Origin of the sequence: Sphingobacterium sp. UBA3519 (assembly GCF_002377215.1) — a bacterium.
GTDB classification, from domain to species: domain Bacteria; phylum Bacteroidota; class Bacteroidia; order Sphingobacteriales; family Sphingobacteriaceae; genus Sphingobacterium; species Sphingobacterium multivorum.
In genome coordinates this window covers 1-41,678 of the sequence record NZ_DFPI01000023.1, presented here as the reverse complement: position 1 = coordinate 41,678, position 41,678 = coordinate 1, and the positions used below count along the sequence as shown (strand labels likewise).

Below are 41,678 nucleotides of genomic sequence, written 5' to 3'. Positions count from 1 at the left end.
TCAACCATGGTAGTATTTGGGCTGAGCATTCAAGAGGTTGGCCAAGCGACCCAAAAGTTATCTATAATTGGGTATTAGCCAATCCTGTATTGTTTGACGAGCCTATTTTGAATGTAAAAGGTAAGTTATCACTATGGGAATTCGAAGGAAAGGAGACTAACAATGGATAAGTCAAATATTATTGGAATAGCCGCAATGTATGCCGGTATATCCGCTCTTGCTCATGCCAGTAGCAAACGAGAACGAATAATAGGATATTATGATCCTGCCAATAAATCAACAATTAGCCGAAATGACCGCTTTCTTTGCGGAAGTGGCTTAAAATTTAAAAAATGCTGTTTAGGAAAGGAGACCAAAGGGAATGGATAAGCTATTTAGACAGGTAAGCGTTAAGGATCGGTTGCCGGAGAAAGAAGGAATGGTTGTCTGCATAAGTGCCGACGGACAGCCGTTCATCACATTATACAACGTTGGATTTGCAATAAGCAGCTATGCAGCTTACTGGCTTGAAGAAGTAGAGCTACCTACTGAGGAAGATATCAACTGGAAATATCCTTTGAACTCCAATGAGCTACATAAAACAACCCTAAATGTAGGCTGTCGAACTGGCGCCAACTACATTTTAAACACACTGAAAGGAGAAAAGAGTAATGGATAACACGATAGAAAACAAAGCAAAATTCTTTGCGCTGTATTGGGGACAAAATGTAAGATTTTGGACGTTAAATGGGCCGTCTGTCTTATCCAAAGTTGGCCACACATATATGACTAAAGCTATTTTGGATAGTTGCACTCTTAAGTTAAAACCAATTTCAACATTAAGTGATAATGATGCAATTATACTTTTTGACCTAAGCAAGTATGATAAAATTGAGATTACTAGACACTTTTCAGGTAAAAACCATGTGGGTGTTGAATTTAGGTGGGTTGATGAAGTAGTTAACAATGCTGACGGATTCTCTTATAGTGCTATAGGTCTGTCGATACCTGAAATAACCCACAAACAGGCAATGCTAGCCATTTCAATGGGCTATTACATTGGCGACGGAACTGAGATTGATTATGGCTGGGTAAAGCTTATATAACAAACAGCATGACACCCCAGGAAATAGGACAAATCATCGAATTAATAATAGGCGATATCCTCACATTGGAAGAAGCAGCGTCGATAGAGTGTATCGATCCTCGCGAACTATCCCGTGTGATAGATGAGGTGATGACTTTTCGGTCTAGCCATTCTCGTAATAATTCGGTGGTTTGCCTTGAACTTGGAAGTTTAGAAAGGAGAAAGGAATGACCCACGGATCACTATTCAGCGGAATCGGAGGCTTCGATTATGCAGCAGAACAATCCGGTATAGAAAACATATTCCACTGTGAGTGGATAGAAAGTAAACGAAAAATTTTAGAACATCATTTTCCAAACTCAATCAGTCATGGAGATATCAAAGAAACAGACTTCACTATTTACAGAGATAGAATTGACATCTTATCCGGTGGATTCCCCTGTCAAGACGCAAGCATTGCAAAACAAGACGGTCAAGGTCAACAGGGGCTGCAAGGCGAACGGACTGGCCTTTTCTATCACATGTGCCGAGCTATTTCAGAAATCAGACCAAGATATGTTATTGCCGAAAATGTCTCTAACATTCTTAAAACTAACGGAGGGGAAGACTTTAGCGCAATACTCACCGAACTATCCCGAATGGGGTACAATGCAGAATGGAGAGTTTGCCGTGCGTCAGATGTCGGTGCCCCCCATCACAGATCAAGGGTGTATTTGGTTGCTTACCCCAGTTTCATCCGACTGCAACAGAGACAAACTTTCTTTTCCTATGTTCAAGAAACGTCATCACCGATCAGCTGGAAGTTTGCCGGAGCATCTGTACAGATTATGGGGGGGGGGTACCTGGAAGAGTGAACCCCCAGTTTTATGCGTGGATGATGGGGTACCCTCTAAATTGGTTAGGGAATCCTTACATGGATATGGAAATGCAATAATACCTGAGATAGCAATCAGAATTTTTAAACGAATAAAGGAAATTGATGCCTCGCATTTTGTCCTTAAATTCTAGATACGATTTGATCTTTGATTGGTCTAAAATCCAAATTATTATGTTAGAAGAAATTTTAAAAAACTATAAGAATCGTGTAATTAAAGATGATTGCTTATTTACTAAATATGCATTTAGAAATGCCCAAGGTGATTATCTGGATATATTGATATTTTCGGCTGATAAATCAGAAGTGAGGTTTATTCACGATAACTTTCCATTTCAAAGAAAGTTTTTCGCAACCAATATTCCATATAGAAATATTGAGGATTTTGAGGCCGATTTGAGGAGAATGCGTATTGAAATTCCAGATAAATTATGACGCATGCCCAGTTGATTGATATCGGAATCGATTTTGTAAAGAAGCGATTCCGATATCCCATTGTCTATTCTGAGATTATGCCCGCGGTTTACACTGGGGAGATCCCGGATATTATTGGCTTTGGTGGATTTAACAAATCGGTTCTTCTGGAATGTAAAGTTTCTATGTCTGATTTTTTAAGAGACAGAAAGAAACCTTTTCGCGTAGATCCGTCTCTTGGTATGGGAAAGTATAGGTTCTATGTAGCTCCTAAAGGTTTGATCCGAGAAAAGGATCTACCTAATCACTGGGGTTTAATTGTGGTTGATTCAAATGGTTATGCCGAGATAACAGTACATCCATATTGCAAATCTACTACTGGTAATATTTGGAGTAATGGATTTCAACAAAATTTGGAGGCGAAAAGAGCGATTTTATATTCAATATTAAAAAGAGAGAAGTGCGATATCTAAATTAATGAAAAAGAGCCGATTAATTTTCTGATCGGCTCCAGTAATAATTTATATTTCTTGTGGAGGAAAGATTACTAATACATCTTCTGTGTGGTAGATTGTTTGTTGATATTTATTTTTACTAACATCTTCGTATTCAATCCTCGTTTTTTCAATCAGTTTGTCCCCGACATTACTAGCTGGTTTCGCATGTACATGAACAGGGTCCATATAACTATGCCAAATAGGAATTGGTTTTATATTGTCTATCACCTGTGCAGGATATCCTTTAATATTAAATGCTGTGTTACTTTTTAATCGGAGCATATATTTACCGTTTTCTAGATATAGCTCAAAATGTGGAGTGAGTTCGGTTTTTCTGATTTCTTGTTGCGCACGAAACGTCTTAACTAAATATATTGCTGTAACAGTTGTGACAATTACCATTACCCAATCAGAAACAGTTCCCCATTTATCCGGATCGAATGGGGCAAATACGATAATAAGGACGATAAAAATAATACAAAGCGAACATGAAATCGCTTTTTTCCATTTAGTAATAAAATCCATTTTATATAGGTTAACTTAACTTCAAATATATAAAATTTAATGCTCCTCACCAAACAACAAAGAGAAGCGCTCCGACTAAAGTATTCGGGGCGCTTTATGTAACTACAAAAATCTATAGCCTAATTCATTTGTTATAAAAGATCGCAATATAGTTGGATAATTATCACTACCCAATCCCAAATTAATTCGATAAGATGTTCCATTTATTTGATCACTAGCAGTATCCAATAAATTGAAAACAACGCTGGATTCATCTTCTTCTGTAAATTCAGGATATAAATCGTTAAATTCTGACCTATTATCAGCGATGAATTTTTGAATTTTAAGGACTTCCTCCTCTGTTAATGGTTTTGTAAATTTTACTATCATAATTTATTTTATTTGTTTATGCAAAATTAAGACATTAAATCGAAGGATTTTGAAGAGGGTACAATCTAGGCTTTTACTATTGGTTCAATCCAATAAATCTTGTGATCTGTCAAATTAAGCACATCCATTGGTGAAACGTGACATTCGATAATATCTTCTAATCCATCACCGAGAACATACTTCAGGGCTTCTGCAGACTCGACAGATCCCTCCAATATTGTTCCTTCATCCAAGACGTATAGATCTGAAGTAATCATATTGACTTTGTTTTTAGTAATCCACTCCCGAAGCTTATCTTTGGTCATTAGGACAACTCTTTCTCCAGCCTCCTTGGCTTCTCTTATCTCTTCATCTGCACCGTCGGGAAATTCTTTCCTTACAGTCGCTTCGTACAGTTCCCAACTGCCAGTGCGGATTGCTTCATTTCTCAAATATAGCTTACGGCCGTACTCTCCGACCTCATTAAAGTATTGTTGCAATGTTTTCATAATCTAAAATTCTATAAATACGCTTCCAAATAGGTCCTCATCACGTATATTGTTCAATGCATCTTCAATAACTAAAATATTCGGTTCTTGGAATGGCACGGCCGTGATACCTTCACAATCCAATGCAACCAGCCAATCCATAACATTAGGTACCTCTATCGCCTTCCATGTGACATTACTATTGTCTTCACAATCGGCTGGGGCAATAAGGACATTATAGCCATTTCGCTGTAGCTCTATTAAGATTGAGTGAGTAACCTTTTCAAATCGCATTTTATTTGTTACTTTTAATTAAATATACAAAATTATGTGTTATCATACTTCCACTCCAAGCACCAAGCAATTAGTAGACGCTTTACAAGGAAAAAACGTTCATTACCAAAATGAGGAAATCTTTCATGTGAGTGGCTTTACCCGCCCCTACCTCCCGGTAACACTAAATGAGGACCAGGAAAGTGTTGTGCCTGCTCGATGGAAGCTAATTCCATTTTGGGTAAAAACTGAAGATGATGCAGCCAAATACGCTAACACATTGAACGCCGAATCAGAATCTATTTTTGAAAAGGCTTCATATAAAAACTACATCGGCAAAACCCGTGGTCTACTCTACGTCAATGGCTTTTACGAACCTCATAAAGTAGCTGGTCAAAAAGACACTGAGAATTATTACATATACACACCAACAAAGGAAATTTTCACTATCGGTGTTGTATATTCAAATTTCAAAGATTACGAGACTAACAATGTCTATCCGACTTTTTCAGTTATCACGACAGCTGCCAATCCTTTACTCGAGGAGATCCATAATGAAAAGAAGCGCATGCCTTTGATCATTCCTCCCGATCGTCGCGATGCCTGGCTAAACGCTAGCACCAAGGAAGACGTTCAGCAACTAATGATTCCTTATGAAGGTGAACTCGGAGCTCATAAAGTTTTCCGTGTAACCGGAGCCAAAGGAGATACCAACCGTCCCGATATACAAGACGCTATTTAAACTTTTTACTTGACATATTGCTAATATTATTAGTAATATTGTCAAATGATATTCCAAGGTTTCGAAGTCGATGGCATTCCACAAGTTGTAGATATTTCCCCACTTATGGGCGGCTATTTTCATGTGTACATCAATAGAAGGTTTGTAACTAGTATATCTTACACCACTGAGGGCTGGCGCGTTCATTTCAATAATAATTCGTGGCTTACCAAAGATGAAGCTGATATATTTATAGAATTGATCAAGTCAGGGGAAATTCCTACGCTGTAATTAGAAAAAAGGCCAAGGGGATATCAATTCCTGGCCTTTCTAAAACAAATCAGTGTTAAACCTAAACTTCTCCTAAAGTTAGCTATCTTTTTTTAAAAAATCAAATAAGAAAAGCCTTAAGCGAGCGCTCAAGGCTTTTGGATAACCTGGAACTTGACGGATTCGCAGTTAAGTCTAATATAGAAATTTATTTTTAATCAACAAAATAAAAAAACCTTGAGTGGGGAACCCAAGGCTAATGTTAAATGTTTAAACTACTTTTAAAAACTATGAATATAACAAAGTTTCACTGCTTTCGTTTTATAATTTTTTATAAAAAAAGGCCGAAGACATGAGCTCCCGACCTTTATTACTACCAAAACAAACTAACTTAACCTCTTAATGAACGTTATTCTGAAAGAAATAGTTCATTTTAATTTAAAAAAAAGGGCAATCTTTCGATTACCCTCTAACTAAGCTATAAACAGATCCTATATAGATCGGAATATACTTTTTAAAAAGCCTAGTCTCTAAACCTAGGCTTTAAATGACCAGGGATTATACCCGACCATATAATTGATCAATCGAAACTAAACTTCCTAAATTGAATCGATTGTCAATAAAAAGACAAATGCTTGAGCTGATTCGTTTGAAAAAAATAAAAAAAACCTTGAGTCTGGGAGGGATCTCAAGGTTTGTTAAATTCTGCCTACTTTGAAAAAAATCTTATAAATAATTATCAATTATCATTCAATTTGTTAATTAAATTTTCTCCTTTTATTTCTTCAATATTTCGATCTTGAGGTTTAGAAATAGTTATAGTTTTTTTCGGAGGTGTCAGCGAATCAATAAATGATCTCCTTGCCGAGCCAGGTATTAAATTGGCTTTATTTACATTTTCTATTAAATCAATTGTGGCCCTCGCGGCTTTAATATGAGGTTTGATTAAAAGACATTGGAAATTAATTAAAGCTGACAAAACAGTAGTAAATACTATCCCTTTCTTAAAATATGAAATTACTTTATCATACAATGATTTATCAATTGATCTTGCAACTTTTATAAGATCATCACCTGTTTTAATATTTAAAAAAGCTGTCTCCTTTATTTTAGAAATAACAGTTGAAGATAATTTTAAATTATCAAGATCTTTAACAAGATACATGACACCATCACTGTCAAAATTGTAAACACCATTAATATTGGGATTATAACTGAAATTACAATTTGGACATATTTCGGTCATAATGTTATTAGATATTGTAATATTGTTAACATTCCTTATACTCATATTACGACTAGCAAATGATGATCTACATCTGGGACAATTTACCTTCATAGTTTAACTCTGCTTTTTTATTCTCAAATCTTCTTTTAGTATTCTATCTTGGTATATCTGTAATCTAAAAAACCATAAAGCTCCACTTAAAAGCGCTAAAAATCCTAAAATACCAACATACCATTTATTTAAATATTTTTGCTTATCAAATTCGATTTTTTTCTCATTAGCACTTTTTAAATTTTCAGAAAGTACACTATCATTTTCTTCAAAGACTTTTAATTTTTTAGAATAAAGAGATATTAAATTTTTTAGACTATCCTTTTTTTTAATATAAACACCACTACCTTGTCTCTTCCAGTAATCTATATCATTATTTATTTTATCGTAATCTGCTTTTAAAGTTTTGTACTGAATATCCTGTCTTACATTTTCAATAAAATACTTATCGTAAGATTCTGTCAATAATGAGTTTTCTTTATTTTCTGTATAAACTATGAGTCCAATCAAGAATAAAAAACCAACAAAAAAAAATTTATATAAATTGTCTGTAGGAAGATTAGGAAACATTTTTCTTAGCTTAATAATTTCTACAATCTTAAATATTTTATTTTTCATATCCAAATTACACCTTTCTTATCCACCAAATTAAACCACAAATAAGTATCAGCAATCCGATAGCTCCCCAAATCATCATTGATCCTTTGGGCTCCTTTTGGATATCCTGAATCTTGGTCGATTCCTTTTGCCGATGATCCTGATACGTGGCAACCTGCTTTTCAATTTTTTCACTTCCTTGCTTTTCTCTGGACTCGGTAGCATCCTTATGCTCCGTAATAGTTTGCTTAGTGTGCTGCGTAACTTTATCACCAGGAGATTCCGATCTTACAGTCAAAGTTTGCTTAAGCGTATCGAGCTGAACTAATATCTTAAACCCTGCCGAATCTTTTAGCAATATCTCTGCCCCCGACTTAACCTTGTCAACGGGTACCGATCCACTTACTTTACCGCCTTTTTTATCTGTTACTGTCGTTGTTTCAGTTTCAGTGATTACTATACCCCTATCAACCTTTACCGTGCGCTGTAGGCTATCTTTTTGCCTTTTCTCACTAAGGGAACTATCGCGCTTACTTACCACCTCCAAAGAAGACTTTTCAACATGCTTTGTCGACTTTCGGAACAGCCCACAGGAAGCAAAGGTGATCACTATGACCACCGATGCAATTAGTTTATTTAGCATACTTCAATATTGAATTAAGCTCGATAACCGACTGTTTCAGGCTGTCCAAGCTATTTACTAAATCAGGCTTATTAATCCTTTGCTTTCCATTTGATGAGATCAGGGTAACCGACCCTAATAGCATCAATAACAATACTAATTTTTTCATCTTATTACCTCCCTGATGATCTGTTTAATTTGACTGGTAGTCGTGTCTACCTGCTCACGCATAGGTGCTGTTTGTTTGCTTACTTCTTTTTCTACAGCCGGCCTAAGTTCAGCTGGCAATTGCTTACGAATCTCATCCTGCACCTGTTGGCTAGTAGACTTCAATAAAGCAATATTCTCATTCTTTGCTTCAATGTATAAGCAAATGAACAATATCAGTAATGCAGACACAAAGGCACATAGAAAAGCCATTGGATTGTCCTTTATCCATTGTGTAAACTTTCCTACACCATTAATCTTTCTGTCGATGAAATCGTCTTTTTCCTCTGCCATTACTTCCACAAACTAGCATAATAATTCACTTTGGCTCTACGGTCGTCTAAGCCGTTATATCCCCCATTTACCGCACGGCAAACTGCACGTATACTTTCCTCCGAAAGATCCTTTGCTTTAGTCCAAATATTCTTTGCGTCAAACTCACGAACTGCAGTAGTAAAATAGTATGCCGATTCTCCGATCAAATCGGGATTGTCATATAATTCCTTATCACCATACCGATCATAGTCTCTACCGCCCGTAATTTGCAGAGATCCACCTCCACGATATTTCCATCCATCACCAGGTTTAGTATTGCCCAGTTCGGCGGCCTTGCGCGGGTTACCCAATCCATAAACACGTTCGGCTAGTTCCCAAGGATTGCCAGCCAATCGTCCTGCTTCTGCCACGGTAACTTTTGCCGAATGCCGTCCAATACCGAAAATTTCCATGATGCGTGGAGCGGTATAATTCATATTCTCTCGAACGATTGTAAACCCTCCGCTTTCATGGTGAATATTGGCGAAGAAATGTATTGTCTGTACACGAGTCTTTCCGAATTTAGCAGCAAACTTCGACAACGTTACTTTTCCGATAATACCGTCGGCACTCGCACCGACGGATTTCTGTAATTCTTCTATTCTATCTTTTGCTGTCATTTTCTTTTTTTTATGATTCCCAAAATCTTTCTACCAACCATCCTTTTTTATATGTAAGCCTAAGTGTTCTAAAACCTCCAGCAGATTCTTTCCAAGCATTAACTTGAATAACAGTATCTAACCCTAAACTGCCTTCTACCTGAACATTACCCTGAGGTACTCTTAACGCTATATCATCGTCGCTATTTGGCGAACCAAACGCTTCCGTTGAGAATCCAACATTAGGAGCACGCCTTGAAGGATCAGTATTCAATGACTGAGACCTTACCTGCATAGCAAGTTGCGATGTTGGACTAACATTTACTATTACGCTTTTACGAGACTTTACTGCTGTTGACTCTGCTTCGTCAGCCATATTAGTGCGATAGTAAAGTGACCGAGGTGTGAAGTAAAGATCTGCGTTCAATTCATTGGTAGATCCGAAATATATTGCGTTTTCCATGACGTTGAATGCGCCGATAATACCTGCCAAAGCCTTAAATGTTCCATCGTCCAATACTTGAAAAGGCGCGCTATAACGATCTTCCTCATTAGCTCCTGCCCAAAAACGAATCGACTTCTCATCCCGGTCCGACAATCCACTAATCCCAGCATTTACAAAACCGTCACTTCCTACAGTAATGATCTGTGCAAACAAGCCTATTACGTCAATAAATTCAGCTCCGATCTTCCCAGTGCGAATCGTATCACCGTTGATATAAGTCATTCCATTGGTAAACGCATAATCCCGTCTATTTTCCAAAACGTTATACAGCAAACCGCAATTGAAATGAAAGAAACCTGCTTCTGATTCCGTATTGATCGGTGTCTCAGAAAGTACCCATTGCCCTGTTAACTGCGTTCGTGAACACTTAGCAGATAGATAGTATGATTTGTTCGGGTCCAATCCCTCTTGTGTCATTCCTCCGAGTTCCCAGATATAACCAAGTCCCTCGATCTGTACCTCTCGATGGATCAATTTGCCCGCAGTGATCTGAATCGCATTCGGATCGTCACCTACATTTGGAATAATGCGAACACCATCCAAATAGAAGTTTTGTGATTTGGCCCCAACCGAAAGCATAAGAGTTTCAATCGACTCGGGTTTAATCTTCCCCCTATCAAAATAGCCATCAGGGTCAAATACGGATGCTTGCAACTCTCTCATGCGCAATGCTTGCTTGCGTTGTTCCTCGGATTTTTGACGATTGACTACTTTTACCTGCTCCTTGACCTTATCTTTATCAATCAACGCTTGCGTTTCCTGCGTGTATGTAATCTTATCGCTTATAACAACTGTACATTTGTTAGGATTTACCAAAGGAAAGGATACGGAAGTCACACGGATCATATCGTCAATGCTTAGCTTATCATCTGTCAATCGTACACGGTCACCTGACTTTAAAGTAAAAGCATTTTCACGCATATACTTTTCGTCAATTTCAACACGGTACGGAGGTCTTGTGAGTGTTTTAAAGCTTTTTTCTACTTCTTTAAACAGTCGATTTTCAGCATCATTGATGTAAGATTGTGGCTGCTTGATTCCGACTAACGTATATTTGTCTCCGATTTTAGGGGTAAACGTTGCGTTCGGCGTAACATATCCATCCTGTTCGGTATTTGTTTTAATCCGGATGGTCTTTGTGCTGTTATTGTACGAAGAAATTTCAAATTCCTTACCGCCAAGTTCACCTGTCTTGAAAACTACTTTAGCCGTTTCCCCTTCGATCAGGTTTCCATTAAGATCAAAGTCAATAGAAGTATCAGTAAGCGAAAGCCAATCTGCCGAAACAGCAGTCAATGTGCCTGTTCGCTCTGGATAGATATCGTCAAAAACGACACTTGTTTCCCTACGACGTTCACCTGCAGCAAGGGGACGTTCAATCATTCCAGTGTTGAATGTTAACCGTTTTGCTTTATTCCGATAATCTGCTGGAATGTTCTTGGTACCACCAAATCCATAAATTCGATTATACAATGGAGTTTCCAAAATGCCCCGCTCAACCGAATACAATCCTTTTGTACGGCCATATGAAAATCCGATATTTGTTTGCTGGCCTGCCTGTTTGGTAAGGTTTATCGTCTTTCCGTCACCCGAAAACCAAAATTCCAACCCAAGATCTTGAGCAATTTTTATTAAGGCTGTTTGGCAGTTATAGCCTTGTCCATCGGCAAAAAAATCAAGTAGTTTTTCCTCCAACTCCTCACAATATCCAACCATCCATCCACTATCATCGATATTCATGCAATCTACAATCAACTGGACAAAAGCTTTTGGTGTACCGAAGTAGGAGAACTCAATAGTACCAAGATGCTTGAACGTTATGTCCTTTAACCAATAACTAGGATGTTCAAAAGTTATATTGTACTGAATCACCGCCGACCGTGTAACCTGATAAGGTACATTGATTGAAAATCGGACACCATTTAAGAGGATATAATCGTCTATTTTAATGTCCAAGACAACAGGCGAAAAGAACTGGCATTGTATATCAAAACGCCCCATACACTCGTCGAAATAGACTGTATTTTCGTCGATCGGCACCAATATAGTCTTAACTCCCTGTCTATATAATTGTAAAGTGTTCATTTTTTTAAAATTGATTAACGCTGTAAATGCGTCCCCCTTCAATAGTCAATGTGACTTTTCCATGCAAAGATGTTGCGTTATTTCCGCCTGAATTTATTTTAGATTTTATCTCCAAGTTATTTCCTGAAATAACGTATTGAATGTCTATAACATTTGGGGTCATCACATAATCTGTTCCAATAACAGTGACTATACCTGTTGTGGCGCCAGCCGAAAAAAGTCTATTATGAGAGATGTAGGTTGCGCCATATCCTTCCGCTGTAGCATCTATGTCTAATCTAAATCTGCAATTTCTGTAATTTTGTAGATGGCCTAATTTGAATAGAGACACATAATTAGATGTTGTAGCTCCTGAAGGAATACTTCTATCAAACTTCATAACCTCACTACAGTAGGTAGTATCAAGGTCTGTTTGTCCGTTTTGATATACTCGTACATCATGACCCATAGGATTAAGAGTATTTCCGCTTTGAGAGCAGTAATAGCAAGACACACCAAAGATAGCCGTACCTTTAGATACGTTAAATTCATTTCCAGTCACATTAACAGAACTAGCACCATTAACGACAACTCCGTACTGACCGTCTATTTTGTTTGCGTTGATAACGAACCCTTCAAATCTTCTACTGTCATAACCTCCAGCTGATGTGGTACCATCTATCCTGATAGCGGTATCGGTAACCATCATTTCATTTCCCTGAATAACTACTTTACTTATACGAGATTGAATACCATCGTTGTGAAAGATAATTCCATCTTTGCAATTCTCTATTGAATTGCCTTGAATAACGAAAACAGAAGTATTAATACTTGTAGACTGAGGATTAATATCTATGCCTTTCAACCATTTTGCGTTTCCTGAAAAATTTATCTTACAGTTAGTTACTCGAAGACCTCCTCCACTATTCCATTTAATAGCCGCTCCTGACGGAGATCGATTAGAAAAATAATTGATAATAAAATAGCAGGCATCGAATGACATGTCCCCTATATCGTTGTGTACAACATTATTGATAACAATGCCGTTGCGAATAGGGTCAAAAATGTATAGGCCATTAAAATTGTAGTATATGCCTGATTTTACATAAATATTGTCACAAAAATTGATTACGGATACAGATTTGAATTCTGTACAATCTGCATTTTGAAAGTTAAGTCCAATAGATCCTTCCACAGGGATATCAGGGCTTATATTTTCAATACTGAACTGTTCAAGAATTACTTTTTCTCCAGAGTTTGTAAAATTAAATAAATCACCAGTAATGTCAGTAGTAACGAATCTCGACAATCCTCTGCGAACACTAGTTGCACATCCGTTTCCTAATACATGAATTCCACCAGTAACAGATATATAACCTCCATTCACAAGGTATGAACCAGTTGATACAAGTAATTTCACCTTCTTATTACTACAATAAGAAACAGCATTTTGAACGTTTATTCTATCATTATCTATACCGTTACCTTTTGCCCCAAAGTGCCTAATATCGCATGTAGAAATGAATTTATGCTGTAACTTAATATTGCCTATCTGAAAAATACTTCCACCATCCTCATTAATTGTTGTGGTAGAAAGAAAATATTCTAATGAATAAGGAGTATCATCTTTAATGTAGTAACCATTTAAACGAACTCCTTTATAATAGCCAATCCAAATTAAATATTGATTATAAGCACTCATTGCTCTCAAATCTGCGACTGTATCAACCTCTAGGAACAACTCACCCCATTGAGGTTTATTCTCCCTGACATATTCGCCTGTTTCTTTGAACTTTGAATAAACACCCCACTGATCCACTTTAGTATCATCCATTTCGGTTCCATCAAACCAATGCGCTATTACGGTATAGGATGTCGTAGTATTATCAATATTACTCTTTACATTACTAACTACTATAGACCCATCTTTGTAAACCGAACGTATCGGTTTCTGTAAAATCAAATCTGACATAATTTTTATATCCCAAAAAAATCATCGTATTCAGCCGGAGCGCTGGTTAAACTAGGTGAAATCTGCTCGGATAAAGTGCTTAAAGGTACTCGCTGCAATTCCTTAGTTACACCATTTACCAGTAGTAAAGTATCTTCAGTCATCATATCAGTCCTGATCTGTGCCTGACTTACGTCTTTTGTTCCTTCTCCTACTTCTGCCATTACTTCTTAAATTCTTTAATCTTTGCCAAACCATATTTTTCAAAATTCATCCTTGCAGAATGGTGCAATTCAACTGATACAAATGCATTATCTCGGGCAACGACATTAACAAATGCGTCATTGGTAGCGAATATCTCTACCACATCGAAACTGCCTGCTTTAATATCCACCTGGCCGCCGAAAACCAATATCTTACCCGATCCAGTAACCGTATGGGCACCGTCGATGTACACGGCATGCGAAGTCAGCTCATCCCGATGATGCTGCATAACTTCCAAACTTGGAAACCGATTCTCCATACAGAATTCTATTCCCTGTGGTGATATCATCAGCTTGATCAGATCAACAACACTCTTGCTGTTCGCTATCACGTCTAGGCCCCTATCTTTACAGGCGCCGGCCTTTTTTGCCAGTTCAAATATTTTTTTCATCCTAAAACCCTTTCAATAACTCTGTTAATGGCTGCCCATGCTTATCCACCAAAATCAATTCTGTGCTGTCGGTTAACAGGTTCCAATTCTCAAGTATGCGTATTTCAGCAATTGCAAGAGAGAGAAATGCCGTCACTCTATTCGGAGCGACACGAACATTAGTCACTTTAAATCCGTCTTTCACAAAAAACTCACGTGTTGTATTATCATCCAATCTCAACGTCCGTGCATTAGGACGAGAAACCAAATACTGCAAATTGTTGATGCACGACTTGAAGCTGTTGTATGAAGGATGATCTAAAAAGAAATCAATTGTAAATTCCCTCATGTTCCGACGGACTGGACCAATACGTTCTACACCGTAAGCAGTAGTTTCCCATTGCTTAGATGATGCGCGATTTGCCTGATCCTTGGTCAGCATTTTGACTATGCCTAATTGATAGAAGGAATAGTTGTCTATTCCAACACCCCCGGAAGTTGTGGCCGGCACTGTCCCTGTCATCTCCACGACCGGCTGACGAAATTTCAATTCAATATTTCCAAAACCTTTATTTAGATATGAAACAGGCGATGCTTCTATTAATTGGACATCCCAGATCCCAAACTCACTGGACAAAGGGAATACCGATCCCTGTAAAGTGTCGATGTAATCGTAAAGAGATTGGATAGCACCAACAAACCCGCCCCTGGTTCCCTCAGCCAACCAGCAATACAAGGAAATATCCCTACCACCGAAAAAGATCTCATCGGCTCTCAAGTATGGTTCCACTCCATTTTCATCCTGCCAATCATGAAATACCTTTCCAATTCGAGAAGGCATATCCCAGCAGCCTGCAATAGCAATGTTGCTACTAGCTTGGCGACCAGCTACTAAGCCGAACTCCTCAATTGGTTTGTTGTTTATTTTGTATTCCATGAGAAAGCAGATGATTATTTTATCATGAAGTAACCATCAGAGTTAAATGAAAGATTCTTCAGACTCTTAACCTTCTCTTCTTTTACCAACTTCTTAAGCGCTGGCTTGAGGAGTTTCTTTAAAATTTTCTTTATCATATTATTTTTCTTTTAATTACCCTCCGTATGCTCTTGTTGATTGAGGTGATGTGTTTTTAACCAGCGTGGACAAGTGGCCCACTGCGGTGTCCAAACGCTGTACCGTTGCCGCTGTATTTGTTTGAATAGCGTTAAGAGCGGTTAAATGATCCATTGCAACCATCAGTTGTTTGTTCAAAGTAATCCCTTGAGACTTGCTTTCTGCAAAAGCATTCTTTTGAAGTTCTAAAGTTGCTCGATAAAGGCCTGTCAACTCACTGGCCGTTGCTTCAGTGAGTTCACGCTGAATAGATCCTTTTAGCCCAGATCCTCCAAAACCATCCCTACTCAACCCTAACTGCTTGTAAGCCTCCTCCAGTGTCTTTGTGAATTCAATACCGGCGCCATCAATCTTGTCTTTCCATACCGAAAAATTGAAACCCGTCAAAGAGTTGTTGTTGGATTTCATGTAGTCAGCAAGTTGGTTCACCATGTCGTTTACGATAGGTTCAATCATCTTCAACTTGAGCGAGTTTACCAAAGCATTTTTGATGAATTTATCAAACGTTTCATCCAAAGAATCAACCGCGCTTTCGCCTGCCTCAAATGCAGTAACTAACGCATCAGCAAGGGAAGCAGAGAGATCTTTGAAAGTAGTTTGAACTAAATTTTCGGTGATGGATTTTTGGATATCCTCAATTTGTTTATTGATTGAATCAATTTCATCGTAGTACGATTTTACTTTATCTTTATCAGATTTCTTCTTCTCAGACTCTGCCTTCGCCATATCAGCAAGCAGGCGTTGTTGTTGTTTTAAATTGACTATAGCCTTGTCGCTGTCACTGTAGTAGTTTTCACCTACGCTATTGGAAATTCGGCGCTGTAAAGTATCATATGCTTTTCCAAGGCTGGCCAGTTGGGTTTTGTATGCATCGATCTGCTTTTGCAGCTTTTTATCTTTAGTATTAAAAAGAACTAGCGCAGAGGTTAGGGTTTTTATAGATCCGCTGATGATTGATATAGGGTTTCCACTGGCAATACCAGCCGCTAACTCTCCCATGCCCCCAACCAAATTGCCAATTTGATTAACGGTATTTTGTAGCCCATCACCACCAATTCCTAATTGCGAAAGGGAATCCCCAAGTAATCCAACAATATGCTGTGCTTTAGCTAGGTCATCTGCTAAGGCAGAAAACATTTCCGATTGCGCCTTTTTAGCTTCGACGCTATCCTTGCCATATTTTTTTACTGAATCCCGGTACCTATCCAAAGCATCTGTGGAAGCAATCCAAGATTTAGAAATATTGTTATTGGTTTTTGCATCACCAATTTCACGTGACATTTGGTCATATTCCTGTTTGGTAAGTTTGCCTGCCTTAAATTCTGCATCTACCCTCTTTTGAATATCATCTAATACGCTGTCAGTAGCTTTTTTACTCATAAATTGGAGGGTGGAGAATGTCTTATCCCATTCTACCTTCTGACGAATATTAGCAGACACAATTGCACTTGTTTCCTCAAGAAGACCTTTTTTTAATTGCGCTTTACGTTCTTCTGTTGCATCAGCCCCAAGATCAATAAGAGCTTGTTGATATTTCTTTTGAACTTCAATCAATTGAGTATCGTAGTCACTTGCTAATTTCAACGCGTCAACAAAGCGCTTGTTAGTACGATCCCGCTCCTCTTTATCCAATGCATCCAATAACAATCGTAAAGCCTTTGCTCTCTCTTCTTGGGCCTGTGTAAGTTTTACGGAAGATCCCTGAAAATCTCCAGATGCACTAGTAGTTTCCAGAGTGATCCAATCCATGTACTCTTTTTGCAAGCGCTCCTTATATCCTTTGAATGAAGCTAATTGCCCAGCATACCGCTTATCTGCTTCCTCTTTGGAAGTTTGTTCAGCATACGCGTTATACTCGTCCAACAATTGCTTTTGCACAGACAGCGATTCGGTAAGGCGCTTAGTGTCTTGGCGTGTTGTCGCTTCAGCAATTTCAAAATTCTCCGACCGTTGCAAACCACCCATATCCACGCGCAGACCTTTATTTTTAGGATCAGCATAGAATTTACGGACTTCTTCCTTGATCTTAGCATATTTATCCTTTACAGATGCAACTTCGGATTCATAACGGGAAAGTTGGTTCCTAGATGCCGTTTCGTTGATTTTGTCGATTTCTAGTTGTAGCGAACGCTGGCGCTCGGTGGCTTGGCGCAACTGTTCCGCTGCTCGTTCCGACTTTCTTTTATCTTTATCTGAAACACCAAAATCAATTTTAGAAGTATCAACATCAGTCTTCAAAAGGCTCCTCATTTTCTTTAAATTCTCCTCCAAGACTGGATTAGCAAATGCTTTATTGAGGGAATTTTGCTTTTTTATCAATTCTTCCTGATTAGCAATCATTTTTAATTGCTCGGCTCTAGTCTTTTGTGAGAACTCAGCGAAAAACTTAGAATTATCTTCTGATGCCTTTTTAGAGTCATTAGGGAAAATCAAATTTGAAACTTTATCAAATCCACCGCCAGTTGCCCAATCTACGGCACGACCCGGAATCGTCATTTTGAACCCAGTTGATATATATCGAAAAACACCTTCAAAGATGTTTGCAGAATCTGCGATCTTATTGAATGCTTCCAGCATATCAGCTACATAACCGATTATTGCCACTGAGGTTTTTCCAATTGCTCCAGATCCATTTTCTATAGACAATACCAAGTTATCCCAGGCAATATTTATTCGCTTGATCTGATTAACCAATTTACTTGCCCCTGTTTCGAACTCCGCCTGCATAGCGCCGCTAGCGTTCTTGGCGGTGTTCATCGCATTCGTTAAAGTGTCATATCCAGTAGATGCAAGTGACGCAATTACTCTTTGATCCCGAACCGCTATAATGCCAGTACGTTCCAAGGCTTCATTAACGGAGCCACCTGCTTGGTTAATTTTGTTCAAACCTCGAATGTAATCCATGAAGACACCGCTGGCATCAGTTTTAAAACGCTTTTGTAAATCAGCTTGTGTGCCACCGATAATTTTTAATAAATCATTTACACCTTTTCCAGATCTAGTCATTTTCTCGAACTGTCCGAGGGTACGTGAGAAAGTTGAACCGACAACCTCCGCTTCCAGACCTACTGCTTTCGTTGCTGTAGCGTATGCAAGTACGTCTTTACGGCCGATCTTATATAAACCAACGTTTTGCCCTATAGCTTCGGCATTCGTCAAAATCTCAGATTCGGTGGCCGCGAAGTTGTTACCAAGGTTTACAATCTCGTCTCCAAATTCTTTAACATTCTGGACGCCGCCATCAGTAAGGGTAAGGAGTCTAGCTATTTTTGTCGCGCCTTCCTCTCCGCGTATATCTGATGCGGTCTCCAATTTGGCTAATGCTTCTGAGAATGCGAGTAGGTTGTCTCGGCCCTTAACACCCAATTGTCCGGCAACCTGTGAATATTCAAGGAGTTGCTTTGATTCTACCGTTTTCAAAGCTCGCGAAAGCTGTATTATGTCATCCGAATACTGTTGAAGCGCCTTGCCGGATAATCCTGTTGTTTTACTAACGCTCTTTAGGCCGTCATCAAATTGGATAACAGTATCTTTGTTAGCCTGGAATAGTGCGAACAGTCCGCCAATGGTAGCAACTGCGGCTCCAATTGGAGTAGAGACAAACGCCACCAAGTTTTTGAATGCACCGGCAATACCGGCACCAATTTCCTTGAATATCCCAGGTTTACCAGCTAATTCATCTATTGAGGTGCCGAACATCGCAAGCTGACTGTTAACACGGCCTACTATGGGAATGATATTATCTAAAGCACTGGTGTAGTTACCTACATTCCTTTGGTGAAGGCCAAGGCTTGCGTCAATTTTTTTAATCCCATTGTCCAAATATTGCGTTTGGGCAACAAGACCACGGGCTTTATTTGCTAATTCTTGATAAGCAGCAGATGTTTTTTTTCCTTCACCTTCAAGTTTGAACATTTCAGCAAGAACATCCTTGGATTCTTTGCGAACTTTCCCAAGGGCTGCATTTAATTGATAATATGCGCTGCTTTCCTTTTCAAGTTCTTTACGCCTTTTTTCTGCGGCCTTTCTTTGCTTTTCTGCTTCACGTTCAGAATCTTTACGCGCCTTTTCAGCATCGCGAAGAACTTTCTCAGCAGCACGCTCTTCAGCATTGGCTTTTCTACGGGACTCAGCTTGTTCCTTCAATTTGCGAGTATACTCTTGAAGTTCGATTTGTCCTTGCTTGTACTCGATATTGAGCATTTTCTCCTCCTGGATCAATGACTCAGTTTCTTTCTTTTTATCAGCTAACGCTGCTTTATGTTCTGCTTCAATCTGCTTAAGAATATTCAGGTCGCTTATTTCCTGAGATCGCTCTTTTCTTAATTGACGCAATGACTCAATATTTTCAAGCTGAGCAGCTTTCAATTTCTTTTGCTCATCTGTCAATTGCTTAACAGCGGTAGTAGACTTTTTCGTCTCGTCAGATATTCCTTTTAGGGAATTGGAAGAAGCGCCAGCTAAATTCTTTTTCAAGTTCTTTCCAAATTGATCGGACATTTCAGCCTGGAGCTTAGCTAAGCCAGCAAGCTTTTTCCGCAATTCAGAATCATCTCCAACAAACTTAAACTTTACCTCTGCCATACAGCTTCAAAGGTACTTTTAGCACATTTCTAAATAAATTACAGAACAATGCAAATCAAGTATTTGCAAAATATTTTATTATCCATTTGGATATTACAATATATGTTTATATTTTTGAATTCAATTAGTTCATTGTTTTATCAAAACCATTCAAGAAATGAAGAGATTTATTGCAATTGCATTGATCGGGATGTTCTCTTTTTTAATGGTTGGCACTGTGTACGCTTCATTCGACAAGAATAAGCCCATTGAGTTAAAGAAAGGTTCAGATAGTCCGCAAATCGTGGCTATCCTAGACGGTGTAACACCTTCCGTTGAACCTCATTACGGCAAAATGGTAACTGTCTTATCAGAAGAAGAAACACTATTGGGATCTCAGTGTGATATTACCCCAAACGCCAACGGACCGCCTATAATTAGAATGTTATAGGTGTCGGTTAAGAGAAAATAGAAAAGCCAATTTCACGAGATTGGCTTTTTTGAAAAAATGGGGGAAGTCGTCTAGCGGTAAGGACACCATTGGTACTAGGATTTAAAAATCAATAACCCGTGGCAACATTGGTTCGACTCCATTCTTCTCCACAACCCTTACAGAAAGCAGCGATGGTGCTAACCGTGTTGGGTGACATAGAACTGGAGACGGTTGACTTCATGGACAGTAATAGAGATACGGACATGACCGGACGGGTATAAACTCGGCAGCTATTAGTTAGCCTGAGAGTGACAAATCGGAAAAACAATGGTTGGACTGTAAATCCATACCGAACGTTAGCACCTGACAGCCTGGAAAGACAGGCTTTGTTTAGCACTTTTCATAATTTAGGTTTATAATTGGTTAGCCGTGGGGTTGTCTCCCAAACACCTCACGGTTTTTATTTAATATATATTATTTTAAAATTTCGATATATTATAGATTTTTTTTAATTTCAGTAAACCATATTTTTTAACAAACCATTTACAATTTATAATGTTTTTAAATTATATATTAGCAGAAAATTATTAAAATGGCTAAAGTAAATATCCCAAGACGAGTTATACCTGGCTTTGAAGTCATCTCTAAACTTTCGAACGCGGAAGTTAATATGCTTTCTAAGATCATGGGAGAATTTGAATTAAATCAAAAAATAAATGATTTATTCCTATCAATTTCTGAAGTTATTAAGGAAGTCAACGCCAATGAGTTTTTGAAAACAATTGTTAGCTTCAGCGAATTGTTTGAAGATAACGAATCAGTCGATGTAATCGTAAATAATTTGATTGATTCATACGAAACTGTATATATTAAAGAAAATCCCATTGATTTAGAGTCTTTGAGTAAAAATCTAACGATTCTTTTAAGTAATTATTCACCAATAGCGTTACATGTAAAGTTTCACGAATCTCATACAGATAATCCAAATAATTATATTTCATCAAAATTTAGCTCTAGCTTAAGAGTGTTCACGTATAATAAAAAGATTTATTATCCAATAGTAAACACTTTTAAAATATCATACTACAATAATGAAGATAGCTCTGAAAAAAACATTTATTTAAGTTTAGACCTTGAAGATTTAAAATCATTGCGGAATGAAATTTCACTAGCAATTGAATCTTATGAAGATATTTCTAAAGAAATTGCCGATAATATAAGTTCAAAGTAATTATATTATGAAAACATTAGAATTTTATGCAGAACCGTCGCCTGAAGTATTGTTCCATGGAAGCCAAGTCGATAATACTGATTATTGGATTAAGGAAATTGAAAACTATGGCCATATAAAAGTTCATAACATTGAAAAATCTTATGCTACAGCAGGAGCAATCATAGAATGCGGTCCTAAGGTAACTGAATCTAAATATTACAGTCGATTGAAGGCGTACAACAGAGCACCTGTTTCGCCATGGATCAAAATTGATAATATTCAAAGTTTTTTGGTCGATTTAGATGGCCACATTCAGGAAAGCTCAAAGATTTTAAATTATTCCTTTGATTGGGATGATGAGGGCGCATCTGCGTGTAATCCTGTTCTCTATCAACAATCTACAGAATTATTAAAGGCGTATTTGTTGTCATTAATAGAGATATATAAAGTATTTATCAGTTTTCCAGACATAAACTTGTGTAGAGATGGATCAGTGGATTTGGAATGGAGAAGTCGAAACAAATATATACTTGTAATTAATTTTGGAACTGAGAAAATTGAATACTATGGTGAAGATTTCAAAAATAATACAATTATTAAAGGAACGTTGTCCAGTGTTATAAAGCCAAATGAGGATCTACTGTTTTGGATGAAAAAAATAGTATAACATGTGGGAGAAGGAAGAAATCTTATCAGAACATGATGTCTATGTTCGAGTTGCACTTAGTTTTATAAGTAGCAAGGATAATAATCCAAGTGCAAGTGCTTTCAGTAATACCCCTAAAGACGGATCAAATTTATCATCCGATTGGTCTCGTTACTCTACAGCTAAAGAAAGTTGGGAGAATATTGGTAGACAAAAAAAAACAACTGGAGAGTTTAAAGATCCAAACAAATTTAGAATATGGGGATTGAATGTCGGTAAAGTAAGACAAATAACTCCTACTCAAGTCGTAGAACATGACCCTGTATTTGAAGTTCCAGAAAATGAATATGTTCCCAATAATAGAGCACATTCAATTATAATTGGTGATAAGCCAATTAAAAATAATGTTGAATTCAGAGTTTCTTTAGTAAAAAGTGGAAAATGGGAAATTATATAAAATAATTATATATTCTAGTAAAGCCCTCCAATTGGAGGGCTTTTATTTTTGATATAAAGTTCTAGAATCTTTATCTAATGAATTATTGAAGAGCTTTGATTTATTGGAATATGTTGAATCTTATATTTCGACCGATCCAATCCTTTAATTAAATCAACAATAAATGCTTCTCCAAACCTTGACCATCTTAACTTCTCACGAAATTGTCCATCATGACATTTTATGAGTATACGCTTTGCATAACCTTTACCCAAGTATTTAGTTGTCAAACAATAATCGTCATCCAAACTCCTAATAACATGTTTTTCAAGAAGTATCTTATTAAGTTTCTTGCCATTAATATTCAAACGGCTACCTATTGAAGTCACAGTTAGCGAAAACTCCTCCTCGCTTGTAATATGATCTGTAAAATCTTCTTTGGCTGATTTCGATTCTAATTTTTTATCCTGAGCAATCACAATGCATTCTAGCTCCTGATTTTTCATCTCTAAAGCTTTTACATCTTCAGACAACATTTGAAATGTCTGCATGTATAATTGCTCCTTTGTCAATGGCACCTGAGTATTTGATCTTTGCTTTTTTTCGCAATCAATGAAATATTGTCGCGCTTGTTTACCTTTTTCAGAACGTTGCAACATAGATATTTCCTTTGCTGTATCTATTGTTAGAGCGTAATTAACTGATGGCCTGCCACCTGTACTTTCTTCCAAAATTGGAATAAAGTCTTTACCTTCCTCAAACCCATATTCAAACATTCTTTTACACCATGTAGTGAAATTAGAATTTACTTCTAAAAATTCATAGAGTTCACGAGCAGAAACAATGGAAGTGCCATTGTTATCAATGATTTTTATTATATTTGTCATATCATGTTGTTTTTGATTAAACAGGCTTGCACCTTGGGATGGAACAGCCTGTTTTTTTTATTAACTTATCCAAATGTATAATTTTTACACAACTTATCCAAACAGATAATATTCCAAGCAATTACCCAATATATTTCTTAGCTGTATTTATCGCATTCCCGATCTGATAAAATGTATTCCACCCTGCCTTTTCTTTCAGTAGATCAATAAGAGTAGTCGATTCACCAATTAGGTTGTCCATATGTTCTAAAGCCTCTTCATCCTTAATAGCTTCCGCTGCAGTGCTCATAGCTTTCATTTGCCGAGCGAGAAGGTTCAAAAGATTCTCAACCGACATTCCATAAGCCTCGTTTATATGGGAAACATTTTCCAAAATTTGGCATACCTCTTCCCGGGCAGACTCAACCTGGTTGATCCTACCTTCATTTTCAATATGTGCCATAAACTATGCTGCTTTAGACTTTTTTAAATTAATTGCTGTCAATGGATGTCCCAGATCTGCCATAAGAAACTTGAGTTCGATAAGCATATCCATAATTTCACTATTAAAACTTTCAGTAGTTAGGTAGTCCTCCAGGTCGAAGAATCTATCGAATAGTCCGATAAGAAGCTCCTCAATCTCACAAAGAGCTTCAATAGCCATTTTCTTAGATACCATGGTTCGCTCCTTCCTTGATTTTCTCAGCTAGATTTTTGATAAATGATGAATTGATACCTAAACGGTAGATAAGCTGCATTCCTTCAGATAGGACCTCTGCATTTCCTTCTCCGTCATTGAAGTCGACAAGGGCCGTGATTACAGCATTGCTTCGATCTGCTTCCATGCAGTCATTGAAATAATTAATTTGGAAGAGTAGGTTCTCTAGCCGGTCTATCTCCTCGGGAGATAATTTTACGGATATTAGGTTATCCGTTAGATTGGGTGTTGTTGTTTGTTTTCGCATTTTTACACAACTTACCGGCAACAAAAAAGCCCTGCCGTGTGGGTCTGCGAAAACAAAACAAAGTCAGCACAAGGCTGGAAATTGTAACCACACGAACAGAGCAATGTCTGTATATTTTACCAATACCTAGTATTAGTATATATGTCTTTTTGTTGAAGAAATTTTAAAAGCTCCTCTGACTTTATTTTGTTTTCGCATTTCAAAAATGCAAAACTATTTTGATAAATGCAAACGAATTTCTGCTATTGAGTAGAAATCTTTTTAATATTTCCCCCTGTAGCGCTATTGATATTATAGAGGATTGAATTTTTTAACAATTGCTCATCAGTAAATTCTGCGTTTATATATTTTATTGCGTTATTTTTAGATACCAAAAGTCCAATAGTTTCAGCATCCGAATCAGCTACACTATCTGATGTAAAATCCTTTGAAGTATATCCAACTATAATTAAAAAATGTTTTATTTCAGAAATATCCTTCAATGCGCTAAAATTATAAATTGTTGGAAGTGCAACATCTTTAGCTGCGCTTAAAGCCCTTTGAGTTGAATTTAACCGTATAGTATTGTATGAATTCTTCGAATAAATACCAGTTTGAAAAAAAGTCAAAGATCCACTATTATTGACAAAACCACATTGAAAATTATCACTGTTATAGACTAATATACTCCCTCTCGTTTCTCCAAATGAGGTGCTACCGTTAATATAATCAGTGATCTTGCTCTGATACTTCTTAAATAAAGCCGCTTGTTTTTTCTGCCCAGCATCGCCATCCAAATTATACATTTCTATATATTTTGGAAGCAATTCTGCAGTCCTTGCAAATTCTATAACTGGCATATCATAACCAGGGAGTTCGCTCATCTTGTTGTGAATACTACTCCATTGAATTATAGATGAAACATCCGAAAGGTCTTTATAAGGATTTACTGCTGTTTTCTTTTGTTGAGCATAAGTAGCTGCATTACAGAAAACTATTAAGGATATTAAAATAAATTTTTTCATATCTAAACTTTTTTAGCCTTAATAACAACAGTCCCAGAAGAATCTGACATTTTAAGTTCAGCAACACCGTTCGAAATAGATATTATTTCATATTTATGATATTGCTTGCCATCAACAAATGTTGTAACAACTTTACCATCCAACTTGTATGTGCCTTCCCCGTTCCCAAACTGACCTGATCCAGAATACTTACCACCAGAAGCGAATGTAATTCTTGTTGTTTTAAACCCACTAATTGAGCCCACTGAGACTCCATCAAAATGAGTTAATTCCCATGTACCTGCTATTTGAGCCTCGTAAGGATTAACGACAACTTCTTCTTTATCTTTACTACAAGAAATTGTAGTTCCAACCAAGGAAAAGCCAATGAGCAATGCAAAAAAATACTTTTTCATAAAAAATTTATATTTAAGCTAAAAACTCAAATATAAATAAAAACTTCAAAGAACGGCGAAACACGTTTTGTACGGCACAAACATATAAATTTATAACATATTATCCAAACGGATAATCAAATTAATTTTCTCAAAATATCCAAAGCCTCGTAATTCTTGATCTGATCAGGAACAACAGTTAAAACTTTCCACCCAAGTGCCTGAGCAAGATTAGATTTCTCATAGTCTCGCATTATACCTTTTCCGGAACTATGGCCGCTATTCCCTTTGGCCCATACACCACCATTTACCTCAATCCCGATTTTAAACTCTGGAATTGCGTAGTCAAATCGATATAGACGATCTACTGAAAAAAAGAATTCCGGCCAAACCTCCAGGGACAATTCTGTTTTGACTAAATTGATAAAAGGATCATGGTATTTTTCCTTATTCCTTATGTTTCGAATATCATCAGTCCAACCGGTGCGGACAATTTTGGATCTCGATTTCTTTTTCGGCAATGAAGATATAGCTTCCTTTGAACCTGGTGGGAAGTAAATGTCACCCACTCTAACAAAACCACGATTAGCTATATCCTTCAAAATGGACTTTCCCTGTCCGGATCTCCCCCACTTTCCCATATTATACACCCAATCCTTGATCCAACCTTTTGCCAATATCCCAAAGAGATACAGCTTCATTAGTGCCCATTGTCGGATTATTCGATCCACTAGACGATCCTGATTTATTGACTTCGGGACCTATAGAGTTATACATAAGAAGATTTCTCCAAGTAACTCCCCATTTAATATCATGCTCAGTACCACCGTAATATTTCCAAGTATTAGAAATTAGGTCGTAGGCTGTTCCTCTCCCAGGATAGTTTTCTCCAGATCCTTCAGATCGATTAGCGATCCCGATATAGCGAAAAAAGTTTGTACGTCTAACCTCCGGTAGACTTCATTTACAGCTGTGTGCAATTCAGTTGGTGTGAAATGATAGTTTAATGCTTCAATAAGCCATTTTGGAGGATCAGTAGGTTTATTATGCAATCCAACAGCTAAGAACTCTATAAACAATGGAATGTTATTCTCAATCATTTTGTAGATTTCTACATCAGAAATTTCTTTCGCGCCTTGCAACCGGCTAATAATACCTAATATGCGGACAACGGTACCAGGATACAACTCCGAAAGATAGATCTTCTTTGAATAGAAACGAGGGATGATAAAAAGAAATGAAAGCAATTTGGTGTACCATGACTTACATTGCTTTTTTAATCTTACCTTTTTGATAAGTACTTTTTGGTCCGAAAGGGATTGGACCATATCTTGTTTTACTGAATTATTCATTTTGGGTTAGGATTAATAAAGCCCTACTAACCGCCTAACCTCCGGCTTTCAGGCTTATATTTTAAATTACCCCTCTGGAAGGGCTGGTGTTGCATCAACGAATTTATATCCCCATGGAGATACAGCATTTCCCGTTGCATCCACTGGAGTCGTCACATCCGCATTATAGCTAAGGGCCAAGAATCCATTCTTAGTGATCGCATTTACAAAGCCTGCAGATCCTGCTAACGCCGGTGCGGTGAAGACCATCTTTTTACCTTCGAAAGGCTTAGACGTTAGGCGAACTGCTAAATAGTAGATTTGCTCACTATCCGCAGGCGCTTTGAATTCGGTCGCGTCGGTTGTTACCTCTCCTTTGAATAAAAGGTTTGCTGCATCAATCTTTAATTCCAATGAATTGAAAGCGATTGTTGCAGGATCTGTTTCACCAGGAATGACCCAACGCACGCCTGCTTTGTCTTCAACTCGAACACGGGTTTTATTTAATGGTGGAATAGTGAGGTTCACACTCCCCATTTCAATATCGCGGACATTTACCCAACCAGTTGTTGGCATAGCGCCATTCGCTGCCATAACTGCCAGTTCAAGACTTTCGACACCTGTTACTGCTGCCATATTATTTTGATTTGTGGCCAAAGGCCGTTAATTATTCAATTATTTGTCTCTACGTAAATAGAAATATCTGATCACGATATTGTAGAACCAGTTTTTACCATCCGGGATAACCTCTCCTGTAGTTTCAACTTCGATGAAAAAATCATGTCCCCTGAAACCATCCAGCACCTCAATAAGAAACTTTCCTATTTCCTCCAACCTAGCGATATCTGGCTGCCCGTTATCAACCGTATTCGGAACACCAGCAGGAATAGCCGGTAAGTTGGGAATATGAAGATTGACATTGATTATGTTTTCAGTGATCTGAGTTGCGGATGGTACAATACAATTTATTACGATATCTTCCTTCTTGGAATTCAGAATACGTAGGATCAATCGGATTTCGCCTGTAAGTCCAGTATTACCTGATACATCAGCAAGCTCTAAAGCTTCTTTGACATCCTCCATCGAACCGATTGCCGTTTTAATTGCTTTATCCATTACTCAATAGTTCCAATTTCATTAAAAGCCTCTTTCAATATGGAGTTAAGGTTTGTCGTAGCGCTCAGCAACACATCATATCCTTTACCCTGCACCCAGCTCGCATAATCCATTCCCGACATTAGAACCACTCCCCAGCCACTCGATTCCCTTAGCTCAGCCAGAGCGAGGGAAAGCCCTTCTTTTAGTCCTGTAACCTTGTCAGTTCCCTTATCACTTTCCCTAAAATCACGATGAACGACTTGACCGTTATGGTAAATAATGAATCCAGTGGAGCTGTTTAGATTTCCAGTATGATCTTGATAAGGTACACCTTCCATCTTCTTACGGACTTTTTCAACTCCCACACTTAGGACCTTAATAAGATGTTTTAAAGTTTCAGCATCAATCTCCTTCTGTATCTCTTTCGCTAAAACATTCATATCAGTGACAATCTCCAATCCTATCTTCATCCTAAATCCTCCCGAAGCAATGTAACTGCCCAATATGAAACTCCATTAATTCCTGCTGACTTACGAACTGGCATCCTGATAGATCAAAAGCATCAATCAATGTTGCGGTTGGTATAGGCTCTGTCCCTTCAGGGAATGCTATATCATACTGAAACAAGATCTTGTTACCATCCTGACCAATAAAATAACGACCGCCATAGCTAGGCTTAAAACGGCATTTGACCTCATTGGTAATTCCACCAAGATCATTGTATTTCAAAGTATCGGGATATTGTTCAAAATCTACCATAGGTCCGAAGTACTTTCAATCACAGGTTCATTATCTAGTTCATTGGGAACATCCCAACGTTTAAGCAGAATAGAGCGAAGCTTTAACCAATCATCAACGTCGTTCTGAGTAACTTGAAAATCAAGTTCCTTGATCGACTTGCGGCTCGTACAAATCCAAAAAAGAAGCCCTGCAAGAGCTAAATCCATCTTCTTACTATTTTCCTCGGTAGTAGGATCAAAATCGTGTTCAGGATCTAATCCTGCTTTTATCAATTGAGTTGATAATACTCCGTCCGGGACCTTTTGACCGAACTCAAACTGCAGGGCTTCTTTGTTATTCATGATCAGATATTATCTATGATTTTTTTACTAAACCGCGATCGATAAGATTTGCCAAACGGTCCTCATCGAAATGAGAAACATCAGCACCCCGATCATAAACCTCACCATCATCTTTCTTCGTGTTGCCACGGAAAGGATCGATAACTACGAATTTTGGCTCCGATTTCTCAGCTTTACCTTTACCCTTCTTAGCAATATCTTCTTTGAGTTTCTTGATTTCAGCTTCCAAAGCGGTGATCTTTTCATCCTTCTTAGCAGATTCGGCTTTTAATTCACCATTCTCCTTTTGGAGATCTTCGATCAGTTTAGCATTTTGGTTGTCCGACGGTTGCTCTCCGCCTTGAGCTCCTCCTACTTTAGGAGAAGCGGCTGGAGCATTTGCCCCAGCACCCTCAACTTTAGTTCCTTCAGCCGACATATTATCCACCTGGTAAAATAGTTTTTAGAATGAAAATTGATTTTGCATTGTTCAATACTGGCGTACAGTAAGCGGTTCCTTTTGTCACCACAGTGATAGGATCTTCAATACCCCAAGTTTTGATCAATACAATACCCGATTTCGTTTTTGTCGCAACACCTGCTTCTACATACTCATCAGCAGAAGTCGTATGTTGTGTATTTCCAAGCTGCTCAGTAACCGAGAAAGTTACGTTTCCTGACGCCCAGCCCGTGACAACAGTTTGTGTCCCATTTTTAGACTCTTGAACCATCTCTGATTTCCAGATTTTAAAGATTGGCAAACCTTTAGAACGCAACGCTCTATTGATTTCCTCCAATCCAGGCTCTTGCTGTAATCCCAAAGCATTTGCAACATAAGTCGCTGTAAACTTTTGAATACCGGCATTCTGAGCAACTAAATCAACGGTTGATTCTTCACACCATGCAAACTGAGGGACAGGCAAGTTGGCTAATTTAGCCATTGCCTTAACCTTCCTAAGGTCGCCGACAATATCAGCTGTAGGATCAGTCCAGTTTTTCGTAGCGTTAACAAAGTTGGTTGAAGGGATACCGAAATCAACATCGGTAGTCGTTTGGATCCCCTGTTCATTGTTAACTTGAGTAAGACTGTATTTACCCGTTGATGCAATCTGTTTCGCTAACCACTCATTACGAGCTTCAACCAGATTAACAGCAAAAACTTGATCTTCATAATGCCAGTCCAACACACGTTTTGCTGCTTCTCTTCGTGTAGGTCCTGCGGGCAAACGACGAACTGCATCTTCAAGTTCTCTCAATGTATTAAAATCTGTTTCGACTTTGTCTCTCGCCCCTTCAATCTTTGGCATATCACCACTAATTGTTGTTGGGAGATTACGTCCGAAACGCGGTGATGCACTATTGAAGTCAACGACAGCACCCATTACCTTAGCGCCGAATTGAGCTTCAATAGCCGACCATTTTAACGTTGGCTGGTACTGAAGAGGAAATGCCGTCTGGTATTGAAGAGTGTCAAAGGGAAAGGTTGAAATGTATGCTTGTGCATCCGCTTTCCTAAATTCCGGCACCAATTCTTGTACATTTATCATTTGATAAGATTATACTTTAATTAAACAAAAGTGATTCTTGGAAGAGCCTCAGCCAATTCAGCTGCAATTGCTTGCAATCCTGCTGATAGTGCTTTAATTCTTACTGTACCACTGATAACTACTCCATTTGCTAGGGTATTACCATCAGATACCTCTGATGCCCTATGCGTAAAACCCAATGGTTTAATAGGTCCATCGACTGCAGTCAATACTTTTCCAATACCGGTGGATGCCTCCCGACCAACCAAAGAGCCTTCTGGAACATATCCATCAGGGTAATCTGCTTTAGCTACGTCGAGTGTCATTCCACCAGGAAGAGTATCAATTACGTTCTCGAAAACGACCTTATTGAAACCTTGGGTACCTGATCTTTTTACTCCTTGTAATCCCATCTAAAAGATTATTGTGCGCCAACTTTTGCCTTAGCAGCAGCTTCGCGCTGGTTAATAATTTCTTGCATTGCAGGAGACACCTCGTCATCCTTCAATTTACCACCTCTGCCACTTAAAGACGGAGCATCCGCACCTAAACCAGCATCCGAAGCAGCCTGAATTTCATCAGCAACATCTTGTTCAATATTTGCTAAGTAATTATTGAATTCGTCATCGCTTTCTAATTTCAAAAGCTCGAAATCACGAAGAGTACGGGTTTTAAAACGATCAGGTGCTTTGTCTAATTTGGCTTCAAGTTGTTGGCGTCTAGTTTGGGCAACTGAGCCTTTTTGGATTGAGGAAATAGTGCTTGTAAGGGTTTCAATAACCTTATTTTGGTTTTCAACATAAGTATTGAACCATGAAGGTGCTTGATCACCTGTTTTACCTGCTGCTTTAGCAGCTTCTTCCGCTGCAGCCTTCTCTTCTGCTTCCTTTTTCGCCTTGGCTGCTTTTTCTGCATCTTCTTCCTCCCCTGCTTTGCTTTCCGCGTTGCGTTTAGCATCATCCAGCGAGGCCATTTCCTTGAAACTAAAAATCTGGTCTAGTTTGTCTATCTCACCGTCGATATCGTCTTCGTTAGTTACGATTGCATCTAACTTGTCCGCTAGTCCGTTGATTCTGACATTTGAAAGGTTTGCGGCACCCACAGCGGTTGCCTTAGCTTTCAATTTTGCGATAATCTTTGATTTAAGTGACATAATTTTGTGATTGTGAGTCAAGTCCGAGTAGCTATTTCGTGCCTGCCTCGTTTAAAACTTATAATCACAAAATTATATTAAGTTATCCGTTTAGATAACAAAAAACATGATGCAAACGTATAATTTGCATTATTTATCAAAATTTTATAAACCCTTGATTTCCGTTTTGAAAATTTAATATACTATGAATTTCCTCTCTTACCAACTCTATATCAAATTCATAATATCCCCTGTTTAAAGCTAGTAGTTCATTAATTTTTGATAACATTATACCTTGATTAAACCACATTTGAGGGTCAAAATTTAGTTCAAAAACTTTATCTTGGTAATCACTTTTTAAATCGATTTCTACATGATAATAGTCTGGCGGAAATTTCTTTTTTATATATTTCCTTCCCATACTAAATAGAATTTCAGAAATATCTCCTTTAATATTACTATAAATTGACATAAATGTATTTAAAGAAAATCGCGGCCACGTAACTATACCTTCTGTTCGCCAATTAAGAATTTGACCATTATGTTTATCGTTACTTAAATCCAACTTATGTAGATCCATTAATATATTGTCATCTATTTCTAACTCATCTTCTTCTTCGCTTAGGTTGTCAAGTTCAAATGCACTATGTATTTGTAAAAAAACTGGATTACTATCTTGAGCAATTTTGATTTTTCTAAAGAAAAGATGATCAACTCTTGTTTTAATTTCGTCGGAATTTCTTCCCATTTGAGAAATTGAATCTTCATAATAAGATATATACTCTCGTAAAAACTCTAATTCTATAATATTTCTAAAAGATACTGGATCAGTATCCGCATAAAGTTCAAGTGTATTAAAGTAGTATCTTAAGGAATTGTGATTGTAAATTTTTAATAAAATAGCTGATTGTTCATTTTTGGAATCCATAAAAATAAATTGTGATGCAAAATATTCTTGAAGAGACCTATGATTCCACTTATAGTAACTTCCGTCCTTTGAGAAAAGTGGTACTGATTTTAAAAGATCTTCTAAAAAATCTATCGGCTTAAAAGTACTAATATTGTAATATTTCTTAGCTTCAGATATCACAGATAAGATCTTATCTTTACTTTCGAATTCTACCTGTTGAGATTGAAAACAATCAAAACCTACATAACGAAGAATCCTATGAAAATCCTCAGTATCTAAATTTGACTTTTTTGGACGTGAATAAGCTCCTCCCTTTGTCAGATCATGAGCCTCGAAGTTTGCGTCATAAACTTGTCTATAAAATTGATTCTTTCTTATAGGAATTTTATTTTTATACTCGAAAGCACGATAAAGCAAAGAAGTTAAAAGAGGATTTTTCAAGAAATCTTTTAAACCAACAAATTGGGGTGATTTCAATTTTTTAATCAAAAGATCTGATACCTCATTTGATCTATCATATTTTTTAATCAATTTATATGATTCCTCTTCTTCCAATCCATTTATATAAAATTCCGCAAAGCCGCCAAATTCAACTAAACCAGGCTCAGGTCGCGATGTAAGGAAAAATCTATTTCCGTTGAAATAATCTTCAACAAATTTGTCTATAGCATTACTAACATTTGATTTTTGAGCATCAGTCACTTCATCGTATCCATCAAAGAAAAAAAGAAATCCACCATTTTCAAAATGATAATTCACCGCTAGGGCATCTGAACTATCTTCTTTCAATTTAAGTTCTTTGAGGATGTAAGAAAACAAAGATTCTGCTCCTTTTAATCGTCTCAATTCAATAAGAAACGGAATTCCTAAATTCTGATAGATAGATGAAAAATACAACTTTTTCAAAATTGTTGATTTACCCATACCTGCTGTATCAGTAATCAATACTGATGAATGATTTTTATATAAATCATCTGGATAACAATCTATACAGAAAGTTTCTTTCTCGGAAGCTATTGTCAAAGGCACATAAATTTCGTCCAATAGAACACGTCGATTACCTAAAACTATTGTATTTATTATCAATAACTTAGTCATCCTCTTACGAACGTAAGACTGAAGAACTAGATTTATATCCTTTTCTATATTATGTTTTTTTTTAAAAACCTCATCTAAAGTTTTCCCCACTAGAACTTCAGCTATTTTTGCAAATAAGGCGGCTTTAATCTCTGTTTCACCAGTCATATAATTGAAATTAGTAATCAAATAAAGAAATAAAAACTTACAAATCGAAATTTTCCTTGCTTTAAAAATATGATTAGGCACCTACTTAATTTCCACTTCTTGTGAGTTCATCGCCTCCTCCTCGATCTGCTTAAGCTCTTCCTCTGCATTTTTGGTAAAAGGAGAATAACCAACAGCGGACTTCTGAGAAAGAACCTTAGCGCCCCCGGCAGCCTTTTGGAGCAATCCAATAGTCTCAGCGTCATCATTGATGCGGTAGATAGGAATGTCATAGGTGATCGACAATGATTGTTCAGCCTTAACAAGCGAAGTATCAATAGCAGCCGCAAATGCTTTATTCAAATTGATATCGCGTTGAGTACACTGACCATATTCACCATCAATCTCATCTTGAGCAGCTAAATGTGGATCCATGAAAACCCGATCATAAGCCACACCGGACTGAGCCCCAATGCCTTTCAGATCTTCCATTGCCATTTGCGGAGTTTGGGTACATGTAAAGATGAATTTAACAAGAGTATCAATCTCAAGCTTTACCGCTTCGGTAGCCTGTTCCCAGGTTACATACTTAGCATCACCATTATCGCCTGTAATTTGTAGACTCTTACCTTGCTCCCCTTTTTCAAGGACCTTAGCTCCTACTTTACCAAGCATTACAAATACTGGTGAAGCATGATAATCGTTGGTGTCACCAAAATTGGAAAGAAGCGTTTCAAGTCGAGAAATAGATTTCTGAACATCTGCCCAGGGTGGTTCTGGTTTAGAGTAATAGACAACAGGAATCTTTTTGTATGTATGAGCAATTGAATTTTCGAGAATCCATCCAGCATCATTATCCGCTTGTTCGCCGGTACGGGCTTGACGAAAATTTAGAATGAATGAGTCCGAATAGATGTCTAGGCGTTTGTCTTTTTGCTTTGCTTTTTGGGCCAGTTCAGTTGTATCAGTAATACCTGAAAGTTCGGAAAGGCCAAGAGGCGATTCATAAGCCACACCGAAATAAACCATATTTCCAAGATCATCAAATACTGGTAGCAGACTATAACCAAGTTGCGGAGACAGGATCTTACACCGCATTCTGAAGTTTCCTTTCGCGCCAATGGCTTTCCAATATTCTGGATCTACCGGTTCAGAATACCAAAGCTTTGCGACCTGCAATTCACTGAGAAGCCGACGTGCCACCTCTTTTTCTAAAAATTGCAGCTTATTATCTTCCCGAATCTTTTGAACCATAGCCAATAATCGCTTTTCTTGATCATCGACTGGATTCGCTTCAAGCTGCATCTTTCCAACGTTCATGAAGGACACACGACGTTTAACGATCAACTTTTGCAGAGGAATACCAATGCGGTTAACTTCGATACGTTCAGTTTTATATTGAGGTTGTCCATTTTTTAGAATAGGATTCCCGTCACCATCCTTGACAACTCGCTTTACCCTTTTCTTAGGACGAATATTTTCATCGAATATTTCATGCTGAGTAACATCATACTCTGCAGCTGCTCTGTCATAGACTGGAGCTAAACTTGTACCAATAGCATCCACCAAAGCTGGAAGAACAGCAGGTTGAATAGATACGGTTGTGCTTTTTTCTTTTGCCATTTTAGTATTGTTAATGGTTAGTTTTAAAATAAATCGAAGATTTCATCATCGGTATCAATACCATCTGTGAGCCTTCTAAAAATGTATCTTATCGCGTCAATAGCGTGATTAAATTTATCAATAGGTATACCAGCCTTTTTATCATTCCAAATGTAATTCCTCAATTCTTTTTTGATATTCGTCGATCGAGGAGTTACCACAATTGTATAATTACCTATAGCAGTGATCCCGGCAACAACTGACCCTGGTCCCTTCTCGCATTCAACGATATTGAGCCCTGCCTCCTGTAGATCAAGAATTAATCGTCCCTCTTGACTGTCACCTACGATCAAATCATCTGGGCCAATTAATCGAGATTTGTTTATTTGATAAATAGCATCTGTTGACAACTGTTGAGTTTCATAATATTCTTCATCAACATAGATTCGTTTAAGTCTGTTATCTACAGCAACACGGATCAAAGTTGTTGGATCGACACTAAAACCATAATCCTGTCCATAACCGTATGGTAAGCTTAAATCAAATTCACCTTCCATCCAATCAGTAATGATCACACCGTCGCGAACATCTGCCCACCGGCCAATAATCACATAAGCATATTTAGTTCTCTGAAATGCCTTATCAAATTCCTTTTGAAACTTTTCCTCATCACCTTCAAACCCCTTTCCAATTAGTTCCGCGCGAGCATCACGAGAAGCCTGGGCTATACTTTTTTGTTTGATGCTTTCGATTTCATCTAAGAACTTCTGATCGACATTTTTAACGTTATCTAGGTAACTTGTATGAATATGAAGTACGTCGGGATGGGTACTGATCTGAACATCAACACCGTCAATTCTTTCAATTCGATGTGTATGTTCAATATACTTTTTGTAGATAAAATGATCCGCATTTGTAGGGTTCATCACAAGAATCACCCTGTTCTGAACTCCCTTTTTACGAATTGATAATCTTAGCTTATCAAAGTCATCTTCACTCTCCCACTCTTCCATCTCATCACCGATGAATGTGGTTAATCCTTGTATCGATTTTAGGTTGGCGGTTTGGTTACCAGATGAAGTTTTGATAGGACGGAACATAATTCCAGATCCTGAGAACTTGTTCAAAATTTCAGTTTGAGTAACTTTGAAATGATTTACGGCTCCATCCAGTTGTATTTTTTCGAGGAATTCAGGAATTACGGAAATAGCTGCAGCAGCCATCGTATAGCGGCTGAACAACATCTTATGATTTTGTTCAAAAGACAGCCTTTCAACGAACGTAGAAACATTAAAGGACTTTCCAGATCCCCGACCACCCGTAACGAGTATGATCGATTTATCCTTATTTTCGTACAATGGACGGTATGGCCGCTGGACTTTTATCATTACCCTTCATCAATTCCCTCATTATTATCTTCCAACCACTTATCGATCGAAACGCTACCATTCATATTCAAATCCAATGTATCTTTGAAAAGAGCATTAACCCTAGCAAGGTTGGCCAATTGAGTATCTACAGAACAAAATTCAATAGCAGGACCATCCTTTGTCATTTTGTAAGATTTAATGATTCCAGACTCTTTATCCTTGGCCAGTGCGACCATATCAAATTCAGTACTTTCAACCAAGATTGGATCGCCCTTTCTCTCCCTAAAAGCCCCCGGATTGCGTTTCAATTCAAGTTTTAATCGAATAATATTTCTTCTTCTCTTCTCTTGGGATTGCTCATATTTTTCAGTCTCCTCTTTGCCCATCGTAATCAACGAAGCGTACTCCGATTCAAATTCAATTTCCTCTTCTATCTCTTTAATGATTGTTCCGAGAGGTACTTTAATCATCGGGTAGTCAGGCACCAAAACAACTTTTAAATACTTGTTTACGTTAGACTTAGCTATTGTTGAAATAATACTTTTAGTCTCATCTGCGCCCAAATGCTTCTCCTGAAGAAGACGTTGAATTTCGGATTTCAATTCAGGTTTTCTCAGGTTTTCTGAACCAACAGAATAAGCTGTTTTTTCGCTGTATCCTGCTCGCACAGCTGCTTGAGTGGCGTTTAAGTCTTTGACATACTCTTTGCAGAATTCCTTTTGCTTTGCGGTAAGCTTTACCTCTAAACCATCACTCATGAGCTCCTCCCTTCGACTACTTGGTCAACTATGTGTTTAAACACCTTATCAACTTCATACAGTTCACGGGCAACTTTAATCCGGTAAGATGATTGCTGATGACGTTTCAAACAAAGCTTTTCTTGAATAATCTGGGCAACTCCATACTCGGACTTTTCCGAAAGCAGAATAGCTTTAGGGGAAAATAAGAGAAGAATTGCAGCAGTGAAAACAAGTTCAGAATTGGCTTTCTTGGTTGATGGCTGGATATCTTGGAAGATTTGATCGACGACTGATAGATCAAGTGACCTGGGCTCTAACGCCTTTCGGTACCCTTCAAAATCAATCTCAGGATTATTCTTCATAACCAATTTCAAAACCATCTTATCCATGGAAACAAAACTATAAACTTATTTTTATTTATCCAAATGTATAAGTTTTGAAAAATCAAAAAGGCCCATCATCGGGTAACATCGGACTATCCCAATTTGCGAACTTTGACATATCGTTACTTGGAAGCGGATCTGGTTTATCGACAAAAGAGAAATCGGTAATCATTCCACTTGGCTGAAAATCGTCTTCAAGCTCTTTGAAATTAGTTGTCCGGCCGACAAAACCCATTTCGCAAGTGGTAACCGATCCATTACGATTCTTGGCGATAATGAATTCAGCAATACCGGCAGTAGATCTTCCTTCCTCATCTTCCGTGATTCCGTAGTATTCGGGACGGTACAAGAAGCCAACTATATCAGCGTCTTGCTCAATCGATCCTGATTCCCGTAAATCTGAAAGCATAGGACGTTTGCTGTTTCCTGGTCGTGATTCTACTGCGCGGCTAAGCTGCGAAAGAGCCAAAACGGGAATATTCAATTCTTTTGCAAGAATCTTGAGGCCGCGGGATATTGTGCTGATTTCATCCAACCGAGATTTCCCGGGAACAGAGATAAGTTGCAAATAATCGATCACAATCATTTCAACTCCATACAACCGCTTCATCCTTTTCGCTTTGGCAGATAACTCGACCAAGGTTAACCCTGGGGTATCATCCCAATGAATTGGCAAAGATTTCAGCTGATCCTTTCTCGAATGAAGCTTGTGCCACTCATGGTCTGCAAGATTTAATTTTTTGATTTTAGTCAAATCAATTTCCGTCTCAAAGGATATCATCCGTTCTAGCAATTGGCTTTTCGACATCTCCAAAGAAAATATTGCCACCGGTTTCCCCGACTTTGCTGCGTTTACTGCTTGCTTCAGGACGAAAGCCGTTTTTCCCATAGCCGGCCTAGCCGCGATGATTATCAAATCTGAACATTGCCAGCCGCCAGTAGCCTCATTGATATTCTGAAAACCGGTATTTACCCCTGTCACATCTTGAATTCCCAAATCAGCTTTCCTAATCATCTCGGAGAATAATTCCTCTAAAGCATCAGCCTGCTTTACCTCTTTTTTTGTCGCCACATGATTTACCAAATCGTCTCGCTTGGTCTCATAGCTCGAAAGGATATCAAAAATATCATTCGTTTCATCATAGCACTTGTCAATCGTATCATGAGAAACTTTGATAAGTTCTCGTTGCATGAATTTTTGTGCAATAATTCGCGAGTGATATTCCATGTTCACCGAAGAGACAACGCGATCTGTAAGCCCTGTAAGGAAATAAATACCTCCTACTCTGTCGAAATTACCATCCTTGCGAAGTTTAGCCATTAGCGTCATCAAATCCAATGGACTTCCCGAAACAGAAATTTCCTGACATGCTTTGAAAATGATCTGATGTGATTCTCGATAGAACATTTCAGGTCTCAGAATATCGGCGATGAACATGAAAGCATTTGTTTCACTGATGCATGCACCCAATATGGCTTCTTCCAAGTCCACTGCTTGCGGTGGTAATTTTCCTTCAATTTTGCTTTTCATTTCAATCCGTGTTTCTGTTTTTGATAATCAGTGAACTTCGTCGTATCCCTCCACCCGTTGTTTAACCATATCCATTTCCCTGAATTATCCGGAGGATTAGAAGAATCAGTCAACGTCGCTGTTGAATGGACTAAATGAGATCCTGTTCCCGTGTTAGGATACTTCTTCGCATACCAGGAGAAGAAATGCTTTTTGAATTCAGATCTGTCCGTATGGAATTTATCGATTGCTTTTTGGAAAGTAAAGAACTCCTCAATTCGATTCTTGACATCCTTTGGATCTGGAACCTTTGCAACTGCTCCGATATCCATCAAAGAATTTTCATCATTGATGATCGAATCTTTTACCTCCTCCATCGAATCAAATCCTTTTTTGAAAACAGGAAGCGGAGCAGAAGAAGGAGAAGAATTTTCTTCTTTATCTATTTCTTCTTTTATTTCTTTTTCTTTCCTTTCCTTTATAGCATTGCTGTTGCTTTGCATTGGTAATGCGTTCGCATATTTTTTGGATGCGTTCGCATTAGAATCGGGCTTATTCCATCTTTTAAGGGCGCTTTCCTTTGCCTTCTCCGACTTAGCATTTCTCTGATTCATCCTCCTTAAAACTGATTCAGACCAGAACCTCTGACCATCATTTTCAAATAATCCGAAGTCATTTATCAAACTGTTAATGCACTCTTCGCTTGTTCGCAATGCGAACGCATAGCTATCGCAATCCGAAAGCATAAGGTACCCACCTTGTTCGTATAACATTTCAATTAGGTCCCAGTATACACCCTTACCCTCCTGCTTTAATTTCATTAATACTTTGACCAATTTGGGATCGTTCCTAGACCCATAGTCATGGCTGAAATAGAATGATTCTTTTGCCATTATTATCTCCTTCTCAAAACTGTGCGTTGCATAAAATAAAACCCTCTCTTTGCCTTATCAAACTCAAGGGTAAGGAATAGACCAATCGTCATAAATATGATCGCTATACCCATTAAAAATAGGCCTATCAAAAAAACAGGAAGATATAGGATCGCTCCGATTTTAATAAACTTTTCCATAACTAATCAAAATATTTACCGCTCTTGATTAATTTCTCATCCTTCAAATAATCGAAGAATGTCCCGCCATACCATTCTGAAGCTTCCAAATAATCACGATATCTTTGTTTTGAACGCCATTTTTTCTTTTTGAATTTTGACAAGTCAGTTCGTGATTCTAAATAGGTAATTCCATTGGTCGGATGACATGGGTAGGTGTTATCAGTGTCGTCATGGAAAACCACACCGATATATTTTCCCATATCTTTTGAGATCGTTCCTTTACGGTTGCCATGCAATATGTCCTTTCCGATTTGGGCATTTAGGCCATAGTGGTTATTGATCCATTGTAGAGGTTTTTGGCTATACATTTCCGTTGGTCTCCTTTCCTTCGATCCATTTTTGTTTGAATAATTTTAAGGCTTCTTGGTATTTTAAGCCATCACTTTTGAAGCCGACTACTACCTCGAAGTTCTCGAATACGTCGTGTGAAAAACAGTTGTGATCGTACCCTTCGAAATATGAATCATATTCTTTGCTATAAACCTTTGAAATATCCTCACATACCAAATGCATTTTAAAAGCATAGGCATGACCATCAACACAGAATTGACGTTTATATTTTTCCCCAACTTGGATATGCTGGCCGCATAGGTCGCATAAATGCTTTTTCTTAGCGGTGAATGTGTTTTCTGAAATTAGTGTAGCACTCATGAGTTCGACTCCTTTCCGTCAAATTCCCAGAACGATAATTTCCCCTTAACATTCAAAATAGGCTCGTCAAACAATACTGGATTGGCTAATACCCAGTTGTAAATAACCTTAGGATCGCTCGGCCAGCCTCTTGAATGTTCCGCCCAAATACTACCATGGTTGA

General features: G+C 37.9%; 55 protein-coding genes and 1 tRNA gene. 15 read left to right on the top strand and 41 right to left on the bottom strand.

Annotation, left to right across the window (positions count from 1 at the left end; translation table 11 throughout):
- The first annotated feature begins 162 nt into the window (after positions 1-162).
- From B3297_RS12650 to B3297_RS12620, 7 genes are all read left to right on the top strand, one after another.
- Positions 163-369 carry an SEC-C metal-binding domain-containing protein gene (locus B3297_RS12650; RefSeq protein ID WP_286778986.1) on the top strand — a complete coding sequence of 69 codons (207 nt, stop codon included), beginning with the start codon at positions 163-165 and terminating at the stop codon, positions 367-369.
- On the top strand, positions 362-658 hold the full coding sequence (locus B3297_RS12645; RefSeq protein ID WP_286778985.1) for a hypothetical protein: 297 nt from the start codon (positions 362-364) through the stop codon (positions 656-658). The genes B3297_RS12650 and B3297_RS12645 overlap by 8 nt, the downstream gene beginning before the upstream one ends.
- Entirely contained in the window at positions 651-1,085 is a 435-nt protein-coding gene (locus tag B3297_RS12640) for a hypothetical protein (protein ID WP_201639073.1), read from the top strand. The genes B3297_RS12645 and B3297_RS12640 overlap by 8 nt, the downstream gene beginning before the upstream one ends.
- Before the next feature lie 8 nt (positions 1,086-1,093).
- Positions 1,094-1,297, top strand: a complete 204-nt coding sequence (locus B3297_RS12635) for a hypothetical protein (protein WP_286778984.1) — start codon at positions 1,094-1,096, stop codon at positions 1,295-1,297.
- Positions 1,294-1,920 carry a DNA cytosine methyltransferase gene (locus B3297_RS12630; RefSeq protein ID WP_286778983.1) on the top strand — a complete coding sequence of 209 codons (627 nt, stop codon included), beginning with the start codon at positions 1,294-1,296 and terminating at the stop codon, positions 1,918-1,920. The genes B3297_RS12635 and B3297_RS12630 overlap by 4 nt, the downstream gene beginning before the upstream one ends.
- A gap of 194 nt (positions 1,921-2,114) precedes the next feature.
- Positions 2,115-2,375 (top strand): hypothetical protein, encoded by a 261-nt coding sequence (locus tag B3297_RS12625; protein WP_286778982.1) that lies wholly within the window; start codon positions 2,115-2,117, stop codon positions 2,373-2,375.
- On the top strand, positions 2,372-2,827 hold the full coding sequence (locus B3297_RS12620) for a hypothetical protein (RefSeq protein WP_286778981.1): 456 nt from the start codon (positions 2,372-2,374) through the stop codon (positions 2,825-2,827). The genes B3297_RS12625 and B3297_RS12620 overlap by 4 nt, the downstream gene beginning before the upstream one ends.
- Positions 2,828-2,875: 48 nt before the next feature.
- Here the strand turns inward: B3297_RS12620 and B3297_RS12615 are convergent, their stop codons facing one another.
- The 4 genes from B3297_RS12615 to B3297_RS12600 form a co-directional block, all read right to left on the bottom strand.
- The gene (locus B3297_RS12615) at positions 2,876-3,376 is read right to left on the bottom strand and encodes a hypothetical protein (RefSeq protein WP_286778980.1); all 501 of its coding nucleotides are present in this window, start codon (positions 3,374-3,376) and stop codon (positions 2,876-2,878) included.
- A 102-nt stretch (positions 3,377-3,478) separates the two neighbouring features.
- On the bottom strand, positions 3,479-3,745 hold the full coding sequence (locus tag B3297_RS12610) for a hypothetical protein (protein ID WP_286778979.1): 267 nt from the start codon (positions 3,743-3,745) through the stop codon (positions 3,479-3,481).
- A 65-nt stretch (positions 3,746-3,810) separates the two neighbouring features.
- Entirely contained in the window at positions 3,811-4,233 is a 423-nt protein-coding gene (locus B3297_RS12605) for a hypothetical protein (protein ID WP_286778978.1), read from the bottom strand.
- A gap of 3 nt (positions 4,234-4,236) precedes the next feature.
- Entirely contained in the window at positions 4,237-4,506 is a 270-nt protein-coding gene (locus tag B3297_RS12600) for a hypothetical protein (protein WP_286778977.1), read from the bottom strand.
- 34 nt (positions 4,507-4,540) lie between these two features.
- Between B3297_RS12600 and B3297_RS12595 the strand changes: the two genes are divergently transcribed.
- Positions 4,541-5,227, top strand: a complete 687-nt coding sequence (locus B3297_RS12595) for an SOS response-associated peptidase (RefSeq protein WP_286778976.1) — start codon at positions 4,541-4,543, stop codon at positions 5,225-5,227.
- A gap of 45 nt (positions 5,228-5,272) precedes the next feature.
- Entirely contained in the window at positions 5,273-5,497 is a 225-nt protein-coding gene (locus B3297_RS12590) for a hypothetical protein (protein ID WP_286778975.1), read from the top strand.
- Positions 5,498-6,215: 718 nt separating this feature from the next.
- Here B3297_RS12590 and B3297_RS12585 read toward each other — a convergent pair.
- From B3297_RS12585 to B3297_RS12535, 11 genes are all read right to left on the bottom strand, one after another.
- Complete coding sequence (locus tag B3297_RS12585; protein ID WP_286778974.1) at positions 6,216-6,767, bottom strand: hypothetical protein; 552 nt, start codon at positions 6,765-6,767, stop codon at positions 6,216-6,218.
- Between the two features lie 51 nt (positions 6,768-6,818).
- The gene (locus B3297_RS12580) at positions 6,819-7,373 is read right to left on the bottom strand and encodes a hypothetical protein (RefSeq protein WP_286778973.1); all 555 of its coding nucleotides are present in this window, start codon (positions 7,371-7,373) and stop codon (positions 6,819-6,821) included.
- A 7-nt stretch (positions 7,374-7,380) separates the two neighbouring features.
- Positions 7,381-7,995 (bottom strand): hypothetical protein, encoded by a 615-nt coding sequence (locus tag B3297_RS12575; RefSeq protein ID WP_286778972.1) that lies wholly within the window; start codon positions 7,993-7,995, stop codon positions 7,381-7,383.
- Between the two features lie 144 nt (positions 7,996-8,139).
- Entirely contained in the window at positions 8,140-8,475 is a 336-nt protein-coding gene (locus B3297_RS12570) for a hypothetical protein (RefSeq protein ID WP_115046185.1), read from the bottom strand.
- A complete protein-coding gene (locus B3297_RS12565) occupies positions 8,475-9,116 on the bottom strand; it encodes a glycoside hydrolase family 19 protein (protein WP_286778971.1) in 642 nt (213 codons plus the stop codon). Before B3297_RS12565 ends, B3297_RS12570 begins: the two co-directional genes overlap by 1 nt.
- 10 nt (positions 9,117-9,126) lie before the next feature.
- A complete protein-coding gene (locus B3297_RS12560) occupies positions 9,127-11,685 on the bottom strand; it encodes a hypothetical protein (RefSeq protein WP_286778970.1) in 2,559 nt (852 codons plus the stop codon).
- 4 nt (positions 11,686-11,689) lie between these two features.
- Positions 11,690-13,636 carry a hypothetical protein gene (locus B3297_RS12555; protein WP_286778969.1) on the bottom strand — a complete coding sequence of 649 codons (1,947 nt, stop codon included), beginning with the start codon at positions 13,634-13,636 and terminating at the stop codon, positions 11,690-11,692.
- A gap of 5 nt (positions 13,637-13,641) precedes the next feature.
- Positions 13,642-13,839: a hypothetical protein gene (locus B3297_RS12550; protein WP_286778968.1), complete on the bottom strand. Its 198-nt coding sequence runs from the start codon at positions 13,837-13,839 to the stop codon at positions 13,642-13,644.
- Positions 13,839-14,270 (bottom strand): hypothetical protein, encoded by a 432-nt coding sequence (locus tag B3297_RS12545; RefSeq protein WP_286778967.1) that lies wholly within the window; start codon positions 14,268-14,270, stop codon positions 13,839-13,841. The genes B3297_RS12550 and B3297_RS12545 overlap by 1 nt, the downstream gene beginning before the upstream one ends.
- Position 14,271: 1 nt before the next feature.
- Entirely contained in the window at positions 14,272-15,186 is a 915-nt protein-coding gene (locus tag B3297_RS12540) for a hypothetical protein (RefSeq protein ID WP_286778966.1), read from the bottom strand.
- A gap of 153 nt (positions 15,187-15,339) precedes the next feature.
- Positions 15,340-19,947, bottom strand: a complete 4,608-nt coding sequence (locus tag B3297_RS12535) for a phage tail tape measure protein (RefSeq protein WP_286778965.1) — start codon at positions 19,945-19,947, stop codon at positions 15,340-15,342.
- Between the two features lie 157 nt (positions 19,948-20,104).
- On the opposite strand from B3297_RS12535, the gene B3297_RS12530 reads away from it, so the two are divergent.
- The 6 genes from B3297_RS12530 (at position 20,105) to B3297_RS12505 (ending at position 22,675) form a co-directional block, all read left to right on the top strand.
- Positions 20,105-20,377 (top strand): hypothetical protein, encoded by a 273-nt coding sequence (locus B3297_RS12530; RefSeq protein ID WP_286710220.1) that lies wholly within the window; start codon positions 20,105-20,107, stop codon positions 20,375-20,377.
- A 60-nt stretch (positions 20,378-20,437) separates the two neighbouring features.
- A tRNA-OTHER gene (locus tag B3297_RS12525) sits at positions 20,438-20,529 on the top strand.
- Positions 20,497-20,640: a hypothetical protein gene (locus B3297_RS12520; protein WP_286778964.1), complete on the top strand. Its 144-nt coding sequence runs from the start codon at positions 20,497-20,499 to the stop codon at positions 20,638-20,640. The genes B3297_RS12525 and B3297_RS12520 overlap by 33 nt, the downstream gene beginning before the upstream one ends.
- A gap of 311 nt (positions 20,641-20,951) precedes the next feature.
- Entirely contained in the window at positions 20,952-21,590 is a 639-nt protein-coding gene (locus B3297_RS12515; RefSeq protein ID WP_286710218.1) for a hypothetical protein, read from the top strand.
- Positions 21,591-21,597: 7 nt separating this feature from the next.
- A complete protein-coding gene (locus B3297_RS12510) occupies positions 21,598-22,239 on the top strand; it encodes a hypothetical protein (protein ID WP_286710217.1) in 642 nt (213 codons plus the stop codon).
- A gap of 1 nt (position 22,240) precedes the next feature.
- The gene (locus B3297_RS12505; protein ID WP_286710216.1) at positions 22,241-22,675 is read left to right on the top strand and encodes a hypothetical protein; all 435 of its coding nucleotides are present in this window, start codon (positions 22,241-22,243) and stop codon (positions 22,673-22,675) included.
- 74 nt (positions 22,676-22,749) lie between these two features.
- Here the strand turns inward: B3297_RS12505 and B3297_RS12500 are convergent, their stop codons facing one another.
- The 26 genes from B3297_RS12500 to B3297_RS12375 all read right to left on the bottom strand — a co-directional run bounded on the left by B3297_RS12500 (position 22,750) and on the right by B3297_RS12375 (position 41,515).
- Positions 22,750-23,541 (bottom strand): antA/AntB antirepressor family protein, encoded by a 792-nt coding sequence (locus tag B3297_RS12500; RefSeq protein ID WP_286710215.1) that lies wholly within the window; start codon positions 23,539-23,541, stop codon positions 22,750-22,752.
- 121 nt (positions 23,542-23,662) lie between these two features.
- Positions 23,663-23,983 carry a hypothetical protein gene (locus tag B3297_RS12495; protein WP_286710214.1) on the bottom strand — a complete coding sequence of 107 codons (321 nt, stop codon included), beginning with the start codon at positions 23,981-23,983 and terminating at the stop codon, positions 23,663-23,665.
- A 3-nt stretch (positions 23,984-23,986) separates the two neighbouring features.
- Positions 23,987-24,199, bottom strand: coding sequence for a hypothetical protein (locus tag B3297_RS12490; protein ID WP_286710213.1), 213 nt, complete (start codon positions 24,197-24,199; stop codon positions 23,987-23,989).
- Positions 24,189-24,485, bottom strand: coding sequence for a hypothetical protein (locus tag B3297_RS12485; protein WP_286710212.1), 297 nt, complete (start codon positions 24,483-24,485; stop codon positions 24,189-24,191). The genes B3297_RS12490 and B3297_RS12485 overlap by 11 nt, the downstream gene beginning before the upstream one ends.
- 242 nt (positions 24,486-24,727) lie before the next feature.
- The gene (locus B3297_RS12480) at positions 24,728-25,489 is read right to left on the bottom strand and encodes a hypothetical protein (RefSeq protein ID WP_286710211.1); all 762 of its coding nucleotides are present in this window, start codon (positions 25,487-25,489) and stop codon (positions 24,728-24,730) included.
- A 2-nt stretch (positions 25,490-25,491) separates the two neighbouring features.
- Complete coding sequence (locus tag B3297_RS12475; protein WP_286710210.1) at positions 25,492-25,884, bottom strand: lipocalin family protein; 393 nt, start codon at positions 25,882-25,884, stop codon at positions 25,492-25,494.
- A 116-nt stretch (positions 25,885-26,000) separates the two neighbouring features.
- Entirely contained in the window at positions 26,001-26,594 is a 594-nt protein-coding gene (locus B3297_RS12470; RefSeq protein WP_286710209.1) for a hypothetical protein, read from the bottom strand.
- A gap of 120 nt (positions 26,595-26,714) precedes the next feature.
- A complete protein-coding gene (locus B3297_RS12465; RefSeq protein ID WP_286710208.1) occupies positions 26,715-27,215 on the bottom strand; it encodes a hypothetical protein in 501 nt (166 codons plus the stop codon).
- A 66-nt stretch (positions 27,216-27,281) separates the two neighbouring features.
- The gene (locus B3297_RS12460; RefSeq protein ID WP_286710207.1) at positions 27,282-27,851 is read right to left on the bottom strand and encodes a hypothetical protein; all 570 of its coding nucleotides are present in this window, start codon (positions 27,849-27,851) and stop codon (positions 27,282-27,284) included.
- Between the two features lie 18 nt (positions 27,852-27,869).
- A complete protein-coding gene (locus B3297_RS12455) occupies positions 27,870-28,310 on the bottom strand; it encodes a hypothetical protein (protein WP_286710206.1) in 441 nt (146 codons plus the stop codon).
- The gene (locus tag B3297_RS12450) at positions 28,310-28,762 is read right to left on the bottom strand and encodes a hypothetical protein (protein WP_286710205.1); all 453 of its coding nucleotides are present in this window, start codon (positions 28,760-28,762) and stop codon (positions 28,310-28,312) included. The genes B3297_RS12455 and B3297_RS12450 overlap by 1 nt, the downstream gene beginning before the upstream one ends.
- A gap of 1 nt (position 28,763) precedes the next feature.
- Entirely contained in the window at positions 28,764-29,051 is a 288-nt protein-coding gene (locus B3297_RS12445) for a hypothetical protein (RefSeq protein WP_286710204.1), read from the bottom strand.
- Positions 29,045-29,374: a DUF6706 family protein gene (locus B3297_RS12440; protein ID WP_286710203.1), complete on the bottom strand. Its 330-nt coding sequence runs from the start codon at positions 29,372-29,374 to the stop codon at positions 29,045-29,047. Before B3297_RS12440 ends, B3297_RS12445 begins: the two co-directional genes overlap by 7 nt.
- A 13-nt stretch (positions 29,375-29,387) precedes the next feature.
- Positions 29,388-29,801, bottom strand: a complete 414-nt coding sequence (locus tag B3297_RS12435) for a hypothetical protein (RefSeq protein WP_286778963.1) — start codon at positions 29,799-29,801, stop codon at positions 29,388-29,390.
- Positions 29,794-30,900 (bottom strand): major capsid protein, encoded by a 1,107-nt coding sequence (locus B3297_RS12430; RefSeq protein ID WP_286778962.1) that lies wholly within the window; start codon positions 30,898-30,900, stop codon positions 29,794-29,796. Before B3297_RS12430 ends, B3297_RS12435 begins: the two co-directional genes overlap by 8 nt.
- Positions 30,901-30,920: 20 nt before the next feature.
- Entirely contained in the window at positions 30,921-31,292 is a 372-nt protein-coding gene (locus tag B3297_RS12425; RefSeq protein ID WP_286778961.1) for a hypothetical protein, read from the bottom strand.
- Positions 31,293-31,300: 8 nt separating this feature from the next.
- Positions 31,301-32,032, bottom strand: coding sequence for a hypothetical protein (locus B3297_RS12420; RefSeq protein ID WP_286778960.1), 732 nt, complete (start codon positions 32,030-32,032; stop codon positions 31,301-31,303).
- A gap of 136 nt (positions 32,033-32,168) precedes the next feature.
- Positions 32,169-34,166 carry an NACHT domain-containing protein gene (locus B3297_RS12415; protein WP_286778959.1) on the bottom strand — a complete coding sequence of 666 codons (1,998 nt, stop codon included), beginning with the start codon at positions 34,164-34,166 and terminating at the stop codon, positions 32,169-32,171.
- An 81-nt stretch (positions 34,167-34,247) separates the two neighbouring features.
- Complete coding sequence (locus B3297_RS12410) at positions 34,248-35,768, bottom strand: phage portal protein (protein ID WP_286778958.1); 1,521 nt, start codon at positions 35,766-35,768, stop codon at positions 34,248-34,250.
- A gap of 23 nt (positions 35,769-35,791) precedes the next feature.
- Positions 35,792-37,135 carry a PBSX family phage terminase large subunit gene (locus tag B3297_RS12405; protein WP_201639034.1) on the bottom strand — a complete coding sequence of 448 codons (1,344 nt, stop codon included), beginning with the start codon at positions 37,133-37,135 and terminating at the stop codon, positions 35,792-35,794.
- The gene (locus B3297_RS12400; protein WP_286778957.1) at positions 37,135-37,875 is read right to left on the bottom strand and encodes a terminase small subunit; all 741 of its coding nucleotides are present in this window, start codon (positions 37,873-37,875) and stop codon (positions 37,135-37,137) included. The genes B3297_RS12405 and B3297_RS12400 overlap by 1 nt, the downstream gene beginning before the upstream one ends.
- Positions 37,872-38,246, bottom strand: a complete 375-nt coding sequence (locus tag B3297_RS12395) for a hypothetical protein (protein WP_194932877.1) — start codon at positions 38,244-38,246, stop codon at positions 37,872-37,874. Before B3297_RS12395 ends, B3297_RS12400 begins: the two co-directional genes overlap by 4 nt.
- A gap of 55 nt (positions 38,247-38,301) precedes the next feature.
- On the bottom strand, positions 38,302-39,771 hold the full coding sequence (gene dnaB, locus B3297_RS12390; RefSeq protein ID WP_286778956.1) for a replicative DNA helicase: 1,470 nt from the start codon (positions 39,769-39,771) through the stop codon (positions 38,302-38,304).
- Positions 39,768-40,643 (bottom strand): Lin1244/Lin1753 domain-containing protein, encoded by an 876-nt coding sequence (locus B3297_RS12385; RefSeq protein ID WP_286778955.1) that lies wholly within the window; start codon positions 40,641-40,643, stop codon positions 39,768-39,770. Before B3297_RS12385 ends, dnaB begins: the two co-directional genes overlap by 4 nt.
- 181 nt (positions 40,644-40,824) lie before the next feature.
- Positions 40,825-41,172: a hypothetical protein gene (locus B3297_RS12380; protein WP_286778954.1), complete on the bottom strand. Its 348-nt coding sequence runs from the start codon at positions 41,170-41,172 to the stop codon at positions 40,825-40,827.
- Positions 41,165-41,515: a hypothetical protein gene (locus B3297_RS12375; RefSeq protein ID WP_286778953.1), complete on the bottom strand. Its 351-nt coding sequence runs from the start codon at positions 41,513-41,515 to the stop codon at positions 41,165-41,167. Before B3297_RS12375 ends, B3297_RS12380 begins: the two co-directional genes overlap by 8 nt.
- Positions 41,516-41,678: the final 163 nt, after the last annotated feature.

What these genes read in the sequence shown, in the direction of transcription:
- B3297_RS12485 (WP_286710212.1), bottom strand. Translation starts at nt 24,485, where the DNA reads ATGCGAAAACAAACAACAACACCCAATCTAACGGATAACCTAATATCC.
- B3297_RS12405 (WP_201639034.1), bottom strand. Translation starts at nt 37,135, where the DNA reads ATGATAAAAGTCCAGCGGCCATACCGTCCATTGTACGAAAATAAGGAT.
- B3297_RS12630 (WP_286778983.1), top strand. Translation starts at nt 1,294, where the DNA reads ATGACCCACGGATCACTATTCAGCGGAATCGGAGGCTTCGATTATGCA.
- B3297_RS12650 (WP_286778986.1), top strand. Translation starts at nt 163, where the DNA reads ATGGATAAGTCAAATATTATTGGAATAGCCGCAATGTATGCCGGTATA.
- B3297_RS12620 (WP_286778981.1), top strand. Translation starts at nt 2,372, where the DNA reads ATGACGCATGCCCAGTTGATTGATATCGGAATCGATTTTGTAAAGAAG.
- B3297_RS12500 (WP_286710215.1), bottom strand. Translation starts at nt 23,541, where the DNA reads ATGACAAATATAATAAAAATCATTGATAACAATGGCACTTCCATTGTT.
- B3297_RS12565 (WP_286778971.1), bottom strand. Translation starts at nt 9,116, where the DNA reads ATGACAGCAAAAGATAGAATAGAAGAATTACAGAAATCCGTCGGTGCG.
- B3297_RS12600 (WP_286778977.1), bottom strand. Translation starts at nt 4,506, where the DNA reads ATGCGATTTGAAAAGGTTACTCACTCAATCTTAATAGAGCTACAGCGA.
- B3297_RS12540 (WP_286778966.1), bottom strand. Translation starts at nt 15,186, where the DNA reads ATGGAATACAAAATAAACAACAAACCAATTGAGGAGTTCGGCTTAGTA.
- B3297_RS12465 (WP_286710208.1), bottom strand. Translation starts at nt 27,215, where the DNA reads ATGAATAATTCAGTAAAACAAGATATGGTCCAATCCCTTTCGGACCAA.
- B3297_RS12550 (WP_286778968.1), bottom strand. Translation starts at nt 13,839, where the DNA reads ATGGCAGAAGTAGGAGAAGGAACAAAAGACGTAAGTCAGGCACAGATC.
- B3297_RS12455 (WP_286710206.1), bottom strand. Translation starts at nt 28,310, where the DNA reads ATGGATAAAGCAATTAAAACGGCAATCGGTTCGATGGAGGATGTCAAA.
- B3297_RS12450 (WP_286710205.1), bottom strand. Translation starts at nt 28,762, where the DNA reads ATGAAGATAGGATTGGAGATTGTCACTGATATGAATGTTTTAGCGAAA.
- B3297_RS12385 (WP_286778955.1), bottom strand. Translation starts at nt 40,643, where the DNA reads ATGGCAAAAGAATCATTCTATTTCAGCCATGACTATGGGTCTAGGAAC.
- B3297_RS12570 (WP_115046185.1), bottom strand. Translation starts at nt 8,475, where the DNA reads ATGGCAGAGGAAAAAGACGATTTCATCGACAGAAAGATTAATGGTGTA.
- B3297_RS12585 (WP_286778974.1), bottom strand. Translation starts at nt 6,767, where the DNA reads ATGAGTATAAGGAATGTTAACAATATTACAATATCTAATAACATTATG.
- B3297_RS12510 (WP_286710217.1), top strand. Translation starts at nt 21,598, where the DNA reads ATGAAAACATTAGAATTTTATGCAGAACCGTCGCCTGAAGTATTGTTC.
- B3297_RS12610 (WP_286778979.1), bottom strand. Translation starts at nt 3,745, where the DNA reads ATGATAGTAAAATTTACAAAACCATTAACAGAGGAGGAAGTCCTTAAA.
- B3297_RS12535 (WP_286778965.1), bottom strand. Translation starts at nt 19,947, where the DNA reads ATGGCAGAGGTAAAGTTTAAGTTTGTTGGAGATGATTCTGAATTGCGG.
- B3297_RS12545 (WP_286778967.1), bottom strand. Translation starts at nt 14,270, where the DNA reads ATGAAAAAAATATTTGAACTGGCAAAAAAGGCCGGCGCCTGTAAAGAT.
- B3297_RS12530 (WP_286710220.1), top strand. Translation starts at nt 20,105, where the DNA reads ATGAAGAGATTTATTGCAATTGCATTGATCGGGATGTTCTCTTTTTTA.
- B3297_RS12560 (WP_286778970.1), bottom strand. Translation starts at nt 11,685, where the DNA reads ATGAACACTTTACAATTATATAGACAGGGAGTTAAGACTATATTGGTG.
- B3297_RS12645 (WP_286778985.1), top strand. Translation starts at nt 362, where the DNA reads ATGGATAAGCTATTTAGACAGGTAAGCGTTAAGGATCGGTTGCCGGAG.
- B3297_RS12605 (WP_286778978.1), bottom strand. Translation starts at nt 4,233, where the DNA reads ATGAAAACATTGCAACAATACTTTAATGAGGTCGGAGAGTACGGCCGT.
- B3297_RS12420 (WP_286778960.1), bottom strand. Translation starts at nt 32,032, where the DNA reads ATGTCACTTAAATCAAAGATTATCGCAAAATTGAAAGCTAAGGCAACC.
- B3297_RS12515 (WP_286710218.1), top strand. Translation starts at nt 20,952, where the DNA reads ATGGCTAAAGTAAATATCCCAAGACGAGTTATACCTGGCTTTGAAGTC.
- B3297_RS12415 (WP_286778959.1), bottom strand. Translation starts at nt 34,166, where the DNA reads ATGACTGGTGAAACAGAGATTAAAGCCGCCTTATTTGCAAAAATAGCT.
- B3297_RS12625 (WP_286778982.1), top strand. Translation starts at nt 2,115, where the DNA reads ATGTTAGAAGAAATTTTAAAAAACTATAAGAATCGTGTAATTAAAGAT.
- B3297_RS12555 (WP_286778969.1), bottom strand. Translation starts at nt 13,636, where the DNA reads ATGTCAGATTTGATTTTACAGAAACCGATACGTTCGGTTTACAAAGAT.
- B3297_RS12395 (WP_194932877.1), bottom strand. Translation starts at nt 38,246, where the DNA reads ATGGATAAGATGGTTTTGAAATTGGTTATGAAGAATAATCCTGAGATT.
- B3297_RS12440 (WP_286710203.1), bottom strand. Translation starts at nt 29,374, where the DNA reads ATGAATAACAAAGAAGCCCTGCAGTTTGAGTTCGGTCAAAAGGTCCCG.
- B3297_RS12480 (WP_286710211.1), bottom strand. Translation starts at nt 25,489, where the DNA reads ATGAAAAAATTTATTTTAATATCCTTAATAGTTTTCTGTAATGCAGCT.
- B3297_RS12640 (WP_201639073.1), top strand. Translation starts at nt 651, where the DNA reads ATGGATAACACGATAGAAAACAAAGCAAAATTCTTTGCGCTGTATTGG.
- B3297_RS12505 (WP_286710216.1), top strand. Translation starts at nt 22,241, where the DNA reads ATGTGGGAGAAGGAAGAAATCTTATCAGAACATGATGTCTATGTTCGA.
- dnaB (WP_286778956.1), bottom strand. Translation starts at nt 39,771, where the DNA reads ATGAAAAGCAAAATTGAAGGAAAATTACCACCGCAAGCAGTGGACTTG.
- B3297_RS12490 (WP_286710213.1), bottom strand. Translation starts at nt 24,199, where the DNA reads ATGGTATCTAAGAAAATGGCTATTGAAGCTCTTTGTGAGATTGAGGAG.
- B3297_RS12595 (WP_286778976.1), top strand. Translation starts at nt 4,541, where the DNA reads ATGTGTTATCATACTTCCACTCCAAGCACCAAGCAATTAGTAGACGCT.
- B3297_RS12425 (WP_286778961.1), bottom strand. Translation starts at nt 31,292, where the DNA reads ATGGGATTACAAGGAGTAAAAAGATCAGGTACCCAAGGTTTCAATAAG.
- B3297_RS12615 (WP_286778980.1), bottom strand. Translation starts at nt 3,376, where the DNA reads ATGGATTTTATTACTAAATGGAAAAAAGCGATTTCATGTTCGCTTTGT.
- B3297_RS12575 (WP_286778972.1), bottom strand. Translation starts at nt 7,995, where the DNA reads ATGCTAAATAAACTAATTGCATCGGTGGTCATAGTGATCACCTTTGCT.
- B3297_RS12635 (WP_286778984.1), top strand. Translation starts at nt 1,094, where the DNA reads ATGACACCCCAGGAAATAGGACAAATCATCGAATTAATAATAGGCGAT.
- B3297_RS12380 (WP_286778954.1), bottom strand. Translation starts at nt 41,172, where the DNA reads ATGTATAGCCAAAAACCTCTACAATGGATCAATAACCACTATGGCCTA.
- B3297_RS12580 (WP_286778973.1), bottom strand. Translation starts at nt 7,373, where the DNA reads ATGAAAAATAAAATATTTAAGATTGTAGAAATTATTAAGCTAAGAAAA.
- B3297_RS12400 (WP_286778957.1), bottom strand. Translation starts at nt 37,875, where the DNA reads ATGAGTGATGGTTTAGAGGTAAAGCTTACCGCAAAGCAAAAGGAATTC.
- B3297_RS12590 (WP_286778975.1), top strand. Translation starts at nt 5,273, where the DNA reads ATGATATTCCAAGGTTTCGAAGTCGATGGCATTCCACAAGTTGTAGAT.
- B3297_RS12410 (WP_286778958.1), bottom strand. Translation starts at nt 35,768, where the DNA reads ATGGCAAAAGAAAAAAGCACAACCGTATCTATTCAACCTGCTGTTCTT.
- B3297_RS12430 (WP_286778962.1), bottom strand. Translation starts at nt 30,900, where the DNA reads ATGATAAATGTACAAGAATTGGTGCCGGAATTTAGGAAAGCGGATGCA.
- B3297_RS12495 (WP_286710214.1), bottom strand. Translation starts at nt 23,983, where the DNA reads ATGGCACATATTGAAAATGAAGGTAGGATCAACCAGGTTGAGTCTGCC.
- B3297_RS12445 (WP_286710204.1), bottom strand. Translation starts at nt 29,051, where the DNA reads ATGGTAGATTTTGAACAATATCCCGATACTTTGAAATACAATGATCTT.
- B3297_RS12375 (WP_286778953.1), bottom strand. Translation starts at nt 41,515, where the DNA reads ATGAGTGCTACACTAATTTCAGAAAACACATTCACCGCTAAGAAAAAG.
- B3297_RS12475 (WP_286710210.1), bottom strand. Translation starts at nt 25,884, where the DNA reads ATGAAAAAGTATTTTTTTGCATTGCTCATTGGCTTTTCCTTGGTTGGA.